Source organism: Microbacterium sp. GW823-FHT02G05, from assembly GCF_058797175.1.
In genome coordinates, this window is record NZ_JBXAJK010000001.1 from 1,805,624 (window position 1) to 1,861,999 (window position 56,376).

Annotated in this window: 55 protein-coding genes and 1 tRNA gene (2 of these 56 only partly in view); 36 read left to right on the top strand and 20 right to left on the bottom strand. The window is 67.8% G+C overall.

Going from position 1 to position 56,376, the window contains the following annotated elements:
• A protein-coding gene (locus tag AC1REM_RS08785) for an NAD(P)-dependent oxidoreductase (protein ID WP_492514278.1) crosses the window boundary here: on the bottom strand, positions 1 to 221 show its start. It extends 730 nt beyond the left edge of the window; the window shows 221 of its 951 coding nt (coding positions 1-221); its start codon is at positions 219 to 221; the stop codon falls past the left edge of the window.
• Complete coding sequence (locus tag AC1REM_RS08790; RefSeq protein WP_492514279.1) at positions 218 to 1,258, bottom strand: Ldh family oxidoreductase; 1,041 nt, start codon at positions 1,256 to 1,258, stop codon at positions 218 to 220. The genes AC1REM_RS08785 and AC1REM_RS08790 overlap by 4 nt, the downstream gene beginning before the upstream one ends.
• Positions 1,259 to 1,378: 120 nt before the next feature.
• On the opposite strand from AC1REM_RS08790, the gene AC1REM_RS08795 reads away from it, so the two are divergent.
• On the top strand, positions 1,379 to 2,365 hold the full coding sequence (locus tag AC1REM_RS08795) for a sugar phosphate isomerase/epimerase family protein (protein WP_492514280.1): 987 nt from the start codon (positions 1,379 to 1,381) through the stop codon (positions 2,363 to 2,365).
• Positions 2,362 to 3,402 (top strand): zinc-binding dehydrogenase, encoded by a 1,041-nt coding sequence (locus AC1REM_RS08800; RefSeq protein WP_492514281.1) that lies wholly within the window; start codon positions 2,362 to 2,364, stop codon positions 3,400 to 3,402. The genes AC1REM_RS08795 and AC1REM_RS08800 overlap by 4 nt, the downstream gene beginning before the upstream one ends.
• Before the next feature lie 53 nt (positions 3,403 to 3,455).
• On the opposite strand, the gene AC1REM_RS08805 is transcribed toward AC1REM_RS08800, so the two are convergent.
• Positions 3,456 to 4,199: a FadR/GntR family transcriptional regulator gene (locus AC1REM_RS08805; protein WP_492514282.1), complete on the bottom strand. Its 744-nt coding sequence runs from the start codon at positions 4,197 to 4,199 to the stop codon at positions 3,456 to 3,458.
• Between the two features lie 14 nt (positions 4,200 to 4,213).
• Positions 4,214 to 5,038, bottom strand: coding sequence for an SDR family NAD(P)-dependent oxidoreductase (locus AC1REM_RS08810; RefSeq protein ID WP_492514283.1), 825 nt, complete (start codon positions 5,036 to 5,038; stop codon positions 4,214 to 4,216).
• Between the two features lie 135 nt (positions 5,039 to 5,173).
• On the opposite strand from AC1REM_RS08810, the gene AC1REM_RS08815 reads away from it, so the two are divergent.
• The 7 genes from AC1REM_RS08815 (at position 5,174) to AC1REM_RS08845 (ending at position 12,002) form a co-directional block, all read left to right on the top strand.
• Complete coding sequence (locus tag AC1REM_RS08815) at positions 5,174 to 6,478, top strand: ABC transporter substrate-binding protein (protein WP_492514284.1); 1,305 nt, start codon at positions 5,174 to 5,176, stop codon at positions 6,476 to 6,478.
• A 72-nt stretch (positions 6,479 to 6,550) separates the two neighbouring features.
• Positions 6,551 to 7,474, top strand: a complete 924-nt coding sequence (locus AC1REM_RS08820) for a carbohydrate ABC transporter permease (RefSeq protein WP_492514285.1) — start codon at positions 6,551 to 6,553, stop codon at positions 7,472 to 7,474.
• Positions 7,471 to 8,325, top strand: a complete 855-nt coding sequence (locus AC1REM_RS08825; protein WP_492514286.1) for a carbohydrate ABC transporter permease — start codon at positions 7,471 to 7,473, stop codon at positions 8,323 to 8,325. The genes AC1REM_RS08820 and AC1REM_RS08825 overlap by 4 nt, the downstream gene beginning before the upstream one ends.
• Before the next feature lie 3 nt (positions 8,326 to 8,328).
• Complete coding sequence (locus AC1REM_RS08830) at positions 8,329 to 8,901, top strand: gluconokinase (protein WP_492514287.1); 573 nt, start codon at positions 8,329 to 8,331, stop codon at positions 8,899 to 8,901.
• Positions 8,898 to 10,055 (top strand): galactonate dehydratase, encoded by a 1,158-nt coding sequence (gene dgoD / locus AC1REM_RS08835; protein WP_492514288.1) that lies wholly within the window; start codon positions 8,898 to 8,900, stop codon positions 10,053 to 10,055. The genes AC1REM_RS08830 and dgoD overlap by 4 nt, the downstream gene beginning before the upstream one ends.
• 2 nt (positions 10,056 to 10,057) lie before the next feature.
• A complete protein-coding gene (locus tag AC1REM_RS08840) occupies positions 10,058 to 10,699 on the top strand; it encodes a bifunctional 4-hydroxy-2-oxoglutarate aldolase/2-dehydro-3-deoxy-phosphogluconate aldolase (RefSeq protein ID WP_492514289.1) in 642 nt (213 codons plus the stop codon).
• 46 nt (positions 10,700 to 10,745) lie between these two features.
• On the top strand, positions 10,746 to 12,002 hold the full coding sequence (locus AC1REM_RS08845; protein WP_492514290.1) for an FAD-binding oxidoreductase: 1,257 nt from the start codon (positions 10,746 to 10,748) through the stop codon (positions 12,000 to 12,002).
• Between the two features lie 57 nt (positions 12,003 to 12,059).
• Here the strand turns inward: AC1REM_RS08845 and gnd are convergent, their stop codons facing one another.
• Both gnd and AC1REM_RS08855 read right to left on the bottom strand, forming a co-directional pair.
• Positions 12,060 to 13,511, bottom strand: a complete 1,452-nt coding sequence (gene gnd / locus AC1REM_RS08850) for an NADP-dependent phosphogluconate dehydrogenase (RefSeq protein WP_492514291.1) — start codon at positions 13,509 to 13,511, stop codon at positions 12,060 to 12,062.
• A gap of 124 nt (positions 13,512 to 13,635) precedes the next feature.
• Positions 13,636 to 13,761: a hypothetical protein gene (locus AC1REM_RS08855; protein ID WP_271171528.1), complete on the bottom strand. Its 126-nt coding sequence runs from the start codon at positions 13,759 to 13,761 to the stop codon at positions 13,636 to 13,638.
• Between the two features lie 185 nt (positions 13,762 to 13,946).
• Here AC1REM_RS08855 and AC1REM_RS08860 point away from each other — a divergent pair, with 185 nt between their 5' ends.
• Both AC1REM_RS08860 and pth read left to right on the top strand, forming a co-directional pair.
• Positions 13,947 to 14,531, top strand: a complete 585-nt coding sequence (locus AC1REM_RS08860; protein WP_492514485.1) for a 50S ribosomal protein L25/general stress protein Ctc — start codon at positions 13,947 to 13,949, stop codon at positions 14,529 to 14,531.
• Between the two features lie 68 nt (positions 14,532 to 14,599).
• Complete coding sequence (gene pth, locus AC1REM_RS08865) at positions 14,600 to 15,184, top strand: aminoacyl-tRNA hydrolase (protein WP_492514292.1); 585 nt, start codon at positions 14,600 to 14,602, stop codon at positions 15,182 to 15,184.
• A 15-nt stretch (positions 15,185 to 15,199) separates the two neighbouring features.
• Here the strand turns inward: pth and AC1REM_RS08870 are convergent, their stop codons facing one another.
• Positions 15,200 to 16,021: a hypothetical protein gene (locus tag AC1REM_RS08870; protein ID WP_492514293.1), complete on the bottom strand. Its 822-nt coding sequence runs from the start codon at positions 16,019 to 16,021 to the stop codon at positions 15,200 to 15,202.
• 57 nt (positions 16,022 to 16,078) lie between these two features.
• On the opposite strand from AC1REM_RS08870, the gene mfd reads away from it, so the two are divergent.
• The gene (mfd, locus tag AC1REM_RS08875; RefSeq protein WP_492514294.1) at positions 16,079 to 19,645 is read left to right on the top strand and encodes a transcription-repair coupling factor; all 3,567 of its coding nucleotides are present in this window, start codon (positions 16,079 to 16,081) and stop codon (positions 19,643 to 19,645) included.
• A 42-nt stretch (positions 19,646 to 19,687) separates the two neighbouring features.
• A complete protein-coding gene (locus AC1REM_RS08880) occupies positions 19,688 to 20,500 on the top strand; it encodes an alpha/beta fold hydrolase (protein ID WP_492514295.1) in 813 nt (270 codons plus the stop codon).
• Here the strand turns inward: AC1REM_RS08880 and AC1REM_RS08885 are convergent.
• Positions 20,497 to 21,372, bottom strand: coding sequence for an SDR family oxidoreductase (locus AC1REM_RS08885; protein WP_492514296.1), 876 nt, complete (start codon positions 21,370 to 21,372; stop codon positions 20,497 to 20,499). The genes AC1REM_RS08880 and AC1REM_RS08885 overlap by 4 nt on opposite strands.
• Before the next feature lie 116 nt (positions 21,373 to 21,488).
• Here AC1REM_RS08885 and AC1REM_RS08890 point away from each other — a divergent pair, with 116 nt between their 5' ends.
• The gene (locus tag AC1REM_RS08890; protein WP_204939480.1) at positions 21,489 to 22,085 is read left to right on the top strand and encodes a gamma carbonic anhydrase family protein; all 597 of its coding nucleotides are present in this window, start codon (positions 21,489 to 21,491) and stop codon (positions 22,083 to 22,085) included.
• Positions 22,086 to 22,145: 60 nt separating this feature from the next.
• Here AC1REM_RS08890 and gdhA read toward each other — a convergent pair whose 3' ends face one another.
• Both gdhA and AC1REM_RS08900 read right to left on the bottom strand, forming a co-directional pair.
• Positions 22,146 to 23,522 carry an NADP-specific glutamate dehydrogenase gene (gdhA, locus tag AC1REM_RS08895; RefSeq protein WP_492514297.1) on the bottom strand — a complete coding sequence of 459 codons (1,377 nt, stop codon included), beginning with the start codon at positions 23,520 to 23,522 and terminating at the stop codon, positions 22,146 to 22,148.
• A gap of 158 nt (positions 23,523 to 23,680) precedes the next feature.
• Positions 23,681 to 26,275 carry a phosphoenolpyruvate carboxylase gene (locus AC1REM_RS08900; RefSeq protein ID WP_492514486.1) on the bottom strand — a complete coding sequence of 865 codons (2,595 nt, stop codon included), beginning with the start codon at positions 26,273 to 26,275 and terminating at the stop codon, positions 23,681 to 23,683.
• 195 nt (positions 26,276 to 26,470) lie between these two features.
• Between AC1REM_RS08900 and nhaA the strand changes: the two genes are divergently transcribed.
• From nhaA to hisS, 3 genes are all read left to right on the top strand, one after another.
• Positions 26,471 to 27,634, top strand: coding sequence for a Na+/H+ antiporter NhaA (gene nhaA, locus AC1REM_RS08905; protein WP_492514298.1), 1,164 nt, complete (start codon positions 26,471 to 26,473; stop codon positions 27,632 to 27,634).
• Positions 27,631 to 28,296, top strand: a complete 666-nt coding sequence (locus AC1REM_RS08910; protein WP_492514299.1) for a nucleoside triphosphate pyrophosphohydrolase — start codon at positions 27,631 to 27,633, stop codon at positions 28,294 to 28,296. Before nhaA ends, AC1REM_RS08910 begins: the two co-directional genes overlap by 4 nt.
• A 66-nt stretch (positions 28,297 to 28,362) precedes the next feature.
• Positions 28,363 to 29,631: a histidine--tRNA ligase gene (gene hisS / locus AC1REM_RS08915; protein WP_492514487.1), complete on the top strand. Its 1,269-nt coding sequence runs from the start codon at positions 28,363 to 28,365 to the stop codon at positions 29,629 to 29,631.
• Positions 29,632 to 29,649: 18 nt separating this feature from the next.
• On the opposite strand, the gene AC1REM_RS08920 is transcribed toward hisS, so the two are convergent.
• On the bottom strand, positions 29,650 to 30,129 hold the full coding sequence (locus AC1REM_RS08920; RefSeq protein ID WP_492514300.1) for a VOC family protein: 480 nt from the start codon (positions 30,127 to 30,129) through the stop codon (positions 29,650 to 29,652).
• An 80-nt stretch (positions 30,130 to 30,209) separates the two neighbouring features.
• On the opposite strand from AC1REM_RS08920, the gene AC1REM_RS08925 reads away from it, so the two are divergent.
• Positions 30,210 to 30,992, top strand: a complete 783-nt coding sequence (locus AC1REM_RS08925; RefSeq protein WP_492514301.1) for a helix-turn-helix domain-containing protein — start codon at positions 30,210 to 30,212, stop codon at positions 30,990 to 30,992.
• Here the strand turns inward: AC1REM_RS08925 and AC1REM_RS08930 are convergent.
• Both AC1REM_RS08930 and AC1REM_RS08935 read right to left on the bottom strand, forming a co-directional pair.
• On the bottom strand, positions 30,968 to 32,221 hold the full coding sequence (locus AC1REM_RS08930) for an APC family permease (protein ID WP_492514302.1): 1,254 nt from the start codon (positions 32,219 to 32,221) through the stop codon (positions 30,968 to 30,970). The two genes, AC1REM_RS08925 and AC1REM_RS08930, sit on opposite strands and share 25 nt — an antisense overlap.
• A gap of 50 nt (positions 32,222 to 32,271) precedes the next feature.
• A complete protein-coding gene (locus AC1REM_RS08935; protein ID WP_492514303.1) occupies positions 32,272 to 32,742 on the bottom strand; it encodes a PaaI family thioesterase in 471 nt (156 codons plus the stop codon).
• 97 nt (positions 32,743 to 32,839) lie between these two features.
• Between AC1REM_RS08935 and AC1REM_RS08940 the strand changes: the two genes are divergently transcribed.
• The 9 genes from AC1REM_RS08940 (at position 32,840) to AC1REM_RS08980 (ending at position 41,365) form a co-directional block, all read left to right on the top strand.
• The gene (locus AC1REM_RS08940; protein WP_492514304.1) at positions 32,840 to 33,190 is read left to right on the top strand and encodes a GntR family transcriptional regulator; all 351 of its coding nucleotides are present in this window, start codon (positions 32,840 to 32,842) and stop codon (positions 33,188 to 33,190) included.
• Entirely contained in the window at positions 33,187 to 34,227 is a 1,041-nt protein-coding gene (locus AC1REM_RS08945) for a hypothetical protein (RefSeq protein ID WP_492514305.1), read from the top strand. Before AC1REM_RS08940 ends, AC1REM_RS08945 begins: the two co-directional genes overlap by 4 nt.
• Positions 34,224 to 35,198, top strand: coding sequence for a CPBP family intramembrane glutamic endopeptidase (locus AC1REM_RS08950; RefSeq protein ID WP_492514306.1), 975 nt, complete (start codon positions 34,224 to 34,226; stop codon positions 35,196 to 35,198). The genes AC1REM_RS08945 and AC1REM_RS08950 overlap by 4 nt, the downstream gene beginning before the upstream one ends.
• Positions 35,199 to 35,249: 51 nt before the next feature.
• A complete protein-coding gene (locus tag AC1REM_RS08955; RefSeq protein ID WP_492514307.1) occupies positions 35,250 to 35,912 on the top strand; it encodes an O-methyltransferase in 663 nt (220 codons plus the stop codon).
• Between the two features lie 81 nt (positions 35,913 to 35,993).
• A complete protein-coding gene (gene eno, locus AC1REM_RS08960; RefSeq protein ID WP_492514308.1) occupies positions 35,994 to 37,274 on the top strand; it encodes a phosphopyruvate hydratase in 1,281 nt (426 codons plus the stop codon).
• 48 nt (positions 37,275 to 37,322) lie between these two features.
• Positions 37,323 to 37,853, top strand: a complete 531-nt coding sequence (locus AC1REM_RS08965; RefSeq protein WP_492514309.1) for an FtsB family cell division protein — start codon at positions 37,323 to 37,325, stop codon at positions 37,851 to 37,853.
• Positions 37,854 to 37,925: 72 nt separating this feature from the next.
• The gene (locus AC1REM_RS08970) at positions 37,926 to 38,471 is read left to right on the top strand and encodes a DUF501 domain-containing protein (protein WP_492514310.1); all 546 of its coding nucleotides are present in this window, start codon (positions 37,926 to 37,928) and stop codon (positions 38,469 to 38,471) included.
• A gap of 45 nt (positions 38,472 to 38,516) precedes the next feature.
• Positions 38,517 to 39,818: a S8 family serine peptidase gene (locus tag AC1REM_RS08975; protein ID WP_492514311.1), complete on the top strand. Its 1,302-nt coding sequence runs from the start codon at positions 38,517 to 38,519 to the stop codon at positions 39,816 to 39,818.
• Between the two features lie 20 nt (positions 39,819 to 39,838).
• On the top strand, positions 39,839 to 41,365 hold the full coding sequence (locus AC1REM_RS08980; protein WP_492514312.1) for an NAD(P)/FAD-dependent oxidoreductase: 1,527 nt from the start codon (positions 39,839 to 39,841) through the stop codon (positions 41,363 to 41,365).
• A 60-nt stretch (positions 41,366 to 41,425) separates the two neighbouring features.
• Here AC1REM_RS08980 and AC1REM_RS08985 read toward each other — a convergent pair.
• Positions 41,426 to 41,498, bottom strand: a tRNA-Leu gene (locus AC1REM_RS08985).
• Positions 41,499 to 41,551: 53 nt separating this feature from the next.
• On the opposite strand from AC1REM_RS08985, the gene AC1REM_RS08990 reads away from it, so the two are divergent.
• The 3 genes from AC1REM_RS08990 (at position 41,552) to AC1REM_RS09000 (ending at position 44,787) form a co-directional block, all read left to right on the top strand.
• Positions 41,552 to 42,814: an alanine racemase gene (locus AC1REM_RS08990; protein ID WP_492514313.1), complete on the top strand. Its 1,263-nt coding sequence runs from the start codon at positions 41,552 to 41,554 to the stop codon at positions 42,812 to 42,814.
• Entirely contained in the window at positions 42,811 to 44,124 is a 1,314-nt protein-coding gene (locus AC1REM_RS08995; protein WP_492514314.1) for a D-arabinono-1,4-lactone oxidase, read from the top strand. The genes AC1REM_RS08990 and AC1REM_RS08995 overlap by 4 nt, the downstream gene beginning before the upstream one ends.
• Before the next feature lie 84 nt (positions 44,125 to 44,208).
• Complete coding sequence (locus AC1REM_RS09000) at positions 44,209 to 44,787, top strand: LemA family protein (RefSeq protein WP_204939501.1); 579 nt, start codon at positions 44,209 to 44,211, stop codon at positions 44,785 to 44,787.
• A 56-nt stretch (positions 44,788 to 44,843) separates the two neighbouring features.
• Here AC1REM_RS09000 and AC1REM_RS09005 read toward each other — a convergent pair whose 3' ends face one another.
• Complete coding sequence (locus tag AC1REM_RS09005) at positions 44,844 to 46,115, bottom strand: winged helix-turn-helix domain-containing protein (protein WP_492514315.1); 1,272 nt, start codon at positions 46,113 to 46,115, stop codon at positions 44,844 to 44,846.
• An 83-nt stretch (positions 46,116 to 46,198) separates the two neighbouring features.
• On the opposite strand from AC1REM_RS09005, the gene AC1REM_RS09010 reads away from it, so the two are divergent.
• Both AC1REM_RS09010 and ilvA read left to right on the top strand, forming a co-directional pair.
• Positions 46,199 to 47,374 carry an AI-2E family transporter gene (locus AC1REM_RS09010; RefSeq protein ID WP_204939503.1) on the top strand — a complete coding sequence of 392 codons (1,176 nt, stop codon included), beginning with the start codon at positions 46,199 to 46,201 and terminating at the stop codon, positions 47,372 to 47,374.
• A 44-nt stretch (positions 47,375 to 47,418) separates the two neighbouring features.
• Complete coding sequence (ilvA, locus tag AC1REM_RS09015) at positions 47,419 to 48,642, top strand: threonine ammonia-lyase (protein ID WP_492514488.1); 1,224 nt, start codon at positions 47,419 to 47,421, stop codon at positions 48,640 to 48,642.
• 28 nt (positions 48,643 to 48,670) lie between these two features.
• Here ilvA and greA read toward each other — a convergent pair whose 3' ends face one another.
• Positions 48,671 to 49,159 carry a transcription elongation factor GreA gene (greA, locus tag AC1REM_RS09020; protein WP_204939504.1) on the bottom strand — a complete coding sequence of 163 codons (489 nt, stop codon included), beginning with the start codon at positions 49,157 to 49,159 and terminating at the stop codon, positions 48,671 to 48,673.
• Between the two features lie 95 nt (positions 49,160 to 49,254).
• Complete coding sequence (locus tag AC1REM_RS09025) at positions 49,255 to 49,641, bottom strand: DUF4307 domain-containing protein (protein ID WP_492514316.1); 387 nt, start codon at positions 49,639 to 49,641, stop codon at positions 49,255 to 49,257.
• Positions 49,642 to 49,708: 67 nt separating this feature from the next.
• Between AC1REM_RS09025 and AC1REM_RS09030 the strand changes: the two genes are divergently transcribed.
• Entirely contained in the window at positions 49,709 to 49,996 is a 288-nt protein-coding gene (locus tag AC1REM_RS09030; RefSeq protein WP_492514317.1) for a hypothetical protein, read from the top strand.
• A 21-nt stretch (positions 49,997 to 50,017) separates the two neighbouring features.
• On the opposite strand, the gene trhA is transcribed toward AC1REM_RS09030, so the two are convergent.
• On the bottom strand, positions 50,018 to 50,755 hold the full coding sequence (gene trhA, locus AC1REM_RS09035; protein ID WP_492514318.1) for a PAQR family membrane homeostasis protein TrhA: 738 nt from the start codon (positions 50,753 to 50,755) through the stop codon (positions 50,018 to 50,020).
• Positions 50,756 to 50,827: 72 nt separating this feature from the next.
• On the opposite strand from trhA, the gene AC1REM_RS09040 reads away from it, so the two are divergent.
• The 3 genes from AC1REM_RS09040 to phoH2 all read left to right on the top strand — a co-directional run bounded on the left by AC1REM_RS09040 (position 50,828) and on the right by phoH2 (position 54,332).
• On the top strand, positions 50,828 to 51,610 hold the full coding sequence (locus tag AC1REM_RS09040) for an isoprenyl transferase (RefSeq protein ID WP_492514319.1): 783 nt from the start codon (positions 50,828 to 50,830) through the stop codon (positions 51,608 to 51,610).
• A 56-nt stretch (positions 51,611 to 51,666) separates the two neighbouring features.
• Positions 51,667 to 52,803: an aminotransferase class V-fold PLP-dependent enzyme gene (locus AC1REM_RS09045; protein ID WP_492514320.1), complete on the top strand. Its 1,137-nt coding sequence runs from the start codon at positions 51,667 to 51,669 to the stop codon at positions 52,801 to 52,803.
• Between the two features lie 155 nt (positions 52,804 to 52,958).
• Positions 52,959 to 54,332 (top strand): RNA 5'-3' helicase PhoH2, encoded by a 1,374-nt coding sequence (gene phoH2, locus AC1REM_RS09050; protein ID WP_492514321.1) that lies wholly within the window; start codon positions 52,959 to 52,961, stop codon positions 54,330 to 54,332.
• A gap of 73 nt (positions 54,333 to 54,405) precedes the next feature.
• Here phoH2 and AC1REM_RS09055 read toward each other — a convergent pair whose 3' ends face one another.
• Both AC1REM_RS09055 and AC1REM_RS09060 read right to left on the bottom strand, forming a co-directional pair.
• Positions 54,406 to 55,800 (bottom strand): class II fumarate hydratase, encoded by a 1,395-nt coding sequence (locus AC1REM_RS09055; RefSeq protein ID WP_204939510.1) that lies wholly within the window; start codon positions 55,798 to 55,800, stop codon positions 54,406 to 54,408.
• On the bottom strand, positions 55,797 to 56,376 hold the 3' portion of the coding sequence (locus AC1REM_RS09060) for a carbonic anhydrase (protein WP_204939511.1). It continues 95 nt past the right edge of the window; the window shows 580 of its 675 coding nt (coding positions 96-675); the start codon falls outside the window, past its right edge — the gene reads right to left on this strand; it ends in the stop codon at positions 55,797 to 55,799. The genes AC1REM_RS09055 and AC1REM_RS09060 overlap by 4 nt, the downstream gene beginning before the upstream one ends.

A 56,376-nucleotide genomic window follows, 5' to 3' on the forward strand; every position in this document is an offset into this window, starting at 1 on the left:
GCCAGGGCCGCGTCGCTGCCCGCCGAGAGCAGCTGCACCCACTGCAGCTGCGGAAGGTTCGCGACCGCATCCTGGAGCAGCGATGCTCCCGCGCCCCAGACGACCAGCGCCTCAGCGTCGCGGTGCTCTGCCGGAATCGGCGCGGTCGGGTCGAAATGCACGACCTCGACTCCATCGAGGGTGGTCTCGAAAGCGATCAGGTTCGGGACGAGCAGCTTCATCGGATGTCTCCTTCGGGGAACGGCACCTCGGACGCGACGCCGAGGAGGGTGAGCTCTTCGATTGTCGCCGCAGGCAGGTCGATGCCGTTGCTCAGGCGCGCGGCCTTCGTGCGCTCCTCGGGTTCGCCGGGCACCAGGACCTGGCTGTTCCCCGGCGCGGGGGCGATGGCGTGCGCGTCGGCCGCGAGGCCATCCATGCGCTGCGTGAACTGCCCGAACGGAAGGAACCGCTCGACGTCGAGTGCGAGCATCCAGTGGCCGACGTCCTGCGGGCGGGAGAAGTCGGAGTACATGTTTCCGATTCCGGAGGCGATGGCAGCGTCCGAGAGCACACCGCCCAGCACTTCGGTCAGATAGGCGAGACCGTAGCCCTTGGGGCCGCCCGCGGGCAGCAGCGCCTTCACGGCGTGCGGGTCGGTGGTCGGGCGGCCCTCGGCGTCGACTCCCCAGTCTGCGGGAATGGGTTTACCTGCCGCCTGAGCCACCATCACGCGCCCCATCGCGCTCGTGCTGGTTGCCATGTCGAGGCTGATCGGGTCGCCGCCGGTGGGCGCGGCGAACGCGAACGGGTTGGTGCCGAGGAAGGCATCTCGTCCGCCGAAGGGGACGACAGCCGGCTCGGAGTTCGAGACGACGATGCCGATCTTGCCCTGCGCAGCCAGTGCGCGGGCGTAGTAGCCGGCTGTGCCGAAGTGCGTGCTGCCGTGGATGACGGCGCTCGCGACGCCGAGTTCGCCGCTCGCCTCGACGAGGGCTGCGACGGCCGCGCGCGCGGCGAGCTGCCCGGGAGCGCCGGCGGCGTCCACGCGGATGACACCGCCCTCGCGGGTCACGACCGGCCGTGCGGTGGGAACGACGAGTCCGGCGTCGATGCGCGCGTGGTAGGCCGGCAGCCGGATCACGCCGTGCGAATCGACTCCCCGGAGGTTCGCGTCCACAAGTGTGTCGGCGATGTAGGCCGCGTCGTCGTCGCTGTAGCCCCACGAGGTGAGAAGCCTCGCGGCCCAGGACTGGAGCGCTGTGCTGTCGAGCGTCATGTCGATTCCCTTTCGCATCGTTGCGTGGTGTGCGGGTGCGTCGTGCAGATGCACTCTCGCATAATAATCTTATTCGTAATACTTTTATACCTGACCCCCGAAAATCAGAGCGAGGAATCAATGAGGATCAGCGTTTTCCCCAAGGGCGATCTCACCGCCTTGGCGGTCGACCGCACCATGACGGTGTTCGACTGGATAGAGAAGGCCCGTGTGCTCCCGGCCGAAGGCCTGGAGCTGTACAGCGGAATGTTCTGGCAGACCGACGATGACTACATCGACCAGGTCGGCGAGCATCTCGAGGCCGCCGGGTTCGAGATGCCGATGCTGTGCGTCTCGCCCGACTTCACCAACCCGGATCCCGAGGTGCGCAAGGCAGAGTTCGATCGCGAGATCGAGATGATGCGCATCACGGCCCGGCTGGGTGGTCGGGGTGCGAGCACCCGCGTGCTCTCGGGGCAGAAGCATCCCGAGGTCTCCCGCGGGCAGGGTGTCGAGTGGGTCGTCGATGCGATCACCCGACTGCTCCCGATCGCGCGGGAACTGGGCGTCACGCTCGGACTGGAGAATCACTACAAGGACGGCTTCTGGCGGTATCCCGAGTTCGCGCAGAAGTCGGATGTCTTCCTGGAGATCCTCGACGCGATCGACGATCGCGCAAGCTTCGGTGTGCAGTTCGACCCCTCGAACGCGATCGTTGCCGGTGATGACTCCGCGGACTTCCTCGAGCAGGTCATCGACCGTGTCGTCACGATGCAGGCATCCGACCGCTCACTTGCTCCGGGAGCATCGCTCGACGACCTGCGCCAGAGTGACGGCACGCTCGGCTATTCGCCCGCGCTCCAGCATGGCGTGATCGGCCAGGGGCTCAATGACTACGATCGCATCTTCCGCACCCTCGCCGACGCCGGCTATGACGGCTGGATCAGTATCGAGGACGGCGTCAACGGCATGGGCGAGATGGCCGAGTCGGTCGAGTTCCTCCGCGAGGCGCGCGAGACGTACTTCGGCGGCTCCACCGCGGTGCGCGTGCGCACCCACGAGGCGGCGCTCGCCGCCGCAGGACTCCCGAGCATCGCTCGGGGCGAGATCGAGGAGGTCGCACGATGAAGGCCCTGGTGAAGTTCGGGATGAACGACGGCGACGTCGAGGTACGCGATGTGCCGGAGCCGGAGCTGCTGCCGGGCACGGTGCTCGTCGCCGCGCGCGCCGTCGGCGTGTGCGGCTCCGACATCCACATGTGGCGCAACGGTCAGAGCTGGGAGGTCGCGCTGCCGGTCATTCTCGGGCATGAGACCGCCGGTGTCATCGCCGCTGTCGCGGACGACGTGACCGGCTGGCAGGTCGGCGATCGCGTCGTCTGTGAGACGGCCGCCTCGATCTGCGGCACCTGTGCGCTGTGCCGCACGGGCCGCTACAACCTCTGCCCGCACCGTCAGGGGTACGGGGCGATCCGCGATGGTGCCTTCGGCGAGCTGCTGTGCGCCGAACCGCGCGTGCTGCACCGGATTCCCGAGAACGTGACCTTCGAGCAGGCCGCGATGACCGAGCCCTTCGCCGTCGCCTACAACGCTCTCGTAGAGCGTGCCACGGTCACCCCCGGCGACATCGTCGTGATTCAGGGTGCAGGGGCGATCGGCGCCCTGGCGCTGCAGATCGCGCGCCTGCGCGGTGCCGGCACCACGATCGTGCTGGGCACCCCCGTGGATGAGCATCGTCTCGCGAAGCTGCGCGAGCTCGGCGCGGACTACACGATCGACGTCACGAAGGAAGATCCCGCGGAGCTGCTCACGACGCTCGGCGACGGGTTCGGCGCCGACGTGGTCGTGGACGCCACGGGCGTGAGCATCGCCCTGAAGCAGAGCCTCGAGCTCGTTCGCCCCTTCGGATCCATCGTCAAGGTCGGCTGGGGGCCGCAGCCGCTGAACTTCAGCCTCGACCCGCTCGTGGCGAAGGCGGCGACGCTCTACGGTTCCTTCTCGCACACGTGGACGACCTGGGAGCGTGTGCTGTCGCTGTTCTCCATGGGTGCGCTGGAGACCGAGAAGGTGCTCGGCGGGGTCTACGAGCTCGCCGACTGGAAGCGCGCGTTCGAAGACATGGAGTCCGGGCGCAACATCAAGTCCGTCATGGTGATGCCGGGCTGATCAACGAGAGAGGGCGGATGCTGCGCAGCATCCGCCCTCTCTGATCTCGGCGATCACACGCCGTAGCGTGCGCTGACCTCTTCGAACTCCTCCAGAGTGCGCTGGACGAGCGTGAGCGCCATCTCCTGCGCGCTGTTCACATCGCGCGCGACGAGCGCCTCCGCGAGGCGGATGTGATTCGCCACCGATTCGGCGGTGATGTCGTGCATGCCGGGTCGCGTGTCGTGTCCACGGGCATCGAGGGTCGCGCCGATCGTGTCGGCCAGTTGGGCCATCACCGCGTTGTCGGTGCCTTCCAGAAGCAGGCGGTGAAAGCCTGCGTCCATCTCGAAGAACTTGCGCGCATCATGGTCGAGGAAGGCCTGCTGCATGATCTGAGCACGCTCGAGGATCTCCGCAGCGCTCTCGGCCGAGATACGCTGCGCCGCGAGCCCCGCGGCGGCGTGCTCGATGCCGAGGCGGAGTTCAAGCAGCTGCTTCATCTGCAACGCATAGGTGGGGCCCTGCCCGCGCCACTTCACGACATAGGGGTTCAGGAGGTCCCAAGAGGTCTGGGGAAGCACGCGCGTGCCTACCTGAGGGCGCGCTTCGACGAGCCCCATGGAGCTCAGCGTGCGGATACCCTCGCGCACGACGCTGCGTGAGACGCCGAGGCGGTCGCACAGCTGGTCGGCGTAGACGATGGTGCCCGGCTCGATGACGCCGTCGATGATCTCCTGCCCCAGCACATCGACCACGTGGGCATACAGCCCGCTTCCGATGCGCGCGCGGTAGCGCGCACTGCTGGTATCCGCCACTCGGGCGCCCCCGTTCATCTGCCGTCGGCCGCGAAATCGTACTCGCCTTCAGCTGCGGCTGCTTCATAGGCGAGTCGGGGAACCTGTGTCGCCAGTTTTCCCCCGCTGATGTCGATGAGTGTACCGGTGATGTAGCCGGCGAGGTCGGAGGCGAGGAAGCAGATCAGGCTCGAGATATCCGACTTGCTGCCCCACTTGCGAAGGCTCAGAGTGTCGAGAAGTCGGGACTGCTCCGGCTGGGGGAGCTCATCGAAGTGATTGAGCGACGTCGGAACCATTCCGGGGGCATAGGCGTTCGCCGTGATGTTCCACGGGCCCACTTCCCCGGCGAGGGCGCGCGTGAAGTGCGCGACAGCGATCTTCGAGGAGGCGTAGGCCGCGCTTCCGTAGATCGGAACGAAGGCCGCGAAGGATGCGGCGTTGATGATGCGGCCAGCGCGCTGCCGCTTCATGATCGGGAGCACAGCGCGACACATCAGGAACGTGCCCTTGAGGTTGACGTCGTGCGCGAAGTCCCAGGTCTTCTCGTCCAGACCGTCGATCGGGCCGTTTCCTGCCACTCCTGCATTGTTGACGAGAATGTCGATACGGCCGTACTGCTCTTCGACGGCGGCGATCACCTCGGCGATCTGCGCGCTGTCGCGGATGTCGCAGACGAACTCGCGGTGCGCGGCTCCTGTGGCATCCAGCTCTGCACCGATCGTGGCGAGATCGTCAGCATTGACGTCGATCGACACGGTGGTGACACCTTCTCGGGAGAGCGTCGTGACGATCTCATGGCCGATACCCTTGCCGACGCCTGTGACGACGGCGACCTTTCCTGCGATGTCGATGTGCACCGGGGAATCCTTTCTGATCCTCGCACTTGCGTTACAAGTATGATTTATTAGAATAATGGCACCTTCGGCACCCGACGCCAAGGTTCTTCATCACATCGCGCACCGAAGCGCAGACACAGAGAAGGAGATGCGAAGATGCATCGAGCTGTATTCAGGACCGCCGCCGTCGCGGCAGCGGGAATCCTTGCGGTAGGTACTCTTGCGGCCTGTGCTCCCGGTGGCGACGCCGGCAGCGGCGGAGAGGGTGAAGGCGGCGGCACCGTTCGCGTGACACTGGCGAACCACGTGTGGACCGACATCATCAAGTCGAAGATCCCCGAGTTCGAGAAGGAGACCGGGATCAAGGTCGAGCTCACCCAGCTCGGCGAGGACCAGCTCTCCGACCAGTACAACGTGAAGCTGAACGCGGGTACCGACGAACTCGACGTCATGATGTACCGCCCGCTCCAGGAGGGCAAGCTCTTCGCCCAGAACGGCTACATGGCCGACCTCACGGATCTCGTCAAGGATGACGCCGACTGGGACTGGAGCGACTTCCAGTCCGGTCCCGTCGAGACGACGACCTACGAAGGTGCCGTCGTCGGCGTGCCGCTCATCACGGAGTCTCAGGTTCTCTACTACCGCACCGACCTGCTGGAGGCGGCAGGACTCGAGGTCCCCACGACGCTCGACGAGCTCGCGGCGGCAGCCAAGACCATCTCCGAGGCGAACCCCGGTGTCGCAGGCTTCGTGGCCCGCACGGCGCGCTCGGCGGCGGTCACGCAGTTCTCGAGCTTCCTCTACAGCTTCGGCGGTGACTTCATGGACGACGGCAAGGCCAGCGTCGACACCCCAGAAGCCGTCGAGGCCTACGAGTACTACGGCGGTCTGCTCAACCAGTACGGTCCGGCAAACGTCAGCACCGACATGAGCTGGCCCGAGGCCGCGGCGATCTTCGCCCAGGGCCAGGCAGCGTTCTACACCGACGCGAGCAGCCTCTACCAGAACCTCGCGCTGGAAGAGAACTCGACCGTCTTCGACAAGCTCGGCTACGCCGCCTTCCCGGCAGGACCCGCAGGCTCCAAGCCGTACGCGATCCCGTCGTGGGGCCTCGCGATCAACGAGGGATCGAGCAACCAGGCGAACGCCTGGGCGTTCATCAAGTGGGCGACCAGCTTCGACAGCGTTCTCGCCGTGCAGGAAGAGGGCGTGCCCGGAGCGCGTACCTCTGTGTGGGCGGACCCGAAGGGCACCGCGAGCTTCCCGCCCGCGCTGGCGGATGCCATCGCAGAGAACGCGAAGAACGGTGTCGGCTACGACCGCCCGCTCGTCGTGAACGTCTCCGAGGCGCGCGAGATCGTGGGCGACCCGATCGTCGTCGGCATCACCGGAGGCGACGTCCCCGGAGCAGCGAAGAGCGCGCAGGAGAAGTTCGGCGCCTTCCTCGAAGACGAGAACTAAGCACCTAGATTCATCCACCACCGGCGGGGGCGGCGACGCCCGCCCCCGCCGGTACCAACAAAGGAGACGCCGGTGAGCAGTGCCGCACGCCGTGACCTCGGAACCTGGGGACGCTATTCCCGTTGGGTCAACAAGCACCGCAAATGGGTCTTTGCCGCGCCCGCGATGATCTTCATCGCGTTGCTTCTGATCTTCCCCCTCGTCTGGACGCTCTACCTGAGCTTCACCAACTCGAAGGGGTCAGTGAGGGCTCCCTTCGACTTCATCGGATTCGAGAACTACGCCAAGGTCCTCACCGACACCGAGCGCTTCTGGCCGGCCGTCGGACGCACCGTCTACTTCACCGGCGGCGCGCTGCTGTTCGAGGTCATCCTCGGCATCGCGATCGCCCTCATGCTGTGGAAGCCCTTCCGCGGTGAGAAGCTCGTGCGCGTCGCCATCCTGCTCCCTCTCGTCGCGACGCCTGTCGCGATCGGCATGATGTGGCGCTTGATCTTCGAACCCAACATCGGCTTCGCCAACGAGATGCTCTCGTGGTTCGGCATTCCCGCGCAGCCCTGGCTGAGCAGTCCGGACACCGCGCTGAGCACACTGATCTTCGTCGACGTCTGGCAATGGACGCCGATGGTGACGCTGATCATCCTCGCGGGTCTGACCGCGCTTCCCGAGGAGCCGGATGAGGCCGCCCGTGTCGACGGAGCGAACTGGTGGCAGCGTCTCTGGTACGTGACGCTCCCGCTGCTCGCGCCGACGATCATCGCTGCGGTGATCCTCCGCGGCATCGATGCGCTGAAGACCTTCGACATCCTCTACGCGACCAAGGGCAAGGGCGGAGGGTCCTTCCACGAGGTGGAGACGCTCAACACCTATGCCTACGGTCTGAGCTTCGACTACAACCGCTACGGCCAGGCGTCGACGGTTCTCATCCTCTTCTTCCTGATGATCATCGGACTCATCTGGATCCTCTCCCTGCGTAAGAAGGCGTTGAACAAATGAGCGCTACGACTCTCCTCGTGCTCCCCGAAGCGCGACGCAAGAAGTTCCCCCTGCCGTCGTTCGGACGCTTCCTCGGTCTTGCCCTGGTCGTGTTCGCCCTGGTCGCGCCGCTCGTGTGGATGGTGCTGGCGAGCTTCAAGACGAACGTCGACATCTACGATCCGTCGAAGTTCTTCAGCTTCGTCCCGACCCTCGCGAACTACGCGACCGTCTTCGGGCAGGCGAACTACGCCGCCTACATCTGGAACTCGTTCTTCGTCGCGTTCGTCGCGACCGTGCTCTCGCTCGTGCTCGCGGTTCCCGCGGCGTACAGCATGAGCCGGTTCGTCATGGGCAAGTCGGCGATGGTCGTGCTGCTGGCCCGCATCATCCCCGGTGTCAGCCTGCTCGTGCCCTGGTACTTCGTGTTCTCCCAGATGCGGCTGGTCGGCTCTTACACGATCCTCATCATGTCGATGATGTTCGTCTCGCTGCCGCTGATCCTGTACATCATGATGTCGTACTTCGACTCGATGCCGGAGGAGCTGGAAGAGGCCGCACAGGTCGACGGTCTCACCCCGATCGGCGCGTTCCTGCGCATCACGCTCCCGCTGTCGATGCCCGGTGTCGCAACCGCGGGCATCCTGTCGTTCATCTTCGCGTGGAACAACTTCATGTTCGCGCTCGTGCTGTCCGGATCGAGCACCAAGACGCTTCCTGTCGCGATCTTCGACTTCGTCGGCTACGCGAGCATCGACTGGGGTGGGCTGATGGCTGCCGCTGTCATCGTGACGCTCCCGATCATGCTGATCGCGCTGTTCACGCAGAAGTACATCGTCTCTGGCCTCACCGCCGGCGCCACGAAGGGCTGAGCGATGACACACACGGCCGCGCACGACGGCGGCCCGAGCCCTGTCGCGCCCACGCGCCCCGTGGCCATCGTCGTGATGGGCACACAGGGCGTGGGCAAGACGACGATCGGCACTCTGCTCGCAAGTCGGCTGGGGGTGCCGTTCATCGACGGCGACCGGCTGCACCCTGCGCGCAACGTCGAGAGGATGGCATCGGGGCAGCCATTGAGCGATGAGGATCGCGCGCCGTGGCTGCACATCGTCGGCGAGGCGCTGGCTGAGCATCAGAGCAGCGGGGGAGTCGTGATCGCCTGTTCCGCGCTCAAACGCAGCTACCGTGATGTCCTGCGTGCGCACGTTGCCACCGCGTACGTCGTCGAACCATGGGGGCCCATCGAGCTCGTGCAGGACCGCGTGCGAGACCGCACGCACGAGTACATGCCTCCGGAGCTTCTGGCCTCGCAGTATGAGACGCTCGAGCCGCTCGCCGATGATGAGCGCGGCATCCGCGTCAACGTGGAACCCACGCCCGAGCGGATCGTCGAGACCGTTCTCGAGCACTATCAGCGCGACTGCGCGAACCAGGAGCAGCCATGACCACCGCAGATGAGATCACCCGCGTCGAATCGTTTCCCGTCGCGCCGCGCTGGCTGTTCGTACGCATCGAGACGCGCGAGGGCCTGGTCGGCTGGGGCGAGGGCTCGCTGGAGGGCTACGCCGATGTCGTGCGTGCTGCGGTCGACCAGTTCGCCGAGTATCTCCTCGGCAAGGACCCTTCCCGCATCGAAGACCACTGGCAGGTGCTCACCAAGGGACAGTTCTACCGCGGCGGTGCGGTGCTCGCGAGCGCGGTCTCGGGTGTAGACCAGGCCCTCTGGGACATCGCGGGCAAGCGCCTGGGCGTCCCCGTGCATGAGCTGCTCGGCGGGGCCGTACGCGACCGGATCCGCGCCTACGGCTGGGTCGGCGGAGACGACCCCTCAGAGGTCGCCGATCACATCGCCGCACAGATGGCCGTGGGGCTCACCGCGGTCAAGATGAACGCCTCGGGCAAGATGAGTCGCAACGGCTCGGTCGCCGAGCTCGACGGTGTGGTCGCCCGTGTCGCGAGCGCGCGAGAGGTCCTCGGCCCGGATCGCGACGTCGCCGTCGATCTGCACGGACGCTTCACGCTGGCGACCGCGCGCAGAGTCGCGGGACTGCTCGAGCCGCTGCATCCGTTCTTCATGGAGGAACCGGTCGTTCCGGAGAACTCACACGTGATCGGGCATCTGGTGGATGCCACGACGATCCCGATCGCGACGGGGGAGCGGCTGTACTCCCGCCAGGAGTTCCTGCCCGTGCTGAACGCCGGGATCGCGATCGCCCAGCCGGATCTCTCGCACGCGGGAGGAATCTCCGAGGTCCGTCGTATCGCCTCGCTCGCCGACACGTTCGATGTGCAGCTCGCCCCACACTGCCCGCTCGGGCCGCTCGCCCTTGCCGCCTGTCTGCAAGTGGGCCTCTCGACGCCGAACTACCTGATCCAGGAGCAGTCGATCGGCATTCACTACAACAAGGGCGCGGAGGTGCTCGACTACGTCGCCGACACCGCGCCGTTCGCGTTCGTCGACGGCGGGTTCGAGCGCCTGACCGGCCCCGGTCTGGGCATCGAGATCGACGAGTCGGCCGTGCGGGCAGCATCCGCAGGCTGGGAGCGGTGGCAGAACCCCATCTGGCGCCACGCCGACGGATCGGTGGCAGAGTGGTGACCGTGGACAACGCAGCGCTGCGCGACCGGATCGCCGAGACGCGACTGGTCGCGATCATCCGCGGCACGGACGTCGATCAGACCGTCCAGACCGCGCTCACGCTGATCGGCGCCGGTGTGACGACGTTGGAGATCACGCTGACGCTGGCCGAGGCTGAGCAGGCGATCGCGCAGGTGGTTCAGGATGCTCCCGCCGGTGCGCTCATCGGTGCCGGAACCGTGCTCAGCGAGAGCGACGTCGACCGCTCGATCACCGCCGGTGCACAGTTCATCGTCACCCCCACGCTGACGGCGTCGGTGGCCTACGCCGTACGCTCCGGCATCGGGGTGCTGCCGGGAGTCTTCACCCCGACGGAGGTGCAGCAGGGCATGGACAGCGGCGTCGCCGCGGTGAAACTCTTCCCTGCGGCCTCCCTCGGTCCCGGATTCCTCCGCGCCGTGCGCGATCCCTTCCCGGACGCCCGGATCATTCCGGTCGGGGGAGTGGGCCTCGAGACGATTCCGTCGTACCTCGCCGCGGGTGCGTTCGGCGTCGGGATCGGCGGGCCGCTCGTCGGCGATGCGGCCCAGCCCGGCGGCGACCTGAACGCGCTCGCCGTGCGTGCCGCGGATTTCGTCGCGGCGACGGCAGCGGGGAAGCGCTGAAGAGGGCGCTCTTTCGGATGTCGGTGACGGCGTCTAATGTGCACGCATGGGTGAATCCACACAGGCAACCGGAGACAATCGCACGACCGAAGTAATCCGCGCCGCGACGGTGCAGGACGTGACGGACGCCGTGGTCCGCGCCGCGGCAGAAGCCGTTCCTCTCGTCGTCGTCGGCGGTGGGCACAGCGTGTGGGCGCGCACAGAGGTCGGCGGTATGCGGCTCGAGCTCGCGGACCTCGCCGACGTGCAGGTCGATGGCACGATCGTCCGCGTCGGCGGTGGCGCGACCTGGGGCCAGGTCGCCGCGGAGCTCGCCGGTCACGGTCTCGCGATCAGCTCGGGCGACACGTCCACCGTGGGTGTCGGAGGTCTGACCACCGGCGGCGGCATCGGCTGGATGGTCCGGATGTGGGGCCTTGCCGCCGACCAGCTCATCGGCGCGCAGGTCGTCACCGCGTCGGGCGAGGTCGTCGAGACCTCTGCGCTGCACGAACCGGAGCTGTTCTGGGCACTGCGCGGGGGCGGAGGCAACTTCGGTGTCGTCACTCGCTTCGATTTCCAGGCTCATCCGCTGCGCGGCATCGCCTTCGCCGAAGGCGTGATCGACGGCGACGCTGCGGAAGTCCTGCGTGCGACGCGAGACCTGATGAAGGGCGCGCCGCGGCAGTTGACGATCACGTACATGGATGTGCCGCCGATGGACCCGAGCGCTCCGGCCGGGGCGCGTCTGAGCGCGGTGTGGGCGGAACCCGAACCGGAGCGGCTGCGGGCGGCCCTCGCGCCCGTCGCCGAGCTCTCCGGCGTCGCGGTCGAGATCACCACGCCTGCATACCGCGACATCCTGATGGAGATGCCCGCACCCGACGCCGAGTCTGCGCCTCCGGGTTTCATCGGCGGCAACGGTCTCTTCCGCGAGCTTGACGACACCCTCATCGACCAGTTGGTCGCGTTTCGTCAGGCTCACCCCGCATCCGTCGTGTTCCTGCGCTCACTCGGCGGTGCGTTCGCGGATGTGGCGCAGGACGACAGTGCGTTTCCCGCGCGAGACGCGAACTGGTTCGTTCTGGCAGGGGGGTTCGACATTCCCGGACTCATCGACGACGCTGAGCGCGCAGCGCTTGCCCGAGAGTGGGCTGCGATCGCCGCCGGCCGCCGCGCCCAGTACGCGAACTTCGCCGATCAGGAACGCCACGAAGACGTGCCCACGCTGTACGACGGTGGGGCGCTCACTCAGCTGCGTGCGCTCAAGCGGACGTGGGACCCGAAGAACGTCTTCCGACGCAATCACAACATCGACGCGTGACGCAGAACGGGCCGGAGACGCTGTGGTCTCCGGCCCGTTCTCACCCTGACGTGAACGTCAGTGCGTGTCTTCTGCCTCGATCTCGGTGCGGTCGCCCGACCACAGCGTGTGGAAGGTGCCTTCCTTGTCGATGCGCTTGTACGTGTGCGCGCCGAAGAAGTCGCGCTGGCCCTGCACGAGGGCGGCCGGCAGGCGGTCGGCCCGGATGCCGTCGTAGTACGAGAGCGACGACGAGAACGCCGGCGCCGGGATGCCCGCCTGCGCTGCGGCGATGACGACACGGCGCCATGCGGCCTGGCCGCGACCCAGAGCCTCGGCGAAGTACGGTGCCGTCAGCAGTGCCGGGAGCTCGGGAGCGGCGGCGTAGGCGTCGGCGATGCGGTTGAGGAACTGGGCGCGGATGATGCATCCCGCGCGCCAGATCTTCGAGACAGCGCCCAGGTCGATCTGCCAGTCGTACTCGGCAGCCCCCGCGCGGATCTCGTCGAAGCCCTGCGAGTAGGCGACGATCTTCGAGGCGTACAGCGCCTGGCGGACGTCTTCGATGAAGGCGTCCTCGTCGGCGACGGTGAAAGCCTCGTCGGGGCCGGGAAGCGCCGCGGCGGCCGCGCGCTGCTCAGGGTGCGACGACAGCGAGCGTGCGAAGGTCGCCTCGGCGATGCCGGAGACCGGGACGCCCAGCGACAGCGCGGTCTGGACGGTCCATGCGCCCGTGCCCTTGGCGCCGGCCTGGTCGACGATGACGTCGACGAGCGGCTTGCCGGTCTCGGCGTCGATCTGGCGCAGCACCTCGGCGGTGATCTCGATCAGGTACGACTCGAGTTCGCCGCGGTTCCACTCGGCGAAGATCTCGGCGATCTCGGCGGGCGACTTGCCCGTGCCGCGACGGATGAGGTCGTAGGCCTCTGCGATGAGCTGCATGTCGGCGTACTCGATGCCGTTGTGCACCATCTTCACGAAGTGGCCGGCGCCGTCGTGGCCGACGTGCGTAACGCAGGGCTCGCCCTCGGCGACCGCGGCGATGGACTTCAGGATCGGGCCGAGAGTGACCCACGACTCGTCGGATCCGCCGGGCATGATCGACGGGCCGAGCAGTGCGCCTTCCTCGCCACCGGAGATGCCGGCGCCGACGAAGTTGATACCGGTCTCGCGCACAGCCTTCTCGCGACGGATCGTGTCGGGGAAGTAGGCGTTGCCGCCGTCGACGATGATGTCGCCCGGCTCGAAGACCTCCATGAGCGATTCGATGACGGCGTCGGTCGGACGGCCGGCCTTGACCATGATGATCGCGGTGCGCGGCTTCTGCAGCGAGGCCGCGAACTCTTCGTAGGTCTTCGCCGGAATGAAGCCCGCCTCAGGGTGCTCGGTGACCAGCGTCTCGGTCTTCTCGTAGCTGCGGTTGAACACGGCGACCGTGTTGCCCTCGCGGCTGGCGAGGTTGCGGGCGAGGTTCGAGCCCATCACTGCGAGTCCGACGACTCCGATATTTGCCGTGCCGGCAGAGGACATAGAAGCACCTTCCGTATGCGGGGGAAGCCCGCAACGTCACGAGCGTGATCGCGGGTTCTTCCAGCGTAGTCGGATGCTGTCGCCCGAGGGCGCGCTGTTACCGCATGTGCATGCGGCGATTCGATCAGTCCTTGCGGTAGCCCGAGCGGCCCATGGAGAAGAGCGCGGCGGTTGCGAGAACCGTGGCGCAGACGGTCATGGCACCGATCAGCCAGAAGAGGGCATGGGAAAGGAAGGCGGCGTCAAGCATGTCCTTCATGCTAGCGGCTTTCAGGTACCATGGAGGAGTTCCTCGGCGAGGGATGCTGCGCGTGCGCACGCATCCGTTATCGACGCGGCGAAGCAAGCCCGGTGGCTTTCCTCACGCGTCTGCGTTCGAGAAGACAGATTCCAGACCACCGCGCGACGCCTTCGCCGCGCGTCCTAGAGGAGAACATCATGACTGAAGACACCAAGGTCGTCGCCGAGGTCCGCACCAGCTTCGGCAAGGGCTTCGCCCGCCGCCTTCGCGCTGCAGGCAAGATCCCCGCCGTGATCTACGGCCACGGCACCGAGCCCGTGCACGTGTCGCTGCCCGGCCACCAGGTCTCGCTGATCATCCGTCGCGCCAACGCGCTGCTCGACCTCGACATCGAGGGCGCCTCGCAGCTCGCGCTCGTCAAGGACGTGCAGAAGGACCCGGTGCTGCAGATCATCGAGCACATCGACCTGCTGGTCGTCAAGAAGGGCGAGAAGGTCATCGTCGAGGTTCCGCTCGTCGTGACCGGCGAGCCGTTCGGCAACAACATCGTCACGGTCGAGGTCGCAACGATCAAGGTCGAGGCAGAGGCCACGCACATCCCGCAGAGCATCGAGGTCACCGTCGAGGGCAAGGAAGACGGCACGCACATCACTGCGGGCGACGTCGTTCTGCCGAAGGGCGTCTCGCTCGCTGAAGAGCCCGACGTGCTGCTCATCGCGGTCGTCGCTCCTGCCGCGGAAGAGCCGGCAGAAGAGGCTGAGGAAGCCGCTGCCGAGTAATCACTCGCTTCGCAGAAGGGGGTGCGACGAAAGTCGCGCCCCCTTCGTCGTTCCGGAAGGATGGGGTCATGGTGCAGACGTGGCTGGTGGTCGGCCTGGGAAACCCAGGACCGCGGTACGAGGCGACCCGGCACAACGTCGGTCAGCTCGTGGTCGACGAGCTCGCTTCTCGGCGCGGTGAGCGCTTCCGCGAGCACAAGGGCGGCGCCCGGGTCGTCGAGACCTGGGAGCGGCCGGGCGGCGACAAGATCGTGCTCGTGAAGCCGAACACGTTCATGAACGTCTCGGGCACCCCGGTTGCGGCCCTGAGTCGCTTCTACTCGGTTCCCCCGGAGCGCATCGTGCTCGTCCACGACGAGCTCGACATCCCTTTCGACACGATCAAGCTCAAGGTCGGCGGCGGGCACGGCGGGCACAACGGCATCCGCGATGTCGCTCAGGCTCTCACCACCGCCGACTTCCCGCGTGTGCGTGTCGGAATCGGACGCCCTCCCGGTCGTCAGGATCCCGCCGACTGGGTGCTCTCACCCTTCGGCGGTGACGAGCGCGCCAACCTGCCGATCCTGGTCTCGGATGCGGCGGATGCCGTGGAGCAGCTCATCGGCGAGGGACTCGTCGCCGCACAGCAGAAGCATCACGTGCCCCGCGCCTGAGCGCAGCGCCCCCGATCAGCTTCCGGCGATCGCCGCGCCCGCGAAGAATCCGATCCAGACGATCATGGAGTAGATCACGGGGCCGAGCACCGCGAGGATGATCGCGCCGATCCCCATGCCGCGTCCGCGCCGCTTCACGGTCGCGACGATGCCCTGCACGAGCGCCCAGATGCCCAGCACTGTTCCGGCCCAGAACGAGATCTCCAGCCACAGGACGTACTCGCGCACGGGCGAGAGGAACGAGAGCACGTTCGCCGTGTTCGCCGACATCAGCGTCTCGGGCGTCAGTGCGTTGCGACCGATCTCGAGGGCAGCGTACGCGCCGACGAAGGACGTGCCGACGGCTGCGATGAGCGCGATGATCAACGCGACCATGCCGAGCGTCCGTGTCCGGGCGCCTTCCGCTGCCGCCGGGGCAGGGTAGCCCTGCGCGTATCCGCCGACGGGCGCGGCGTAGGCGCCGTTCGGCGCGGCATATCCCGTGGACGCCGGGTAGCCGGCCGAGTGCGCGGCGCCGGACTGCGGCGCAGCGGGCGCGCCGTAACCGGGAACGGCGTAGCCGGGAGCCCCGTACCCAGGCGCCGCAGGCTGTGCGGACGTCGGAAGCGCGGGGGCGAGAGGTGCGGAGCTGCCGGGAACGGCGGGTGAGCCCGGGAAGTTCGCGGGAGGGGGCGGAGTCGCTGACCAGTGCGGCGCCGGCGCAGCGACGGGATCGGGCGCGGAAGCTGCGGGAGCGGGAGCCGCGGGCGGGGCCGCGGGAGGGTCAAACGTCAGCTCGATCGGCGGCGCCGGCGGCACAGGGGGAGTCTGCGGAACGGGCTGCTGGGGGTCGGTCACCTCCCCATCCTAGAGGCGCGACCGCCGGATGTCGGGGGTGCGCCGTAGACTCGTTCGGTGACTGTGCAGGGGATTGTTCGCGCCTTGGAAGAGGCATCGCCGTTTCGTGATGCGCTGAGCTGGGCGCAGACCGACGCCGAGCTGATCGCCGCCGACGGCATGGATGCTCCGCTGCTCGCGGGCCTGCTTCAGCGCAGTGCCGACTCCGGGAAGCCCGCTGCGCTCCTCGTCGTCGTCCCCACCGGTCGGCGCGCTGAGACGCTGGCGAGTGCCCTCGTCTCTTATGTTCCGGACGCCGAGGTGCTGACGTTCCCGGCGTGGGAGACGCTGCCGCACGAGCGCCTGAGCCCCAGTCCCGACACCGTGGGGCGACGCCTGGACGTGCTGGGGCGCATGACCGAGTGGGACGGCACGCATCCGCTCATCGTGGTGGCGTCCGTGCGTGCGGCGCTGCAACCGCTCGCCCCGGATCTCGGCGGAATCTCCCCGCTCGTGCTGGGCAAGGGCGCCCGCGGTCTCGAGCTCGATGAGGTCGCTCGCACGCTCGTCGAGCGCGCGTACTCGCGCGTCGACATGGTCTCCCGTCGCGGCGAGTTCGCCGTGCGCGGCGGCATCCTCGACGTGTTCCCGCCGACCGCCGAGCATCCGGCGCGAGTCGAGTTCTTCGGCGACGAGGTCGACGAGATCCGCTTCTTCTCGGTCGCCGACCAGCGCTCACTGCCGGGCGAGGTCACAGAGGTGTCGCTTCCCGCGAGCCGCGAGCTGCTTCTGACGCCCGCCGTGCGCGAGAAGGCAGCGTCGCTCGTCGCGGTCTTCCCGGGGATCGCCGCGATGCTGCAGAAGATGGCAGAGGGCATCCCGGTCGAGGGCATGGAGTCGCTGCTGCCGGCGGTCGCCGGCCCGCTCGTGCCGCTCGCCGACTATCTGCCCGTCGGATCCGCCACGGCGCTGGTCGACCCCGAGCGCGCGAGCGCGCGCGCGACGAGCCTGGGCGAGACCAACCGCGAGTTCCTGGAGGCGGCATGGAGCGCTGCGACGGCCGGGGCATCCGCACCTGTCGACCTCGGCGCCGGAGATTTCCTCTCGGTCGGTGAGTTCCGCACGGCCGTGCACGACCGAGACGGCGTCTGGTGGCGGCTGAGCGCCTTCGATCCCGGTTCCGAGAGTGAACATCTCGATGCCGGATCCGACGGACAGACCGCCGTGCCGATCCCGTCGTTCCACGGCAATGTCGATGGCGCCATCGAGTTCGTCTCCGCACGGGTCAGCGATGGCTGGCGAGTCGTGCTCGTCGCCGCCGGCGCAGGACTCATCGACCGTGCGCGCGATGTGCTGTCCGACCGGGGGGTCGCGGCACGAATCGTCCCCGATCTCGCCGAGGTTCCCGACGCGGGAGTGGCGACGCTCGTGGTAGGCAGCATCGAGGCCGGATTCCAGGTTCCCGAGGCCAAGCTCGCGGTACTCACCGAGAACGAGTTCTATGGGCGCACGATCGGCGGCGACCAGCGTGTGGTCAAGAAGCTCGCCTCGCGCCGCAAGAACGTCGTCGACCCGATGCAGCTCAAGCCCGGCGACTTCGTCGTGCACGCCACGCACGGCATCGCCCGCTTCGTCGAGATGACTCAGCGCGAGGTGTCCACCGGAGGGCGCAACGCCGTCAAGACGACCCGGGACTACCTGGTTCTCGAGTACGCGCCGTCGAAGCGCGGTTATCCGGGCGACAAGCTCTTCGTGCCGACCGACCAGCTCGACCTGCTGTCGAAGTACGTCGGTGGCGAAGCGCCCACGCTGTCGAAGATGGGCGGCAGCGACTGGGCGGCGGCCAAGGGCAAGGCGCGCAAGGCGGTGCGCGACATCGCTGTCGAGCTCGTCAAGCTGTACTCGGCCCGGATGAGCGCGAAGGGTCACGCCTTCGGGCCCGACACTCCCTGGCAGCGCGAGCTGGAAGAGGCGTTTCCGTTCGCGGAGACCCACGACCAGCTGCAGACGATCGACGAGATCAAGGCCGACATGGAGCGACCGATTCCCATGGACCGTCTGCTCTCGGGCGACGTCGGCTTCGGCAAGACCGAAGTCGCGGTGCGGGCCGCGTTCAAGGCGATCCAGGACGGCAAGCAGGTCGCCATGCTCGTGCCGACGACGCTGCTCGTGAAGCAGCACCTCGAGACCTTCACCGAGCGCTTCGCCGGCTTCCCGGTCAAGGTGCGACCACTGTCGCGCTTCCAGACCGACAAAGAGGCGCGCCTCGTGCTGCAGGGCCTGCTCGACGGCACGGTCGACATGGTCATCGGAACACATCGCATCCTCACCGACCAGGTCATCTTCAAAGATCTGGGACTCATGATCATCGACGAGGAGCAGCGATTCGGCGTCGAGCACAAGGACGCCCTGAAGAAGATGAAGACGAACGTCGACATCCTGGCGATGAGCGCGACACCCATCCCACGCACGCTCGAGATGGCCGTCACCGGGATCCGGGAGATGTCGACGCTGGCGACGCCGCCGGAAGACCGGCACCCGATCCTCTCGTTCGTCGGTCCTCGCAACGACAAACAGGTCGCCGCGGCGATCCGCCGGGAGATCCTCCGCGAAGGACAGGTCTTCTACGTGCACAACCGGGTGCAGTCGATTCAGCGGGTCGCCGCGCAGCTCGCTGAGCTCGTTCCCGAGGCGCGCATCGCCGTCGCCCACGGACAGATGGGGGAGCATCAGCTCGAGCAGGTCGTCGACGACTTCTGGGAGCGCAAGTTCGACGTGCTCGTCTCGACGACGATCATCGAGACCGGTCTCGACATCTCGAACGCGAACACCATCATCATCGATCGGGCCGACCGCTACGGCCTGTCGCAGCTGCACCAGCTGCGCGGGCGTGTCGGACGAGGGCGTGAGCGCGCCTACGCGTACTTCCTCTACGACGAGCTCAAGCCGCTCTCCGAGACCGCAGCCGACCGCCTTCAGACCATCGCCGTCAACAACGAGCTCGGATCGGGCATGCAGGTGGCGCTGAAAGACCTTGAGATCCGCGGTGCCGGCAACATGCTCGGCGCCGAGCAGGCCGGACACATCGCGGGTGTCGGCTTCGACCTGTACCTGCGGATGATCGGAGAGGCGGTGTCGACCTTCCGCGGGGAAGAGACCGAGACCGGCGCCGAGCTGCGACTGGAGCTGCCGATCGACGCGCGCATCCCGGATGCCTACATCGACAGTGAGCGTCTGCGTCTGGAGGCTTACCAGAAGCTGTCCTCGGCGTCCACGGCGACCGCAGCGGACGACGCGATCGGTCTGGTGATCGATGAACTGACCGACCGCTATGGAACGCCCCCGCCGGAGGTCGAAGGACTCGTCGCCGTGGCGCGTCTCCGTCGCCGCGCCGCGCGCGCCGGAATCAGCGATGTCGTCGTGATGGGCTCGAACCTGCGCATCGCACCGGCACATCTCGCTGACTCGATGCAGGTGCGTCTGCGCCGCCTGTACCCGACCGCGAAGCTCATGAGCGGAGGCGATGCGCTCGTCGTCCCGATTCCGCGTCCCGGCGATGAGGCGATGAACGACGAGCAGCTCCTCGACTGGGTCGGACAGCTGCTCACAGCCCTGTTCCCCGAACCGGTCGCGGCGAGCAGCTGATCCGTCCGGGGTGTGCACAGGTGCCGCTGGTACCGTCGGCGCATGAGCCTCGACCGTACGATGGAGCGTCCCGGTGCTCGTATCCGCTATCGCGTGGGCGAGGGCGATGGCCGCGCCGTGGTGTTCACCCACGGCGCGGGGATGGACCACACGAGTTTCACGGCGCTCGCCGAGCGGGTGCAGGAGGCCGGATTCCGCCCCGTGCTCTGGGACCAGCGCGGCCACGGGGAATCCACCCTCGACGAGCACGTGCGTTTTCGAGCCGCTGACACGCTCGCCGACCTCGGTGCGCTGCTGGAGGAGCTGAACCTCGCTCGACCGATCCTCGTCGGACACTCACTGGGCGGCAACCTGTCGCAGGCGTTCGTGCGGGCCGAGCCCGACCGCGTCGCAGCCCTCATCGTGATCGGCGCGACGTGGAACGCCGGGCCGCTGACCTCCGTCGAGCGGGTGGCGCTGCGACTGGCGGCCCCCGCGCTCGCTCTCATTCCTGCACGACGTCTTCCTGGGCTCATGGCGCGCGCATCGGCGGTGACGCCGGACGCCATCGCCGCCACCGAGGCCGTCTTCGCTCGCATGCCGAAGGCGCGCTTCCTCGACGTCTGGCGGGCGACCGTGTCGTTCGTCGACCCCGACGACAGCTACCGCACTCCCGTCCCGCTTGCGCTCATGCACGGAGCGGAGGACCGCACCGGGAACATCGTCTCCGCGATGCGGCGCTGGGCTCTCGTCGAGGGGATTGTCGCCTATGTGATCGAGGATGCAGGGCATCTGCCGATGCTGGATGCGCCGGATGAGACCGCGCACGACCTGCTCGAGATCGTCTCGCTGCTTCCGGACACCGCCCCCCACTAGAGCAGCGAGAATCCTCCATCGCTGGTGAGGGTCTGTCCGACGATCCAGGATGCGGCGTCGGTGCACAGCCAGGCGATGAGCTGCGCGGGGTCCTCGGGCTTCCCGAACCGGCCGAACGGCGTCTTCTCCAGGTACTCCGGAATCCAGCTGAGATCGCGATCCGTCGTTGCGGGATCCAGATACCCGGTGTCGACGGGGCCGGGGTTCACGGTGTTGAGGACCAGTCCGACCTCCAGCAGCTCGGCGGCGACCGTGCGCGTGACGCCCGCCAGGGCGGCTTTGCTCGTCGCGTACGCCACTTCTCCGCGCATCGGCCCGTCGGCCTGCCCGGACGTCATCCAGATCACCCTTCCGGTCGGCGCGGCGAAGGGCTGACCTCCGGTGTTGCGGTCGCCCGGGCGTGCGGGCTCCTGCGAGGTCGTCTGCTGCTCCGCTCGGCGGCGCCGCGCGAGCGCCCCCGTCAGCAGGAGTGTCGCACGGGCGTTCGTCTGCCAGTGGGCGTCGAAGGCGTCGGTGGTCAGATCGAAGATGCTGCCGTCGCCGCCGCTCATCGCCTGGTTGCACACGAGGATGTCGAGGCGACCGGTCAGCGCGGTGGCCGCGTCCACGAGGTCGTCGATGGCGGCGGGATCACGCAGATCGGCGTTCCTGTCGCTCATCCGCGCTCCCGGCGCGAGGGCCTCGCGAACACCGTTGCGCACGGAGTCGAGGTCATCGCCGCCCCAGGGCTGATCGACGTCATGGGCGCGGAAGTGGTGGAGGAACACGTTCGCACCGAGGTCGGCGAGCGCGAGTGCGATGCCGTATCCGACTCCGGCGCGGCGGGAGACGCCGGTGATGAGCGCGGTCTGTCCGAGAAGAGGAAGGTGCATGGAGTTGTCTTTCGTTCGAGAGCGCACGCGAGAAAGCCGCGTGCGCGGGAGAGAAGCGGGAACGAAGTCAACGGCATTGCATGACGGCGAGCCTAGCAGCGCGCTACGGTGGGCGCATGATCTACGAGCACCTCGGGGCTCGGCCCCGCATCGACGACACTGCAGTCATCGCTCCTACGGCCGTCATCTCCGGCGACGTGCAGATCGGCCCGGGATGTCAGGTCCTGCACGGGGCCGTGATCACCGCGGAGGGCGGGCCGATCACGCTGGGTGCCCACGTCATCGTGATGGAGAACGCGCTCATCCGCGCGACCGCAGCCGATGCCGTCCACATCGGACCCCACTGCCTGGTCGGCACTCTTGCGAGCATCGCGGGAGCCACGGTCGGTGAGGAGGTGTTCTTCGCCTCGGGCGCGCGTGTGTTCAATGGCGCACGGGTGGGGGACCGCTGCGAGGTGCGGGTCAACGCGATCGTGCACCGACGCGCGGTCCTGCCGGAAGGAACCGTGGTCCCGATCGGCTGGGTCGCCGTGGGGGATCCGGTACAGCTCCTGTCTCCGGATCGCGCGGAGGAGATCGCCGCGGCACAGCCGGAACTCGACTTCCCCGGGTACGTGTTCGGCGTCGACCGCGACACACCGGATCTCATGGTGCAGCTGACCGAGCGCTACGGGCAGTCGTTGGCGCGGCACGTCGACGACCGTTCCGTCTGAGCCAGAAACGACCGAAGGCCTCATCCCTGCGGGGAGAGGCCTTCGGTATGACGCGGATACTCAGATGACGCCCTGGGCGAGCATCGCGGTCGCGACACGTTCGAAGCCGGCGCTGTTGGCACCGACGACGTAGTCGCCGGGGGCGCCGTAGCGCTCAGCAGCGCGGAACGAGGCGTCGTGCACGTCGGCCATGATGTCGCGCAGCTTCTGCTCGCTGTCGGCGAAGCCCCAGCGCTGACGCGAGGCGTTCTGGCTCATCTCGAGCGCGGAGGTCGCGACGCCACCGGCGTTCGCCGCCTTGCCCGGGGCGAACAGCACCTCGGACTGCTGGAAGGCTTCGACGGCCTCGGGCACACAGGGCATGTTCGCGCCCTCGGCGACAGCGCGCACGCCGTTGGCGATGAGGATGCGGGCGGATGCCTCGCTGAGCTCGTTCTGAGTGGCGGAGGGGATGGCGATGTCGACCGGTGTCTCCCAGACGTTGCCGCCCTCGACGAAGCGCGCACCGGGACGACGCTTCGCGTACTCGACGATGCGGCCGCGCTCGACCTCCTTGATCTGGCGCAGCAGGCTCAGGTCGATACCGGCGTCGTCGACAATGTAGCCGGAGGAATCGGAGGCGGTGATCGCCTTGGCACCCAGCTGCGTGGCCTTCTCGATCGCGTAGATCGCGACGTTGCCCGATCCCGAGACTGCGACGCGCTTGCCCTCGAGGGACTCGCCGTGCACCGCGAGCATCTCCTGCACGAAGAAGACCGCGCCGTAGCCGGTGGCCTCGGTGCGCACCTGCGCACCGCCCCAGCCGATGCCCTTGCCGGTCAGGATGCCGGACTCGTGGCGGTTGGTGATCTTGCGGTACATGCCGAACAGGTAGCCGATCTCGCGGCCGCCGACGCCGATGTCACCCGCGGGGACGTCGGTGTGCTCGCCGATGTGGCGGTACAGCTCGCCCATGAACGACTGGCAGAAACGCATGACCTCGGCCTCGCTGCGCCCGTGCGGGTCGAAGTCCGAGCCGCCCTTGCCGCCGCCGATTCCCTGGCCGGTGAGCGCGTTCTTGAAGATCTGCTCGAAGCCGAGGAACTTGATGATCGACAGGTTCACCGAGGGGTGGAAACGCAGTCCGCCCTTGTACGGGCCGAGCACCGAGGAGAACTGGATGCGGTAGCCGCGATTCACCTGCAGGCGGCCGGCATCGTCGATCCATGGCACGCGGAACATGATCTGGCGCTCGGGCTCGACGAGGCGCTCGAGAACGCCGTTCTCGACGAACTCAGGGTGCTTCGTCAGCACGGGGGCGATCGAGTGGAGCACCTCGTGAACGGCCTGGTGGAACTCGGGCTCGTGAGGGCTGCGGGCCTGCACGGTGTCGAAGATGGGCTGAACGGAATCAGCGAGAGGGTGGAATTCAGGTGCAAGCGTTGCGGTCTCGGTCACGCGGGGGAAGCTTTCTAGACGAAGAGACGAGGAGCGCGGTCGATCGTGTCACGCGCGAGGGCGCCGGATACGGCGAGGAGATTTCACTTTACCGTGTCAGGCGTGGGACGTTGACACACAGATGCCCGAGGCTGTAATGCCCCGGGCATCTGTGCGTGTCATCCTGTGTTCTGCAGGCCCGCGGCAACGCCGCTGACCGACAGCAGCAGAAGTCGCTGCAGCTCCGGATCCTGCGGGGCGTTCTCCGGGGTGTCGCGCAGTGCACGCAGCGCACGCAGCTGGAGCAGGGAGAGCGCGTCGACGTACGGGCTGCGCATCTTGACGGCGCGCTGGAGCACGCGCTTGTTCGCGAGCAGCTCGTCACCGCCGGTCAGGCGGATCACCCATTCCCGGGTGAGCTCCAGCTCGTCGAGGACGAGCTGCGCCAACTCCGGACGATCGCCGAGCTCGAGGTAACGGCGTGCGATGCGCGTGTCTGTCTTGGCAAGACTCATCGCGACGTTGTCGATCATCGTCCGCAGCAGCGGCCAGTCGCGGTATGCGGTCTGCAGGAGCGCGGCATCGCCGACGGCCTCGAGCGCGGAGCCCAGGCCGAACCAACCGGCGAGGTTGATGCGCGCCTGTGTCCAGGCGAACACCCACGGAATGGCGCGGAGGTCTTCCAGAGACTCGACGGAGAGGCCTCGGCGGGCAGGGCGCGATCCCAGCGCGAGCAGACCGATCTCCTCCAGCGGGGTGACCGTGGCGAACCAGGGGGCGAAGCCCTCGGCCTTCACGAGCGAGAAGAAGCGCTCACGGGAGGCGGCATCCATCACCGACGCCACCTCGGAGAAGCGATCCGCGGCCTCGCTCGTGCGCTTCTCGACGCTCGGCGACGACGCCAGAAGCGTCGCAGCCGCGACCTGGTCGATGTGGCGCATCGCGATCGCGGGCTCGCCATAGCGGGCGAAGATCGTCTCACCCTGCTCGGTCAGCTTGAAGCGGCCATCGACGGAGTGCGGCGGCTGAGCGAGGATCGCCGAGTTGGCGGGGCCGCCACCGCGTCCGAGCGCACCACCACGGCCATGGAAGAGCGTGAGCTCGATGCCCGACTCCTTCGCCCAGCCGGCGATGAGCGCCTGCGCTTCGTAGAGCGCGAGGGTTGCGGCGACCGGTCCGACGTCCTTCGACGAGTCGGAGTAGCCGAGCATGACCTCCATGCGGCGACCGGTCTGCGCGAGACGCGCGGAGACCTCAGGGTGCGTGATGACCTCGGCGAGGATGCCGGGGGCCGCCTGCAGGTCGGCAAAGGTCTCGAAGAGCGGGACGACATCGAGGACGGGCCCGTCACCGTCGGGGAAGGCGAAGCGCGCGAGACGGTGCACGTTCGCGAGGTCGTCTGCGGACTGCGTGAACGACACCACGTAGCGTCCGGCGGAGCGCGGACCGTACGTGTTCTGGATGTGCGCAACAGCGCGGAAGACCTCGAGGACCTCCTGCGTCTGCGCGCTGATCTCGCCCCCGGCCTGCAGCTCGGCGAGCGCGGTGCGGTGCACCTGGGAGTGCTGGCGCACTTCGAGCTCGGTGAGGTGGAAGCCGTACGTCTCGACCTGCCAGATGAGGTGCTGCACGCCGCCGAAGGCGTGACGGCGCGCGCCCGCGGCCTGAAGCGAGTCCTGCACGGCGCGCAGATCGGCGAGCAGTTCGTCGGGGACTCGGTAGCCGCGTGCCCGATCGCCGAGGCGGGTCGCCGTGACGCGGCCCGCGATGAGCAGCATGACCCGGCGGTGCGGCTCTTCGGGGGAGCGCTTGGCGATCTCTTCCGCCGTCTCGGGATCGGCTGCATGCAGCTGGTCCCAGAGTGCCTCGACCGCGGCGGAGGGCGGGGTGCCCTCGGCGTCCAGCGTCAGCGTTCGTCCGATGCGGGCGATCGCGCTCTCAAGCCCACGCAGGACGTGATCGGACGCGATGGCCGCGGCCTCGCGTGTGACGTCTGCCGTGACGAACGGGTTGCCGTCGCGGTCGCCACCGACCCACGATCCGACGCGCACGAAGGCGGGTGCGATCGGGGCGGAGTTGCCGGAGTCGGACCCGCGCAGCGCATCGTCGATGCGGCGGTACACGTGCGGCACCGTCGTGAAGAGCGTCTCGTCGAACACGGACATGACCGTGCGCACCTCGTCGGTGGGCGCGGGCTTCTCCGCACGCAGAGGGGCGGTGCGCCAGAGGGTGTCGACTTCTTCCAGCATCCGGCGCTGCGCGCGCTGCTGTTCGGCACCGCCCTCGCTTGCGACGTCGTGCTGGGTCAGGAGATCCGCCAGACGGCGGATGCTGCTGGAGACCGCGCGACGGCGGGCCTCGGTCGGGTGCGCGGTGAACACCGGGTGGAAGCGCAGCGCGCCCAGGCGCCGCTGCGCCTCTTCGGAGCCGACCTCGCCGACGAGCTGCGCGAACGCGGTCGCGACGGTGTCATTGGCGTCGGGGCGGCCCGGCTGACCCGCCCGATCGCGGAGCACGCGCACGCGCTGGTGCTCTTCCGCGAGGTTCACGAGGTGGAAGTAGGCGGTGAAGGCGCGAGCGACCTCGTCGGCGCGCTGCACCGAGAAGGATTCGGCGATCTCGGTGGCGCGGGCGAAGGCTTCGGCGGAGTCATCGTCGTACGCCTGGATCGTGGCGATGCGCAGTCGCTCCACATCGTCGAAGAGGCCGTCGCTACCGCATTCGCGCAGAACCTGGCCGAGCAGAGCTCCCAGCATCCGCACGTCGGCGCGCATGGCATCCGGAATCTCGCGGCCGGCCTCGAATCGCCCAATGAGACGGATTGCTTCAGTGTTCGTGGGTTCGGGGGTCACGTTTCGAGCGTAGCCGGGTCGACAGTGTGCTCCCGCACGGTTACGGCCTGCGACGGGGAGGTGCATCGCGATCCGGATCCGGAGGCCCCGCCAGCGGCGCAACGTACGATGGAAACGATGAGTACTTCGCGCAATCCTCTTCGTTCTCAGCAATTTCCGGCGATTCTTCTGCTGGTCGCAGCGGGGGTGGGTCTCCTTCTCGCCAACACCCCGGCCCACGACGGCATCGCCGGACTCTTCGATGCGCATATCGCGGTCCCCGGCACGATGCTCGACCTGTCGGTCGCGCACTGGGTGTCGGACGGACTGCTCGCGATCTTCTTCTTCGTCGTCGCACTCGAGCTGCAGTACGAACTCACGCGCGGCGACCTCAACAGCGTGCGCAAGGCTCTGCAGCCGGCGATCGCGGCGGCCGGTGGCATCCTGATCCCGGTCGTCGTCTACCTGATGATCGCAGGGGGCGCGGATACGAGCAGCGGCTGGCCGATCCCGACCGCCACAGATATCGCGTTCGCGCTCGGCGTGCTCGCGGTGTTCGGGCGCGGGCTGCCCTCGGCGGTGCGCGTGTTCCTGCTGGCGCTCGCGATCCTCGACGACATCGTCGGCATCATCTTCATCGCGGTCCTGTTCGCGAACGACCTCGACTTCGTGATGTTCCTCCTCGGCGTGGTCGCCGTGGCGGTCTTCGCCGTGCTGAGCCGGATGCTCCGCGGCAGCGCCCGCATTCCCGTGGCCATCGCGATGGTGCTGGTCGGCCTCGTGGCCTGGGGTCTCGTGGCCTCGTCGGGCGTGCACGCGACGATCGCAGGTGTGATGCTCGGCCTCGTCATGGCGCCGAAACCCGCAGACCAGACACGGCACGTCCTCGAGCCGTGGGTCAACGGGATCGTGCTGCCGATCTTCGCGTTCGTCGCCGCCTTCGTCGTGATCCCACAGGTGTCGCCGACAGAGCTCTCCCCGGCCTTCTGGGCTATCGTGGTCGCCCTGCCGGTGGGCAAGATCCTGGGCATCTCGCTGTTCGGCTGGATCGCGATGCGCATCCGCCCGAAGGGGGCTGCCCCTGCACTGCCCTTCGTGGACATCCTGGCGGCGGGCGCCCTGGGCGGCATCGGCTTCACTGTGTCGCTGCTGCTGGCGAACCTGGCCTTCGCAGATGATGCGGTCATCCGAGACCAGGCCATCCTCGGCGTTCTCCTCGGATCGCTCATCTCGCTGGTGCTCGCGGCGGTCATCGTGTCGGCCCGGGCTCGCGGCTACCGCAGGGCGATGGCGATCGCATGAGCCCGGACGGACGGCGCGACGCCGAGGAGTCCGGTCCCCTGCAGGACGCGGCTGAGACGATGCGCGCCGTCCGCGAACGCTGCGTGTGGTCGCAGCGGATCACACATCGGGATCTCGTGCCCTATCTGATCGAGGAATCACACGAACTCATCGACGCCATCGAGAACGGCGACCGCATCGAGATGCGCGAGGAGCTCGGTGACCTGCTCTGGCAGGTGCTCTTCCACGCCGCCGTGGCTGCGGAGGACGAGGACGACCCGTTCACGATCGACGACGTCGCCCGCACCCTGAGCGAGAAGATGGTGCGACGGCATCCCCATGTGTTCGGTGATGCCGTCGCCCGCACGCCGGAAGAGGTGCTCGTGCACTGGAACGCGGCGAAGGCCGCGGAGAAGCGCGAGCGTCGGAGCGCCCTCGACGGCATTCCCCGGGGGATGCCCGCACTCGCGCGGGCGCAGAAGGTGCTCGGCCGTGTGACGCGTCCGACCGTTCAGCCCAGTGATTCGCCGCGGGCGATCACGTCCGAAGCCGACCTCGGGGACGCGCTTCTCGCGCTCGTCGCTCAGGCCCGCGCGCAGGGCTGGGATGCGGAGCGCGCACTGCGTGAGCGCCTCGCGACTCTCGAAGCCGAGGTTCGCGCCGCGGAGGCCGCGGGCGACTGACGGCGCAGGCCCACGGTGCAGACCTGGGAAGATAGTGCTGTGGCTACCGTGAACCCTCCCCGTGGAATGCGCGACATCCTTCCCGCCGACAAGGCGCGGCGAGAGCGCGTGCTGGCGATCATCCGCGAGCGCTATCGTGCGCACGGATTCGACGAGATCGAGACTCCGGCCCTGGAGGAGTACTCCCGGCTGCACGCGGGCATCGGCGGCGACAACGAGAAGCTCGCCTTCAACGTCCTGCGCCGCGGCCTGGACGCGGAGGCGATCCGCGCGGGTGCCGACGACCCGGCGGCTCTGGCCGATCTGGGCCTGCGCTACGACCTGACGGTGCCCCTCGCGCGCTACTACGCGAGCAACCGCGGACAGCTCCCTGGCGTCTTCCGTGCCGTTCAGATCGGCCCGGTGTGGCGCGCCGAGCGCCCACAGAAGGGGCGCTACCGCCAGTTCATGCAGTGCGACATCGACATCATGGGCGATGATTCCGCACGCGCCGAGGCAGAGCTGATCGCAGCCTCGCTGGACGCGATCGACGCACTCGGGCTCGAGGGCGCGACCGTCCGCATCAACGACCGGCGCGCCCTGGACTGGATGCTCGACACCTTCGGGTTCGCTCCGGACGAGCGCGCGGGAGTCCTCATCACGATCGACAAACTCGACAAGATCGGTCCGGACGGCGTCGCGGCGGAGCTGCGTGAACGCGGTGCTGCCGCATCCGCCGTCGATGCCTTCGAAGCGTTCCTGCGACGTCCGCAGACGCTCGAGTACAACCCGTTCGGCGAGCGTCAGATTCGCAAGGGACTGCCCGAGAACGCGCCCGATGAGATCGTCGCGCACCTCGTCGGGATCGGCGAGGCCGTTGCCGCCTCTCGCGAACCGGCGCCGGGGATCGACCCTGTTCCGCTCGTCTTCGATCCGTTCCTCGTGCGCGGAATGGGCTACTACACGGGCACGATCTTCGAGCTCGCGCACCCGTCGGTCGACTACTCGCTCGGCGGTGGCGGTCGCTACGACGGCATGATCGGCCGCTTCCTCGGCCAGCAGGTGCCCGCCGTCGGCTTCTCGATCGGATTCGAGCGCATCGTCGATCTGGTGGCAGAGCAGCAGGATGCCACGGTCAACGCCGTCGTGCTCGTGCATGATGCGGATGTTCCCGTGGTCGAGCTGCTTGCGCACAAGAAGGCTCTGATCGACGCGGGCGCGCGGGTGCGTCTGGAGCGTCGCACGAAGAACTTCAAGGCACTTCTCGAGCGCGCGCAGGGCGACGGTTACACGGCGTTCGCGGCGGTGCGTGCCGGCGATGTCCCGGGAGCGCTCGAGGTCAAGCCGCTGGGCTGACCCCGAGCGCCACGGCGATCACGTGAAGGACGCCGCCCACTCCTCGACGCGGCGGGCGCTCTCTTCATCGGAGATGTCTTCGATGCGGGTCATGATCGACCACCGCACACCGAACGGGTCGCGAACACTCGCGAAACGGTCACCCGAGACGAATGTCGACGGCGCTTCGCGTACCTGGGCACCTGCGGCGACCGCCGCCTCGTACACGGCGTCGACGTCGGGGACGTAGATCCCGATCGAGTAGCAGTCGTCCTCGCCGGCGGGCGGGGCGACGAGGTGGTACTCGGGGTTGGGTTCGCCGATCTGCATCCCTCCGAACGGGAACACCACATCGGCGTGCACGATCATGCCGCCCATCTCGGTCACGCCCTGCACGCTCGCACCGAAGACGTCGCGGTAGAACTCCAGCGCACCGCGCGCGTCGGGGATCGCGAGGAAGGGGGTGAGGGTGCTGGATCGCAGCGGACGGCCATTGTCTGTGTAGGTTCCTGTGGTCATGGGTCCACGCTAGAAAAGGCCCAGCGACGTCTGCTTGGAAATCTGCGACATCCTCGGCGCCCGCTCTCTACCCTGGGGGAATGGTCGATCAGGAACGCGGTGTGCTCTACCCCGCGCAGATGCCGCGGTTTCATCGGGTCTCTGCCCCGGAGGCGGCGTCGGAACTCATCTCCTGGCTGTGGATCCCGGAGTGGGACCTTCCTGAGGGCGTCACCTCGCGGCAGGAGGTCGTCGCCTTTCCTGCGTTGAATCTCGTCGTGATGGCAGAGGGGATCGTGCTGGCCGGCGCGACGACCAGGAGGAGCCATCGCGATCTGCACGGGTCCGGATGGGCGGTGGGTGCGCTGCTCACTCCGGCGGCCGCAGCGGCGCTGAGCGATGCGCCCGCGGAGCTGGTCGATCGGGAGATTTCGGTGGATGCCGAAGGGTTGCGGGCTGACGTGACGGCGGCCATGTCCGTCGGTGGCGCCGAAGGGCGAACGCGTGCGGCGCAGGAGGTGTCGGCGTGGCTCGTCTCGCGCGTCGGGGAGGTGAGCGAATCCGCGCGTCAGGCGAACCGCATGGCGGCGCTGCTGATGACGGATGCCACGGTGCTGCGCGCAGATGACGCCGCGGCCCGCCTCGCGGTGTCGCTGCGCACGCTGCAGCGCATGGCACACCGGTACGTCGGTGTTCCTCCTCTTGCGATGATCCGGCGCCGCCGACTGCAGGAGGCGGCGCAGCGGCTGCGCGACGATCCCGGTGCGGATCTATCTGGTCTCGCGGCCGAGCTCGGCTATGCAGATCACGCCCACCTGAGCCACGACTTCCGAGCGGTCCTCGGGCTGACGCCGAGCGACTACCGTGGCCGGGTCTCGGACTGATCCCTGCGGACGCGCAGCCGCAGCATCCGGTATGCGACGCCGGCGAGCACCACGCCTGTTCCCGCCAGCGAGGCCTCGATGGGCAGCGTGCTCACGAGGAGGATGCAGGCCAGAGCACCGACGACCTGCAGCGCACGCGGGTACCTGCGCGCTTCCGCGCCCTGGCGGAAGGCTGCGACATTGGCGATCAGGTAGTAGAGCAGCACTCCGAAGGAGGAGAAGGCGATCGCCCCGCGCAGGTCGGCGAGCAAGACGATGCCGATCACGAGCACGCCGATCGCGATCTCCGCGCGCCGTGGCACCTTCCAGCGCTCATCGATGCGCGCGAAGAACCGGGGGATGTCGTTCTCGCGTGCCATAGCGAGACTCGTCCGGCCGATCCCGGTGAGCAGTGCCAGAAGGGCTCCGAGCGAGGCGGCCGCGGCGGCCACTCGGACGACGGGCGTCGCAGCGGACCAGCCTGCCGCCGCGAGCACGTCGACGAGCGGCGCCGCGGATTTCAACACCGATGCGCCGAGCGTGAGCACGACGGCGGCACCGACGAGGACGTAGACGACGACTGCGCCTGCGAGCGCGAGGATGATCGCCCGCGGGATCGTGCGCGCCGGATCGGCGACCTCTTCTCCCATCGTCGCGATGCGCGCATAGCCGGCGAAGGCGAAGAAGAGCAGACCCGCTCCCTGCAGGATGCCGTAGGCGGTCGCGTCGGGGAGTGGCAAAGGAGATGTGCCCGTCGCGACAGCGGTTCCGCCGGCCGCGACGACGACCGCGAGGCCAAGGAGCGAGATGAGGACCAGGATGCGTGTGAGCAGGGCTGTGCGAGTGACGCCGAAGCAGTTCACGGTCGTGAGCGCCGCCACGGCGACGACGGCGACGGGAAGCTGCCACCCGTCCGGAGCCGCATAGGCGGCGAAGGTCATCGCCATCGCCGCGCAGCTGGCGATCTTGCCGACCACGAAGCACCAGCCAGCGATGAAGCCCGACCAGGGGCCGATCTCGGCCCGCGCGTACGCATAAGTGCCGCCGGCCACCGGGTGCACGGCGGCGAGCTGCGCCGATGAGGTCGCGTTCGCGAACGCGACGAAGGCCGCGACGGCGAGGGCGACGAGGATGCCAGAGCCTGCAGCGCCGAGGGCAGGCGCCCAGACGGCGAAGACCCCGGCCCCGATCATGGATCCGAGCCCGATGGCTGTGGCATCGCGCAGGCGGAGAACGCGAGCAAGGGGCATCCGATCAGGATCCCACTCGCGGGTGAACGGCGGGTGACGGATGCGTCGCGTCAGCCGCGCGCAGCCGTGACGCGCTTCTTCTCGCGGATGTAGACCTCGCGCCGCACCTTCGCGACGACATCGCCGTCGCGGTCGGTGATAACCGTCTCGAACCATTCGCGCACCGGCGCTCCGGCATGCGCGCGATCACGGATCTCCTGCGCCTTCGCCGCCGACACCTCGAACTCGGCGGTCAGCACGCCGCGGCCCGGTTTCAAGAACTCGATCTCGCCCTTCGTGTCCCAGACGACGTAGTTGCGCCCGAGCTGGTGCATCACGAGCATGAAGAAGTAGGGATCTGTCATCGCGGACATAGAGCCGCCGAACGCCGTCTTGACGTAGTTGCGCGTGAAGGCGTTGACGTGCAGCTCCACGGTCGCGTGCGTCCAGTCGTCGCTGAAACGGCGCACGCGGATGCCGCTGAAGAGGTTGGGAATCCACAGGCTCATGCCGATCGCGAGGCGGCGGGGTGTGATGCGCATGACAGCATCCTCCGCCGTCGGCTGGGGCTCTTCCGCATCGTTGGTAGGACTGCTATAAATGTTCTAGTTGAACTAGAACTAGCCAAGGTGATGCAGGATGCTCCTGACGATGGGCGCCCAGAGTGATCGACCACTCTTCGAGCAGGTCGCCGCCTCCGTGCGCGCTGCGATCGCCGCAGGTCGGGTGCGGCCCGGCGAACGTCTGCCACCCGCGCGCGAACTGGCGGCCGGTCTCGGCGTCAACCTGCATACGGTGCTGCATGCCTTTCAAGAGCTGCGCGACGAGGGACTGATCGAGGTGCGTCGCGGGAGAGGGGCGATCGTGACGGCTGCCGCCGCCTCACTCGCCGACCTGCACGCCGACGTTGAGGCTCTCGTCGCACGCGCTCGACGCCTGGGGATCACGCCCGACACCCTCGCCGCATTGATCAAGGAGACATCCGCATGACGCACGACCAGCGCCGCGCCCGCACCGCCGCTCTCTGGGTGGGGGTGATCGTGCCCTTGACGATCCTTGCGCTCGCCGCCGTCGTGGTTCTGGTGTGGCTCCCGGAGGTGCCCAACCCTTCGGCGATCCACTGGGGCACCGACGGCGCGGACGGCTTCGGTCCGCCCTGGATGAACCTCGGCCCCCTGCTCATCGGTGCCGCACTCGTCATCGTCTTCGCCATCATGGGCCATTTCGCCGAACGGCTTCCGCAGCATCAGGAAGGACCGGCGACGCTGTTGCCCCGTTCCCAGGACCCGTCGTTCACAGCGCGATTCCTCGCCGCGACGAGCCTGGGCCTCGCCAGCATGATGGCTCTGCTGACGCTCGTGATCGTCGGCTCGCAGCGCGGACTCGAGGATGCGCAGGACGCGCCGGACATCGGTGTGGCGGTGCTGGTCGCCTTCGCGGTGCTGGTGGGCGTCACCGCCCTCGGCTGGTTCCTGCAGCCCGCGAGTCCGAAGCCGGAACCGCGCAGCGGTCCTGGTGCGGCGCCGCTTCCCCTGGCGGATGGCGCCAGCGCCGCATGGTTCGGATCCGCCACGCTGTCGCGCAGCGGAATCATCACGCTCGGTGTGTTGCTCTTCATCACCCTCGCCCTCGGCGTCGGCCTCGTCGCCGTCGATGCCGCGGCAGGGTGGATCCTGGTCGCCACGGCAGTCGTGCTGATCCTCCTGATGCTCGCGACCTCCGTCTTCCACGTCCGCGCCGACAGTGCGGGGCTTCACGTCCGAGGTGCTCTCGGCTGGCCTCGCTACGAGATCCCGGCCGGTGAGATCGCCTCGGTGCGGGCTGTTGCCGTCAATCCCTTCGCCGAATTCGGCGGATGGGGAATCCGCTGGGGTGTCGACGGACGGTTCGGCGTCGTCCTGCGCACCGGCGAAGGAATCGAAGTGACGCGCAGCAACGGAAAGATCATGGTCGTCACGGTCGATGACGCCACTACCTGTGCGGCTGTGCTGAGCACCGCCGCATCCGCTCGAAAGGACGACGCATGACCTCCTCGCCCGCTCACTCTCTTCGGAAGGTCCCGTGGGGCGCGGTCGCGCTCTTCGTTGTGACCGCCTGCGCGCTCGCTTGGCTCGTCGCACTGCCCCTCTGGCTGGGCGAGGGGCTGGCGGCACCCATCGCGCCGCTGCTGCTGCCTCTCATGATGTGGACCCCCGCGGTCGCAACTCTGATCGTGATGCTCGCACTGCGCGTTCCCGCGAAGGGGGAGCGGGCGCGGTTCCTGGGGCTGTGGCCCCTGCGCCCCGCCAAGCGCGTCGTCTGGCTCATCGTCGCCGGATGGCTCGCACCTGTCGTGCTGATCGTGCTCATCGTGGCGGCATCCGCACTGCTCGGGCTGGCTCAGCCGGACTTCACCTTCGCGGCATACGCTGCGCTTCTCGAATCTGCGACACCGGCGGGCGCCCCACTCCCGCCCGTTGAAGCGCTGGTCGTCGCACAGCTGGCCATGGTTCCCCTCGGCGCTCTCATCAACAGCGTTGCCGCATTCGGCGAGGAGATCGGGTGGCGCGGCTGGCTGCTGCCAGCGCTCCGTCCCCTCGGCACCTGGCCGGCGCTCGTTCTGAGCGGCGCGATCTGGGGGCTGTGGCATGCGCCGATCATCCTGCTCGGCTACAACTTCGGCCGTACCGACATCACGGGAGTGCTGTTCATGATGGGCGGATGCGTCGCCTGGGGCGTCTTCTTCGGATGGCTGCGCCTGCGTTCGGGCTCGGTCTGGCCGGCGGTCGTCGGGCACGGTGCACTCAACGCCGCGGCCGGGCTCATCCTGCTGCTGCAACCCATCGGAACCCCGTTCGACCTGGCGATCGTCGGACCGCTGGGCGTTGTCAGCTGGGGCGTCCTCGCCGTCGTCGCGCTCGTCCTCGCACTCACCGGTCAGTTCCGCACGCAGCCCGCGCTCGCTCCGCGTCGCGAGCGCGTGGTGGCGCCGCCTGCCGCAGAGACACCAGCGCCGTGATGCTCCGTCGGCCCCTTGACGGCGATGCGCCCAGCGACTTGGCTGAGGAGCATGGCGCAACCGACACCGCAGAACTGGGCAGCGGCCGATGAACTGCTCGCTGACCTCCTCGTAGGGCACGATCCGGCGCTGGAGGCGACGCTCGCGGCGCAGCATGCCGCGGGACTCCCGGCGATCGAGGTTGCCCCCGTCTCCGGCAAGCTGCTGCACCTCCTCGCGCGCCTCGGAGGTGCACGCCGAGTGCTCGAGATCGGAACGCTCGGGGGCTACTCCACGATCTGGCTCGCCCGCGCCGTCGGTGAGGCCGGCCGTGTGGTCACGATCGAGGCCGAGGCACAGAATGCCGCCGTGGCGCGCGCGAACATCGATGCCGCGGGGGTGGGAGAGCGCGTCGACATCCGCATCGGCCGCGGTGCTGAGGTCCTGCCGACCCTCGTGCCGGGCTTCGATCTGATCTTCATCGACGCCGACAAGGAGTCGAATACGCTCTACCTCGACTGGGCCGCAAAGCTCGGACATCCGGGGGCACTGGTCGTCCTCGACAACATCGGCCGTGACGGGGAGATCCTCCGCGCCGACAGCACCGACTCCAAGGTGCAGGGCACTCTCGCGGGCCTGCGGATGCTGGGGGAGGACCCGCGATTCGACGCCACAGCCCTGCAGACCGTCGGCCTGAAGGGCTGGGACGGCGTCGCACTCGCCCTGCTCGCCTGAGCGCATCCGCGCACACGGCTAGACTGACCACGGATCGACGTCGCTCCACCACACCCTTCCCCCTGAGCAAGGAGCACATACGTGGCACAGATCGAGGCTGTAGGCGCTCGCGAGATTCTCGACTCGCGCGGTAACCCGACCGTCGAGGTGGAGGTGCTTCTCGATGACGGTATCGTGCAGCGCGCCGCCGTTCCCTCCGGTGCGTCCACCGGCGCGTTCGAGGCATACGAGCTTCGCGACGGCGACAAGAGCCGTTACGGCGGCAAGGGTGTCCTGAAGGCCGTCGAGGCCGTCATCGACGAGCTCGGCCCGGCGATCGAGGGCATGGAAGCCAGCGAACAGCGCGTCATCGACGAGATCCTCATCGAGGTCGACGGCACCAGCAACAAGGGCCGCGTCGGCGCCAACGCGATCCTCGGCGTGAGCCTCGCCGTCGCCAAGGCGGCCGCAGACTCCTCCGACCTCCCGCTCTTCCGCTACCTCGGCGGTCCGAACGCGCACCTGCTGCCCGTTCCGCTCTTCAACGTCATCAACGGCGGCGAGCACGCCGACAACGGCATCGACATGCAGGAGTTCTTCCTCGCTCCGATCGGCGCAGAGACCTACGCAGAGTCGCTCCGCTGGGGCGTGGAGACGTACCACGTGCTCCGCAGTGAGCTGAAGGCCGCCGGCTACGCCACGGGCCTCGGCGACGAGGGTGGCTTCGCGCCCGACCTGCCCAGCAACCGCGAGGGTCTCGAGTTCCTCATCAAGGCGATCGAGAAGGCCGGTTTCACCCCGGGCAAGGACATCGCGCTCGGCCTCGACGTCGCTGCGACCGAGTTCTTCAAGGACGGCGTCTACCGCCTCGACAACAAGGACTGGACCGGCCCCGAGCTGATCGAGTACTACGTCGGCCTCGTCAACGACTTCCCGATCGTCACGATCGAGGACGCACTCGCTGAGGACGACTGGGACAACTGGAGCCTCCTCACCGACGCCCTCGGCAAGAAGGTGCAGCTCGTCGGCGACGACCTGTTCGTTACCAACCCGCAGCGCCTCGCCGACGGCATCAAGCGCGGCGTCGCGAACTCGCTGCTCGTCAAGGTCAACCAGATCGGGACGCTCACCGAGACGTTCGACGCCGTCAGCCTCGCGCAGCGCTCGGGCTACACGGCGATGCTCTCGCACCGTTCGGGTGAGACCGAAGACACGATGATCGCCGACCTCGCCGTCGCCACCAACGCGGGTCAGATCAAGACGGGTGCGCCTGCTCGCAGCGAGCGTGTCGCGAAGTACAATCAGCTTCTGCGCATCGAAGAAGAGCTGGGCGACGCGGCGGTCTTCGCCGGCGCTTCGGCCTTCCCGCGTTTCTCCGCCTGAGGCGAGACGAACGCGCGAACGCACTGAGCACTGAACGGAGGGGGAGCCATGTCACGACGACCGGCTCCCCCTTCGTCGTCTCCGCGCACGACGGGTCGCACAGCGGACAGAGCTCGACCCGAGACCGGCACGATCGACGTCCGCGGCTGGGTCAGCGGCATCCGTCTCTCGACCTTCATGGTCATCATGCTCTCGCTGGTCGTCCTCGGCGCCTGGGTGCTGGTGCCCACCCTCGGCACGTACATCGAGCAGCGGCAGAAGATCGCCGCACTGGAGCAGGCCGTCCACGTCAGTGAAGAGCGCATCGCCGAACTCAAGGCCGAACGTGATCGCTGGAACGACCCGGCGTACATCACGACGCAGGCGCGGGAGCGCCTCTACTACGTCAAGCCGGGCGAGATCGTGTATCTCGTCGACAACGACCTCGACCCCGATGCGCTGCCTCGCGAGCAGGAGCCGGTGAGCGGCGAGCTGAAAGAGCGCGAGGCGGATTGGATGCCGCAGATCCTGCGCACGCTCGCCGCATCGGGCCTCGCGCAGACCGTCACCGGGCCCGAGACCGAGACGCCCGCTCCGTGATCGACCGCTCGCGGTCGTGCTTTCTGAGTCATCTCTGAGAATCGTTCAGCACCCCTCCCGTACCCTGGAGGGGTGACCACGCCTCCTTTCGCTCCGCCCACCGCCCAGGAGATCGCCGTCGTCTCGGCGCAACTGGGACGTGAAGCCCGGGGCGTGGTGGGAATCGCCGCGCGCTGCGTCTGCGGCAACCCGACGGTCGTCGCGACGACGCCGCGGCTTCCGGACGGCACACCGTTCCCCACCTTCTACTATCTGACCCACCCGGCCGCGACGTCCGCGATGTCGACACTGGAAGCGACCCAGGTCATGCCGGAGTTGGCCGCGCTGCTGGAGGACGACGAAGAGATCGCGGCCGCCTACCGACGTGCGCACGAGGCTTTCCTCGCCGATCGTGCGCCCTTCGGCGAGGTGCCCGAGATCGCCGGTGTCTCTTCCGGGGGCATGCCCACCCGGGTCAAGTGCCTGCATGCACTCGCAGGTCACGCTCTCGCGGCAGGTCCCGGTGTCAATCCCATCGGCGATGAGGCGCTCCGCCGCTCACGCTGGAGTCCCGAGCGCTGCGAATGCGTCACACCAGGCGCGGCCCTTGCGGGCGCAGAGACCACGACCACGGGCTGAGCCGGCCGCACTGCCGCAGCGCGCATCGAAGAGCGAGGGGGAGGCATGAGAGCACGACGACTGCATACGCGGGTCTTCGCCGCGCTCGGCGTGCTCACCGTCTCGTTCACGCTGTTCGCCGCGACACCCAGCCCCGCACCGACGATCCCGGATAAGCCGAGCGACCCGACCCGTGCACAGGAGTACTGGCTCGACGGCGCGCGCATCCGCGAGGCGTGGAAGACGACCCGCGGCGCCGGAGTGACGATCGCGGTCATCGACACGGGGATCGCCCGGGGCCCGGCGGCTTTCGCAGGCGCGGTCACGGACGGGACGGATGTCTCGGGCAACGGCTCCGCGGACGGTCGGACGCCACTCGGGCCTATCGACAGCGACCACGGGTCGCGGGTGGCGTCTCTCGCTGCCGGCCGCGGTGCGCCGGATGGCACCGGCATGATCGGTGTCGCTCCGGAGGCCAATCTGCTCTCGATCTCGCTCGGGTTCGGTGCCTCGGCCACCGTGCCCTTCACCACGCAGGTGGCCGAGGCGATCATCTGGGCTGTCGACAACGGTGCCGATGTGATCAACCTCTCGTTCACGATGAACACGCTCGGCTGGGATCCCAGCTGGGACAAGGCGTTCCTGCATGCGTTCGAGAACGACGTGGTCGTGGTCGTCGCCGCCGGAAACCGCGGGAGCGGTACGACCGTGGTCGGGGCGCCCGCGACGATCCCGGGTGTGCTCACCGTGGGTGGCGTCGACCAGCACGGCACCGCGAGCCAGTCGGCGTCGACGCAGGGCATCACGATCGCCGTATCTGCCCCCAGCGAAGGACTGCTGGGTGTGACGGCGGCGGGCACCGTCGAACGCTGGAACGGGACCAGTGGCGCCGCACCCATCGTTTCCGGCATCGTGGCACTCGTGCGTGCCGCGCACCCCGACATGGACGCCGCGAACGTCATAAACCGGGTCATATCGACGGCGCGTCCCGCGCCTGCCGCGACCAGCGTGCCCGATCCGCTGTACGGGTTCGGCCTCGTCGACGCGGCTGCGGCTGTCAGTGCCGAGGTTTCGACGGTGGAGGAGAATCCGCTGGGAAGCCTCGCGGAATGGGTGCATCTGCATCGTCGCGCCCCCTCGGAGCCGATTCCCGTGCCGACGTCCGCACCCGTCGCTCTGCCGCCCGTTCCGCAGGCGGACCAGCCGACGAAAGCCGACAGCCCGCTCATTCCCACCGTCGAGACATTGACATATGGCACACTTCCGCTCTTGGCACTCACCGCGGCTGGTATTCTTGTAGCGCTTGGCGTCACTGCAGCTGCCCGGCGCATCCGATTGGCGCGCGATCGACGCACGTCTGCCCAATGACGACGAGGAGTTGTCCCCCTGTGCCCAAGATTCTGATTGTCGGTGGCGGCTACGCGGGCTTCTACACGGCTTGGAAGCTCGAGAAGCACCTTCGCAAGGGTGAAGCGGAAGTCACGATGGTTGACCCGCTCCCGTACATGACCTACCAGCCCTTCCTTCCTGAGGTGGCCGCAGGGTCTATCGAGGCTCGCCACGCGGTCGTCGCACACCGTCGTCACCTCAAGCGCACCAACGTCATCACGGCGAAGGTCACCGGCATCGATCACGCCAACAAGGTGGCGACGATCACCCCTGAGCTCGGCGAGCCGTACGAGTTCGCGTACGACCAGATCGTCGTGACCGCCGGCGCTGTTTCCCGCACCTTCCCGATCCCGGGCATTGCAGACAACGCGATCGGCCTCAAGACGATCGAAGAGGCCGTCGCCGTGCGTGACCGTCTCATGTCGAACTTCGACCGCGCAGCGTCCCTGCCGGCCGGACCCGAGCGTGACCGCCTGCTGACGGTCGTCGTCGTCGGTGGCGGTTTCGCGGGCATCGAGGCGTTCGCCGAGCTGCGCTCGCTCGCCTCGGCACTCGTGTCGAAGTACCCGCAGCTGAGCTTCGATGACACGCACTTCCACCTCATCGAGGCGATGGGGCGCATCATGCCCGAGGTGTCGCTGCCGACGAGCGAGTGGGTTCTCAAGGACCTCGCCAAGCGCGGCGCATTCGTGCACCTCGACACGCAGGTCACCGGAGCAGTCGACGGCAACGTCGAGCTGTCGACCGGCGAGGTCATTCCCACCGATCTCATCGTGTGGACCGCCGGTGTCATGGCGAACCCGACGGTCGTCCGTGGTGGCGACCTTCCCGTGGAAGAGCGCGGTCGCATCGCGACGCGCGCAGACCTGCGCGTCGGTACCGCTGAGGCTCCCGTCGAGGGCGCATGGGCCGCGGGTGACATCTCGGCTGTTCCCGACCTCACGGGTGGTGGCGTCGGCGGCTACTGCGTTCCGAACGCACAGCACGCGGTGCGTCAGGCCAAGCTCCTGGCGAAGAACCTCGTCGCCGTCCTCCGCGGTGAGGAGCCGAAGGAGTACTTCCACAAGAACCTCGGTGCTGTCGCAGGCCTCGGTCTCTACAACGGTGTCTTCCAGTCCGGCAAGATCGCGCTCAAGGGCTTCGTCGCCTGGATCGCGCACCGCGGCTACCACGGCCTCGCCATGCCGTCGTGGGAGCGCAAGTTCCGCGTGCTGTGGGGCTGGTGGAACAACCTGTGGCTCGGCCGCGACCTCGTGAACCTGCAGACCGTGCAGAACCCGCGCTATGTCTTCGAGGAGTTCGCTGCGCGCCCGCGTCCGGCCGTCACCACCGAGACCGTGAAGACGGTCGAGGCGAAGCCTGTTGAGAAGGCTGCCGCTCCGGTCGCCGACAAGGCGACGAAGAAGCCCGCCGCCAAGGCCGCTGCGGCCAAGCCCGCGACGGCCAAGGCCGCCGCTGCGAAGCCCGCGGCCGCGAAGGCTCCGGCTGCGAAGAAGCCTGCGGCCAAGAAGGTCGCTGCGAAGTAGCATCCGCTGATGGTGTGAAGGGCTCGTACTCCTCGGAGTGCGAGCCCTTCATCGTCACAGTGCCCCCACTGGGACTCGAACCCAGACTGAAGCGATTTTAAGTCGCCTGCCTCTGCCATTGGGCTATGGGGGCGCACCGGCTAGCCTATCGAGCGATTCGACGGCATCAGGCCGTAGGGTGGGGGAGTGCTCGACCTCACCGCCGACCAGAGCCACACCGATCACGGCCGCTCCGGTGCCCCACGTCCTGACCGACATGCCTGGGACGATCCTGCCCGCTGGTGGCCTCGTCTCACAGCCGCCACGGGGCATCTGCCCGCGCCCGTGGCGGTCATCGATCTTGATGCCCTGCGCTTCAACGCCATGGACATGGTCGTGCGCTCAGGCGGTCTGCCACTGCGGGTGGCGACGAAGTCTGTGCGCGTGCGCAGCGTCATCGACGCGGTGCTGCGCGTTCCCGGATATCAGGGGCTGCTCTGCTTCACTCTGGATGAGGCGCTCTGGCTGTCGGAGTGGCACGACGACATCGTGCTCGGCTATCCGACGGCCGATCGCGCGGGTCTCGCCCGACTCGTGGCGGATGAGCAGGCAGCGAGCCGGATCACGCTGATGATCGACAGCCTGGAGCAGCTGGATTTCATCGACGAGGTCGCGCCCCCGCAGCAACGACCGCGACTGCGCGTGGCGATCGACGCGGATGCGTCATGGCGTTCCGCCGCACTCGGTCACATCGGCGTCTACCGCTCGCCTCTGCATTCGGTTGCGGACGTGGCGGCTTTCGCGCGGAAACTCACAGAGCGTGAGGGCTTCCAACTCGTGGGCGTCCAGATGTACGAGGCGCAGATCGCCGGTCAGGGCGACCAGACCGGAGCATCCGATGCGCTCATCCGTTTCGTGCAGGCGCGCTCGAAGGATGAACTGCGCGAGCGTCGTGCCGGGATCGTGGAGGCGCTGACTGCGCTCGTACCGCTGGAGTTCATCAACGGCGGAGGCACCGGATCGCTCGAGTACACCGGCGCCGACGAGGTGCTGACCGAGGCGAGCGCGGGCAGTGGGCTCCTCGCCGGTCACCTCTTCGACGGATATCGTTCGTTCCAGCCGGCCCCGGCGGCGGCGTTCGCCTTCGATGTCGCGCGACGACCGGCATCCGACATCGCGACCGTGCTGGGAGGCGGTTGGATCGCGTCCGGACCTGCCCAGACATCACGTCAGCCGATGCCCGTGTGGCCAGCAGGGCTGCGCACGATGCCGCGGGAAGCGGCCGGAGAGGTGCAGACACCGCTGCAGGGAGCATCGGCTGCGGACCTGAGGGTGGGAGATCGGACCTGGTGGCGGCATGCCAAGAGCGGAGAACCCGCCGAGCGGATCACGCACTACCACCTGATCGACGGTTCGGAGATCGTCGATGAGCTGTTGACGTATCGCGGTGAGGGAAAGGCGTTTCTATGACGCAGATCGGCGGAACCTGGCAGAACTGGGGCCGCTCGGCGTCGGTGCGCCCGCAGCGGGTGGAGCGTCCCCGCAGCCCTGAGGGCGTCCAGCGTGCCGTGGTGGCGGCAGCCGCGCATGGCCTTCGGATCAAGGCGGTCGGCGCAGGGCACAGCTTCACCGGGATCGCGGTCGCACCCGACGTGCTGCTGGAGCTCGACGAACTGCAGGGGCTGTCGCGGGTCGATGAGCAACGCGGACGTGTGACGCTCCTCGCCGGAACGCGCTTGCATCGCATCCCCACGTTGCTCGCACCGTACGGTCTGGCGATGGAGAATCTCGGCGACATCGACCGGCAGTCGATCGCCGGGGCGATCTCGACCGGCACACACGGCACCGGGGCCGGGTTCGGTGGCATCTCGACACAGGTCGTCGGGGCGACACTCATCACGGCGGCGGGCGACTTTCTCACGATCGATGAGACCCAGAACGCCGAGTTGCTGCCGGCGGTGGCGCTCGGGCTCGGAGCGCTCGGGATCCTGGTCGACGTCACGCTGCAGTGCGTCCCCGCGTTCGTCATGCATGCGATCGATCAGCCGGCGCCGCTCGACGACGTGCTCGCAACGCTGAACGATCGTGTGGCGGCGTCTGATCATTTCGAGTTCTACTGGTTCCCGCACACCGACGTCGCCCTGACCAAGCGTCAGGACCGGCTCCCGGAATCCGCTGTTCGCGCTCCGCTCCCGGTCGTCGGCAAGTGGGTGGATGAGACGTTGCTGTCCAACGGCATCTACCGCGCAGTCTGCGCGGCAGGGGTGGTGGTCCCCGCCATCACGCCTGCGTTCAGCCGCCTTGCGGTGAAGCTCACAGGAGACCGCGAGTACACCGACCATTCGCATCGGGTGTTCACGCAGCACAGGAACGTCCGGTTCCGCGAGATGGAGTACGCGCTGCCGGTGGAGAACGTCGTTGCCGCGTTTCGTGCGGTGCAGACCCTCGTCCGGAAGCGCGGGTGGAAAATCGAATTCCCGATCGAAGTGCGTTTCGCGAAGAGCGACGACATCTGGTTGTCGACGGCCCACGGCCGCGAGAGTGCATACATTGCCGTGCACCGCTACTGGCGGCACGACCCCCGGTCCTACTTCGATGCCGTCGAGCAGGTCATGCTCGAGCACGGTGGACGTCCGCACTGGGGCAAGCTGCATTCGATCGGCGCTTCTGAGCTCCGCGATCGCTACCCGCGCTTCGACGATTTCGTCGCCCTGCGCGATCGGATGGACCCGGAGCGCCGCTTCGGAAACCGCTATCTCACTCGCGTCCTGGGCGAGTAGCGGGCGGACACTGCAACTTCGCAGACGCCATGCAGGGTGTCCGCATAGGATGAAGCAACTGAGGTGAAAGGGGGGTCGCCCCACATGGAGGCGCTCATTCCGGTAGTCGTCGTCGTCGGCGTTTTGGTAGTTTTGGTCGCCGCGCTCGGAATCTACCTGTGGTCGACGTACAACGCACTCGTCCAGCTCAACGTGCGCGTTGACGAAGCATGGAGCGGCATCACGGTGCAGCTGAAGCGCCGTGCCGACCTGATCCCCAACCTCATCGACACCGTCAAGGGCTATGCGGCTCATGAGAAGGCTGTGTTCGAGAACGTCACCCGTGCGCGAGCAGAGACGCTCAATGCTGCGGGCCCCGCCGAGGCGGGCGTTGCTGAGGGGCACCTTCAGCAGGCGATGCGCAGCCTCTTCGCGGTCGCCGAGGCCTATCCGCAGCTCCAGGCGAGCCAGAACTTCCTGCAGCTGCAGCACGCGCTCGTCGACACAGAAGACAAGATCCAGGCTTCGCGTCGGTTCTACAACGGTGGCGTGCGCGAGCTCAACACCAAGATCAAGGTGTTCCCGAACAACCTGTTCGCGCGACGTCTCGGCTTCACCGAGCGCGAGTTCTTCGAGGTCGCCGACGCGGCGGCCATCGCAGAGCCGCCTCGCGTGCAGTTCTGAGCGAGGTCTTCACGTTCACGCGCCCCGTGGCTTTGGCCGCGGGGCGCGTTGCTGTCTCAGGAAGGGCGCGCTGCGGCACGCGGATGCTCGTGCCGGGTGAAGGATCCGAAATGCGCGGTGTGGCCGTCCAGAATGCGGGCGAGATCGTCTGCAGCATCGCCCCAGCGTGACACCGACACATGCTCCAGCTGCTGCCAGCGTGCGGCGGTGAGCAGCTCGGCAGCGATCGCGGGCGCGTCCGCGGCGGGCTTCGCGCTCGGCTCCCACCACGCAGACTGCACCTGCAGCGTCGAGGTCGCGCGATCCGCCTTCAGATCGACGCGGGCGACAATGCGGTCGCCGACGAGAACCGGAAGCGAGTAGTAGCCGTAGCGTCGCAGATGGGCGGGAACGTAGATCTCGATGCGGTAGTCGAGTCCGTAGAGCCGCAGCGCCCGCTCTCGGAACCACACGACGGGGTCGAACGGCGAGAGAACGCTCGCTGCATCGATGCGTCGCGGCAGGGCCGCGTCTCTGTGGCGCCAGGCGGGAAGTGGGCGTCCGCCCTTCTCCCACCCGCGAACGACGGTCGGTATGAGCAGTCCCTCGTCGGTGAGATCGCGCAGCGCCTGCTGCACGAGCGGACGGTCTTTGACGCGGTAGTAGTCGGCGAGGTCACTCTGGGTGGCCACGCCCAGGGAGCGCGCGGCACGTTGAACCAGCTCGCGGATCGCGTCGGCGCGGGCCACGGGTGGAGCCTGCGCCGCTGATGGGATCACATCCTCCGCGAGCGCGTAGCGACGTTCGAAACCCTGTCGTCCGGCGATCGCCACCTCGCCGATGCGCCAGAGGTGCTCGAGCGCATGCTTGACCTCATCCCAGTCCCACCAGGGACCGCGGTTCTTCGGGGCGTCTCCGCGGATGTCGACCGGCCGCGAGGGGCCGCGCGCAGCCAGTTCATCGCGCACCCACGCGAGGGTGCGTGCATTGTCGCCTTCGAGCCATGTGTGGCCGTAGCGCCGCCGATAGTCCTGCATGCGGAAGTCCCAGAGCGCCCAGTCTGCAACGGGAACGAACGTCGCCTCATGTGCGAGGTACTCGACGTAGCGCCCTCCGCCGGACAGGAACGTGCGATCGAGCAGCGAAGGATCGTATGCACCCAGCCGGGCATAGAGCGGCATGTAGTGCGCGCGTGCGAAGACATTGACCGAGTCGATCTGCAGGACACCGAGCCGATGCATCGCGGTGTGCAGGTGCCGTGCCTGGGGTGCGGTAGGACGGCGGCGGGAGAATCCCTGGGCGCCCAGGGCCATGCGCCGCGCCTCTGCGGCTGAGAGAGAATCCGTCACGTCGTCAGCGTATCGGCCACCTCGGACACCGCCCCGCCGAAGACGGATGAAATGTCGCCCACCTCGCGCCCTAAACTGAGGTGATGACAGAAGAGAATCGTCCTCGCGTGCGTGATCTCTTCCGCATGCGCACCGTCTCCGGCGAAGTCGAGCAGTCGCTTCCTTCGGGGCTTCGCATCGCCACGGCCTATGCCTGGCGGCTCCTGATCATCGCCGCCGCGATCGGCGTCGTCATCTGGCTGGTGATCCAGCTCAAGTATCTGGTGATTCCGCTCCTGATCGGACTGCTCATCGCAGCACTGCTGTGGCCTGCATTCGAGGCGCTGCAACGTCGGCGCGTGCCCAAGTGGCTTGCGATCGTGATCGTGGTGGTGGGAACCATCGCCATCGTCGCCGGGCTCCTCTGGCTCGTGATCTGGCAGATCGTGCAGCAGGCAGACGACGTGCGCACGCGCACCGTGCAGGCGCTCGATGAGTTCCAGAACTTCCTCGTCACGGGGCCGCTCCAGCTCTCCGCAGAAGAGATCCAGGGGTACATCGAGCAGGGGCTGGCGCTTCTCCAAGAACAGGCGCAGCTGCTGTGGAGCGGGGCCCTTGCGATCGGCTCTACCTTCGGACACGTCGTCACCGGCGGCCTGCTGGCTCTGTTCATCCTGCTCTGCATCCTCGCAGATGGTGCCGGAATCTGGCGGTGGACGGTACGCCTCTTCCCCCGCGATGCGCGCCCCGCGATCGATTCCGCGGCACGCAACGGCTGGCGCACGGTCGTGAACTACGCGCGCACGCAGATGCTCGTCGCCACGATCGATGCGGTCGGCATCGGCCTGGGCGCGTTCCTTCTCGGAGTCCCGCTGGCGATCCCCGTCGCCGTTCTCGTCTTCCTCGGCTCCTTCGTGCCCATCGTCGGTGCCGTGCTCACCGGAACGCTCGCCGTGTTCCTCGCGCTCGTCTACAACGGACCATGGATCGCCCTGTGGATGCTCGTTGTCGTCCTCGGCGTTCAGCAGCTCGAGGGCCACGTCCTGCAGCCCATCCTCATGGGTTCGGCCGTGAAGGTGCACCCGCTCGCCGTCGTCCTCGTCGTCGCCGGCGGTGCGATGATCGCCGGTATTCCCGGCGCGCTGTTCGCCGTGCCCCTCGCCGCGTTCGTCAATGTCGTCGCCGTCACCCTAAGCAGTGGTGCCTGGCGTACCGGAGCCCCACCGCCTGGGGATCTCATCTGGAGCACCGTGCCGCGCACGAGAAAGGACGCTCGTTGACCACTGTCACCCCCGCCGCCGATACCCAGACTCCGGATGCGTTCATGATTCCCACGCTCGCCGAGATCGAAGAGGCAGCGAAAGGCCTTGCTCCCGTCATCTCGCACACCCCGGTGCTCCCCTCGCGAACCCTCAGCGATGCGCTGGGGTCGCCCGTGCTGCTGAAGATGGAGAACCTGCAGCGCACCGGATCGTTCAAGGTGCGCGGAGCCACGCATCGCCTCTCGCGTCTGACCGCCGAAGAGCGTGCGCGTGGAGTCGTCACGGCGTCCGCGGGCAACCATGCACAGGGCGTCGCGCTCGCGGCGCAGATGCTCGGCATCCCTGCCACGATCTTCATGCCGCTGGGCGTGCCTGTGCCCAAGCTGCTCGCGACGCGGGGTTACGGGGCAGAGGTCGTCCTCGAGGGCGAGACCGTCTCCACGTCGCTGCGGCTGGCCGACGAGTTCGCCGAGCGCACGGGCGCCGTGGTCATCCACCCCTTCGACCACCGTGATGTGGTCGTCGGCCAGGCCACTCTGGGACTGGAGCTGCTCGAAGACGCTCCCGAGACCGACACGATCATCATGGGCATCGGCGGCGGCGGGCTCATCGCCGGCGTCGCCTCCGCGGCCAAGGCCGCCGCGGCCCGCGCCGGACGGACGGTGCGCGTGATCGGCGTGCAGGCGGAGAACGCTGCTGCGATGCCGCCGTCGCTGGCCGCAGGACACCCCGTCGAGATCGAGACGCACCCGACGATCGCGGACGGCATTCTCGTGGCGCGGCCAGGAGCAGTGCCCTTCGAGATCATTCAGGAACTCGTCGACGAGGTCGTCACCGTCACGGACGATGACATCGCCCGCGCGATCCTCGTTCTGCTGGAGCAGTCGAAGGTCGTCGTGGAACCGGCTGGAGCCGTGGGCGCTGCGGCGATCCTCGCGGGGAAGATCAAGGACGCCGGCACCACGATGGTGGTGCTGTCCGGCGGGAACATCGATCCGCTGCTGCTGCAGCGTGTGGTCTCGCACGGGCTCGCGGCATCCGGTCGCTACCTGACGATCCGCATCCCGCTGCCTGATCGGCCCGGTCAGCTCTCGCGGGTGTCCGAGCTCGTCGCGACAGCCGGCGCGAACGTGATGGAGGTCATGCACACGCGTCACGGACAGGGCCTGCAGATCAGCGAGGTCATCCTGCAGCTCAGTATCGAAACGCGCGGCGCAGAGCACTCGGAGCTTACGCTCGAGACCCTGCGCCGCGCGGGATACAACCCGATCGTCGTACCCGACTGAGTAGACCTGACGCGGGCTGGGTACGGACTCAGCCCGCGTAGGTGTCGACCTTCAGCACCTCGACGGCGATCGAACGGCCGTTGGGCGCCTCGTAGGCGGTCTTGTCTCCGACCTTGAGGCCCATGATCGCGGTGCCGAGCGGACTCGCTTCGCTGTAGACATCGAGATCATCGCCGGCGGCGATCTCGCGGCTGCCGAGGAGGAACGTCTCTTCGCCACCGGCGACGATCGCCGTGACGACCGTTCCGGGCTCGACGATGCCGCGGCTCTCGGGAGCCTCGCCCACCTTCGCCGTCTTCAGCAGGTGCTCCAGCGTGCGGATGCGCGCCTCCTGCTTGCCCTGCTCGTCTTTCGCGGCATGATAGCCGCCGTTCTCCTTGAGGTCGCCCTCTTCACGGGCAGCCTCGATGCGCTTGGCGATCTCATCGCGACCGGTCGTCGAAAGCATCTCCAACTCGCTGGCGAGTCGGTCGTACGCTTCCTGCGTAAGGAAGGGAACCTGGGCGTCGTTGGACACGGCGCAACTCCTTCATTCGTGGCCCCGCAGGCAGATGCGCGGGGATATGCCAAGACGCCCCGGAGTGTTCCGGGGCGTCGGGTTTCACGATGATCCTAAGCGACCCAGCAGGTGTTCACCAAACCCGTCGTCGCCTCGGCGACGGTGGGGATTCGCTCGGTGAAGGCGCGGGCGCGCGACTCGGAGGGGGAGTACTCGACGATGCGCCAGCCGACGATGCCGAACTCCTCGTCGAGGGCCTCCAGGGCGCAGTAGACGGGGCGGTCGTGCGGGGCGACGATCTGGAAGTCGATCGTGACACTGTGCTCATCGGCGACATGGAAACCGAGATCGGTGATGTCGACGGCGTCGATGGAGCTGCGTACTGTGATCCACCCGCCGATGACGATGGCGATGACGGCGAGAAGCCCGCCGATCACCCAGGGGAGGCGTCCTCGGCGGACGCGACCGTATCGCTCGTCGAGGTGCTGGCTGGTCGTCACGAACACTCGTTCCAATCGTTAGGCTGGTACTTCTAGGCTAAGTGCTTCGCGCACGGAAGGCGGACACATGATCGACGCGCTCGTGCGTGCAGTGACCTCGACCCCCACTCCGACGCCCACGGTCGATCCCGACCTGGTGACGCCGGGTCCGATCGGCTTCGCAGCGATCGTGATCGTGCTGATCGCGGTCATCCTCCTGATCGCCGACATGCAGCGCCGTATCCGTCGCGTGCGCTATCGCGAAGAGGTGCGCGCCGAACTGGATGCGGAAGAGGCAGCCGCGGCCGAGGGAGCAGAGCCGCCGGCGAAGCCCGTGGATCCCGAGGCGCCGGAGGCGTCCGACTCCTCACGCTGACCGAGACGGCGGCGCGAGGCGTCAGCCTGGGAGACCGAGTGACGGCGAGAGCGGCGCGAGGGCGATGAGCAGGCATGCCGTCCAGTGGCAGAGGAATGCCAGGACGGTGCACACGTGGAAGATCTCGTGGAAGCCGAATCGACCCGGCCACGGATTGGGCTTCTTGACGGCGTAGACGACGGCCCCCGCCGTGTAGAGCAGACCTCCCACACAGACCAGCACCATCATCGCCACATTCGCGATGACGAGATCGACCATGTACATGACCGCAGCCCAGCCGAGCAGCAGGTACAAGGCGACATAGAGCCAGCGCGGGGCGTTGATCCAGAAGACGCGGAAGAGGATCCCGAGCAGGGCGCCTCCCCAGACCAGGAACAGCAGGAGCGTGCCCTTCTCCGGAGGGAGTGCGAGCACAGCGATCGGCGTGTACGTGCCGGCGATCAGCAGCAGGATGTTCGCGTGATCGATCCGCTTCAGGATGACCTTGACCCTCGGCCGCCAGTCGAAACGGTGGTACAGGGCGGAGTTTCCGAAGAGGAGAAGCGACGAGGCCATGAAGACGGCCGATGCCCATTTGGCCGGTGCGCCCTGAGCCAGGACGATCAGCACGGTGCCCGCCGCGATCGCGACCGGGAAGGTCCCGGCGTGGATCCACCCCCGCCACGTCGGTCTGATCTCGACGTGCGCATCGTCCGCTGCCTCATCGAGCAGCGGCAGCTGGGGAACGTCGGGGACCGGGGGATCGTGTCGTCGGGTCACGTTGCACACTCTATGTCGGCGCGCATGCCGCGCACGGTACATATCCAGGCATGCGCGCGGTAGCGTGGGACCGTGAATGCGCGTGTGGATGAGGGGCGCGGGCCTCTCTATCGGCTGTACAGCCGACGGCTCCGTCGCCGACTCGATCCCGCGACGATGCCACGACACGTTGCCATGATGATCGATGGCAACAGACGCTGGGCGCGCCAGCTGGGACTCGCGACGGCCGCACATGGTCATCGCGCCGGTGCGGCGAAGATGCGAGAGTTCCTCGAGTGGTGCGACGATCTCGGCATCCCCGTCGTGTCGCTGTATCTGCTCTCCAGTGACAACGTCACCAAACGTGACAGCCAGGAGATCGAAGATCTCATCGAGATCATCGCAGAGCTCGCCGACTCGCTGTCGCATGCGCGCAATTGGCGGGTCAAGCACGTCGGACGCACCGACCTGCTGCCACCACCCCTTGCGCGCGTGCTCGCGGAGGCGGAGGAGCGCACTCGCGACAATACGGGGCTGCATGTGAACCTGGCCGTGGGATACGGCGGGCGTGCAGAGATCGTCGACGCGGTGCGCAGCATCATCGCGCAGCACGAGGCCTCCGGCGGCAGGTTGGAAGATCTCGCGGCCCACCTGACACCCGAGATGATCGGGGAGCACCTCTACACCGGTGGGCAGCCCGATCCGGATCTCGTCATCCGCACGAGCGGCGAGCAGCGGCTGAGTGACTTCCTGCTCTGGCAGAGTGCACACAGCGAGTTCTACTTCGTGGAGGCGCTGGGCCCCGACCTGCGCGAGGTCGACTTCCTCCGGGCGATCCGTGACTACGCCGACCGCGACCGCCGTTTCGGACGGTAGATCTCCGCACCCCTCGGCGGCGGCTCTGCGTCTCGCTTCCGTGGGAGAATTGCAGGATGAGCGCTCTCGAGGAGTACCGGTCGACCTTCGGCGAGGAGTACGGGTACCTGAACTGGGCGGCATACGGTCTGCTCTCTCCGGCGATCACGGCAGAAGCCGTCGCCGACGCTGAACTTCTCGGGAGCCCGCGTCCCGCGTCGCACACGCTCGTGCATGACCGCGTCCCCGAGGCGCGCGAGCTGCTCGCCGAGATGCTCGACGTGTCCGCCGACACGGTGACGCTGCAGCCGTCCGCCACGTACGGCCTCATGCATGCACTGTACGGGCTGTCCGGTGTGGTGCTGGCCGCATCCTCGGAGTTCCCCAGCATCACGGTCACGCTTGAGCGCGCGGCCGCGTTCGGCAAAGCACGGGCGCGGTGGATGGACTTCGATGACGACGACCCGCACGCGGGCTTCGTGACACCGGATGCTGTCGCCGCGGCCCTCGACGACGATGTGACGGCGCTTGTCGTGAGCCATGTCGACTTCCGCACCGGATATCGCACGGACCTGTCCGCCCTGCGTGAGGTCCTCGGCCCGGATCGTCTGCTGATCGTCGACGCCGTGCAGTCCTTCGGCGTGATCGAGGCGGACTACGCCGCGGCGGACGTCATCGTCGGCCACGGCTACAAGTGGCTGCGGGCAGGTCGGGGAACAGGCTTCGCCACGTTCTCTGCCCGAGCCCGAGAGCGCATCACGCCTGTGCTGTCGGGCTTCGGCGGCGTCGACGGGGGTCTGCCCCTGGACATGCTCCCTGCACCGTCGCCGAGTGCGAACGCCTACACCGTGGCGAGCCCCGACCAGCTGGCAGTGGCCCGCCTCGCGATGGGCCTCACGACGGCCCGCGATGCCGGTGTCGCGGCGATCGAAGCGGCCCTCATGGAGCGTACCGACCGCCTGTTCGAGATCGCGGACTCCTACGGGATCGCGGTGCAGACGCCCCGCGCGCACGAGCAGCGCGCAGGCATCGTCAACTTCCTGCCGGAGAACCCGGCGCAGCTCGCGGCAAGCCTCGCGAATGCCGGCGTCCGAGCGACGGCCCGCGGCGTCAGCATCCGAGTCTCGGCCCACGTCGGCACGAGCGATGACACGCTCGCGCAGCTCGACGAGGCCATCGGCTCTGCCGGATACGAGAAGTTCACCTCCGAGTAACAGATTCGCCGCGTGTCGATCCGAATACGGACCGGGTGCGCGCCGTACCTTCATGGCATCGGGCACGGTGCCCGATCGGGTCGGCCTTCTGGATCGCGACTCGTGGCCCTGGCCGATTCGCCTAACACCGGGAAAACCCGGGTCGGGAGAGGGTCGTGGCCGCACACACCGCACAACAGGACACTCGTTCAGCACCGCACAGCGCCCGTCGCACGGGCACCGCGGACACCTCCGATCAGCGCCTTCGCACCTACGTGCTCGACACGTCCGTGCTGCTGTCGGATCCGCGGGCGTTCTTCCGCTTCGCAGAGCACTCGATCGTGGTTCCGGTCGTCGTGATCAGCGAGCTCGAGAGCAAGCGGCACGATCCGGAGATCGGCTACTTCGCCCGTCAGGCGCTGCGTCACCTCGACGAGCTGCGCGTCGAGCACGGGCGCCTCGACTTCCCGGTGCCGGTCGGGGACGGCGGCACGCTGCGGGTGGAGCTGGCGAACACGGATGCCTCGGTGCTTCCGAGCGGCATCCGCCTGAACGACAACGACAGCCGCATTCTCGCTGTCGCCATGCACCTGTCCCAGGACGGGCAGGACGTGACCATCGTCTCCAAGGACCTGCCGATGCGGGTCAAGGCGGCATCGTTGGGTCTCATCGCCGAGGAGTACCTCGCGGAGCAGGCCGTCGACTCCGGCTGGAGTGGCATCGCGCCGCTGCCGCTGTCGGGCGACGAGATGAGCGACCTCTACGAAAGCGAAGTCGGGGTGAGTGAGGCCGCGCGCGGCCTGCCGGTGAACACGGGCCTCATCATCCACTCGGAGCGCGGATCGGCGCTCGGTCGCGTGGTCGGCGACGGCGAATTCGCGCTGGTGCGCGGTGACCGTGAGGTCTTCGGCCTGCACGGACGCTCAGCGGAGCAGCGGATCGCCATCGACCTTCTGCTCGATCCGGAGGTCGGCATCGTCTCGCTCGGCGGTCGCGCGGGCACCGGCAAGTCCGCGCTCGCCCTCTGCGCCGGATTGGAGGCCGTTCTCGAACGGCAGCAGCAGCGCAAGATCATCGTCTTCCGTCCTCTGTTCGCCGTCGGTGGGCAGGAACTCGGCTACCTCCCGGGCGACCAGGGCGAGAAGATGGGGCCGTGGGGTCAGGCGGTCTTCGACACACTGGGCTCCGTCGTCTCCGGCAACGTGCTCGAAGAGGTCGTCGCGCGCGGCATGCTCGAGGTTCTGCCGCTGACGCACATCCGTGGACGCTCCCTTCACGACGCCTTCGTGATCGTGGATGAGGCGCAGTCGCTCGAACGCAACGTGCTGCTGACGGTGCTGAGCCGCATGGGCCAGAACTCGCGTGTCGTGCTGACTCACGATGTCGGGCAGCGGGACAACCTGCGCGTCGGCCGGCACGACGGAATCGCCTCGGTCATCGAGACGCTGAAGGGTCACGCGCTCTTCGGCCATGTCACGCTGACCCGCTCCGAGCGGTCGGCGATCGCGGCCCTCGTCACGGAACTGCTGGAGGGCGGCGAACTCAGCTGAGGCCGGCAAAGAAAGAGGGCGGATGCCTCGGAGATCGTCTCTCCGAGGCATCCGCCCTCTCTGCTTCTCGGGGTCAGCCCGGGTGCGTCATCGACAGCAGGTCGAGCTTCTCGTCGAGCTGCTCGAGGGTGAGCTCGCCGCGCTCGACGTAGCCCAGGGCGATCACTGCGTCGCGCACAGTGATGCCTTCGGCGACCGAGTACTTCGCGATCTTCGCCGCTGCCTCGTAGCCGATGAGCTTGTTGAGAGGGGTGACGATCGAGGGCGACATGCCTGCGAAGGCGGCCGCACGTTCGAGGTTGGCCTCGAGGCCGTCGATGGTCTTGTCTGCGAGGACGCGCGAGGCGTTCGCGAGCAGGCGGATGGACTCAAGCAGTGCGGTGCCCATGACGGGGATCGCGACGTTGAGCTCGAAGGATCCGGATGCTCCGGCCCACGCGACCGTCGCGTCGTTGCCGATGACACGTGCGCACACCATGAGCACGGCCTCGGGGACGACCGGGTTGACCTTGCCCGGCATGATCGAGGAGCCCGGCTGCAGGTCGGGGATGTGCAGTTCGCCGAGACCGGTGTTGGGGCCCGAGCCCATCCAGCGCAGGTCGTTGTTGATCTTGGTCAGCGAGACGGCGATCGTGCGCAGCGCGCCGGATGCCTCGACGAGACCGTCGCGGTTGGCCTGTGCCTCGAAGTGGTCCTTCGCCTCGGTGATCGGCAGCTCGGTCTCGGCGGCGAGCAGCGCGATGACCTTCTGCGGGAAGCCGAGCGGGGTGTTGATGCCGGTGCCGACGGCGGTGCCGCCGAGCGGGACCTCCGCGACACGGGGGAGAGCCGACTGCACACGCTCGATGCCGAGACGGACCTGACGGGCATAGCCGCCGAACTCCTGGCCGAGGGTGACGGGGGTGGCGTCCATGAGGTGCGTACGGCCCGACTTCACGGCCGTCTTCCAGAGCTCCGCCTTCGCCTCGAGCGCGACCGCGAGGTGGTCGAGTGAGGGGATGAGCGTGTCGATGAGCGACTGCGTCACCGCGATGTGCACCGAGGTCGGGAAGACGTCGTTCGACGACTGCGATGCGTTGACGTGGTCGTTCGGGTGCACGGGGGCGCCCAGGCGACGGGTCGCGAGGGTGGCGAGCACCTCGTTCATGTTCATGTTCGAGGACGTGCCCGAACCCGTCTGGTACGTGTCGACCGGGAACTCACCGTCGTGGATGCCCGTGGCGACCTCGTCCGCCGCGCCGGCGATGGCGTCCGCGATGGCGCCGTCGAGCGTGCCGAGCTCCTTGTTCGCGAGAGCAGCCGCCTTCTTGATCCGTGCCAGGGCTGCGATCTGCGTCGACTCCAGCCCGGTTCCCGAGATCGGGAAGTTCTCCACGGCACGCTGCGTCTGCGCGCTGTAGAGCGCGTTCACGGGAACGCGCACCTCGCCCATCGTGTCGTGCTCAATGCGGTACTCGGTGTCGGTCATTCCGATCCCTTCTTCGTGTCGGGGGTGTTCCCCTCCGAGTCGATGCCGACCGTGACGACGGGCACCGCGGTGCCCTCGGCCAGACGATAGTTCGCGCCGACGATGCCCAGGCGGCCTTCGGCGACGGCGTTGCTGATGAGTTCAGAGGACTGCAGCAGGTCGTGCACCGTGTTGCGCAGGTGCTCCGCGCCGACGAGTTCGGCGTCGATCTCGTCGACCGTGGTGCCACCGGTCTCGGCAAGGACCTTGCGGGCCGCCGGGACGATCGGGGCGACGAGCTTCCAGATGTGCGGCGGAAGGGGAGCGGCGTCGATCGCCGTCCCGTCGATCGCTGCCTTCACCGCACCGCAGGAGTCGTGGGCGAGAACGACGATGAGCGGAACCTCCAGGACTGCGACCGCGTACTCCAGGCTCGCGACGATCGACTCGCCGATGACCTGGCCGGCGTTCCGGACGACGAAGAGATCACCGAGCCCGAGATCGAAGATGATCTCGGCGGCGAGGCGCGAATCCGAGCAGCCGAAAAGTGTGGCGACCGGGTGCTGCGCGGCAGCCAGCGTGCGGCGGCGGGCGACA

Coding starts and splice junctions, on each gene's coding strand:
- AC1REM_RS08930 (WP_492514302.1), bottom strand. CDS start 32,221: ATGCCCCTTGCTCGCGTTCTCCGCCTGCGCGATGCCACAGCCATCGGG.
- AC1REM_RS08910 (WP_492514299.1), top strand. CDS start 27,631: ATGAGCCCGGACGGACGGCGCGACGCCGAGGAGTCCGGTCCCCTGCAG.
- hisS (WP_492514487.1), top strand. CDS start 28,363: ATGCGCGACATCCTTCCCGCCGACAAGGCGCGGCGAGAGCGCGTGCTG.
- AC1REM_RS08945 (WP_492514305.1), top strand. CDS start 33,187: ATGACGCACGACCAGCGCCGCGCCCGCACCGCCGCTCTCTGGGTGGGG.
- AC1REM_RS09045 (WP_492514320.1), top strand. CDS start 51,667: ATGAGCGCTCTCGAGGAGTACCGGTCGACCTTCGGCGAGGAGTACGGG.
- AC1REM_RS08920 (WP_492514300.1), bottom strand. CDS start 30,129: ATGACCACAGGAACCTACACAGACAATGGCCGTCCGCTGCGATCCAGC.
- AC1REM_RS08935 (WP_492514303.1), bottom strand. CDS start 32,742: ATGCGCATCACACCCCGCCGCCTCGCGATCGGCATGAGCCTGTGGATT.
- AC1REM_RS08815 (WP_492514284.1), top strand. CDS start 5,174: ATGCATCGAGCTGTATTCAGGACCGCCGCCGTCGCGGCAGCGGGAATC.
- pth (WP_492514292.1), top strand. CDS start 14,600: ATGGTGCAGACGTGGCTGGTGGTCGGCCTGGGAAACCCAGGACCGCGG.
- ilvA (WP_492514488.1), top strand. CDS start 47,419: ATGATTCCCACGCTCGCCGAGATCGAAGAGGCAGCGAAAGGCCTTGCT.
- AC1REM_RS08885 (WP_492514296.1), bottom strand. CDS start 21,372: ATGCACCTTCCTCTTCTCGGACAGACCGCGCTCATCACCGGCGTCTCC.
- AC1REM_RS08825 (WP_492514286.1), top strand. CDS start 7,471: ATGAGCGCTACGACTCTCCTCGTGCTCCCCGAAGCGCGACGCAAGAAG.
- AC1REM_RS08955 (WP_492514307.1), top strand. CDS start 35,250: ATGGCGCAACCGACACCGCAGAACTGGGCAGCGGCCGATGAACTGCTC.
- AC1REM_RS08975 (WP_492514311.1), top strand. CDS start 38,517: ATGAGAGCACGACGACTGCATACGCGGGTCTTCGCCGCGCTCGGCGTG.
- AC1REM_RS08880 (WP_492514295.1), top strand. CDS start 19,688: ATGAGCCTCGACCGTACGATGGAGCGTCCCGGTGCTCGTATCCGCTAT.
- AC1REM_RS08795 (WP_492514280.1), top strand. CDS start 1,379: ATGAGGATCAGCGTTTTCCCCAAGGGCGATCTCACCGCCTTGGCGGTC.
- AC1REM_RS08890 (WP_204939480.1), top strand. CDS start 21,489: ATGATCTACGAGCACCTCGGGGCTCGGCCCCGCATCGACGACACTGCA.
- AC1REM_RS09055 (WP_204939510.1), bottom strand. CDS start 55,800: ATGACCGACACCGAGTACCGCATTGAGCACGACACGATGGGCGAGGTG.
- AC1REM_RS09030 (WP_492514317.1), top strand. CDS start 49,709: ATGATCGACGCGCTCGTGCGTGCAGTGACCTCGACCCCCACTCCGACG.
- AC1REM_RS09010 (WP_204939503.1), top strand. CDS start 46,199: ATGACAGAAGAGAATCGTCCTCGCGTGCGTGATCTCTTCCGCATGCGC.
- AC1REM_RS08965 (WP_492514309.1), top strand. CDS start 37,323: ATGTCACGACGACCGGCTCCCCCTTCGTCGTCTCCGCGCACGACGGGT.
- AC1REM_RS08790 (WP_492514279.1), bottom strand. CDS start 1,258: ATGACGCTCGACAGCACAGCGCTCCAGTCCTGGGCCGCGAGGCTTCTC.
- AC1REM_RS08845 (WP_492514290.1), top strand. CDS start 10,746: ATGGGTGAATCCACACAGGCAACCGGAGACAATCGCACGACCGAAGTA.
- AC1REM_RS08940 (WP_492514304.1), top strand. CDS start 32,840: ATGCTCCTGACGATGGGCGCCCAGAGTGATCGACCACTCTTCGAGCAG.
- AC1REM_RS08995 (WP_492514314.1), top strand. CDS start 42,811: ATGACGCAGATCGGCGGAACCTGGCAGAACTGGGGCCGCTCGGCGTCG.
- AC1REM_RS08800 (WP_492514281.1), top strand. CDS start 2,362: ATGAAGGCCCTGGTGAAGTTCGGGATGAACGACGGCGACGTCGAGGTA.
- AC1REM_RS08830 (WP_492514287.1), top strand. CDS start 8,329: ATGACACACACGGCCGCGCACGACGGCGGCCCGAGCCCTGTCGCGCCC.
- AC1REM_RS08900 (WP_492514486.1), bottom strand. CDS start 26,275: ATGCGCGCCGACGTGCGGATGCTGGGAGCTCTGCTCGGCCAGGTTCTG.
- nhaA (WP_492514298.1), top strand. CDS start 26,471: ATGAGTACTTCGCGCAATCCTCTTCGTTCTCAGCAATTTCCGGCGATT.
- AC1REM_RS08950 (WP_492514306.1), top strand. CDS start 34,224: ATGACCTCCTCGCCCGCTCACTCTCTTCGGAAGGTCCCGTGGGGCGCG.
- dgoD (WP_492514288.1), top strand. CDS start 8,898: ATGACCACCGCAGATGAGATCACCCGCGTCGAATCGTTTCCCGTCGCG.
- AC1REM_RS08925 (WP_492514301.1), top strand. CDS start 30,210: ATGGTCGATCAGGAACGCGGTGTGCTCTACCCCGCGCAGATGCCGCGG.
- AC1REM_RS09000 (WP_204939501.1), top strand. CDS start 44,209: ATGGAGGCGCTCATTCCGGTAGTCGTCGTCGTCGGCGTTTTGGTAGTT.
- AC1REM_RS08855 (WP_271171528.1), bottom strand. CDS start 13,761: ATGCTTGACGCCGCCTTCCTTTCCCATGCCCTCTTCTGGCTGATCGGT.
- gnd (WP_492514291.1), bottom strand. CDS start 13,511: ATGTCCTCTGCCGGCACGGCAAATATCGGAGTCGTCGGACTCGCAGTG.